Source organism: Streptomyces sp. NPDC014891, from assembly GCF_043081085.1.
Taxonomy (GTDB): domain Bacteria; phylum Actinomycetota; class Actinomycetes; order Streptomycetales; family Streptomycetaceae; genus Streptomyces.
Genome location: NZ_JBIBWF010000004.1, coordinates 392,873 through 447,090 on the forward strand (window position 1 = coordinate 392,873; position 54,218 = coordinate 447,090).

Below are 54,218 nucleotides of genomic sequence, written 5' to 3' on the forward strand. Positions count from 1 at the left end.
GCGGGCTCCGGCGGCGGCCAGCCCCCGGGCGGTCTCCAGGCCGAGTCCGGAGTACCCCCCGGTCACGAGGGCCGTCCGGCCGGAGAGGTCCATGCCCGCGAGGACGTCCTCGGCCGTACTGGCGGCGGAGAAGGGGGAGTCGAGCGGGTGCTGCTGGTCGGTGGTGATCATGCGGCCGACGCTACGATCTAGAGCGGGGTCTAGATCAAGTCCTAGACTGCGGACCATGACGACCGCCGTGCCCGACGGGGCGCTTCTGAGCATCGGCCGGGTGGCCGAGCGGACCGGACTCAGCGTCCACGCCCTGCGTTTCTACGAGCGCGAGGGCCTGCTGACCGGTCCGGTGCACCGGACGGCGGGCGGCCGGCGCCAGTACACGGCCTTCGACGTGGACTGGCTGCTGATCTGCGTCAAGCTCCGCGAGTCCGGCATGCCCCTCTCCGACCTCAAGCGGTTCGCCGAGCTGGTGCGCTCCGGCCCCGGCAACGAGGCGGAGCGGCTGGACCTGCTCGACACCCATCGGCAGCGGGTCGACGCCCGGATCAGGGCGCTGGAGGAGTGCCGTTCCGTCATCACCTGGAAGGTCGGCGTGTACGCGGACCACCTCGCCCGCGGCGCGGCCGGCGGGCTCTGGGACCCGACGGCCCGAGGGGCGCGGTGGACTTCCTGAACACCGTCGTCGACGGGATCCGGACCGGTCGCCCCGTCCCCGGAGACGTACGCCCGGCCGCGGTCGCGCTGCGCGAGCGGCTCGACGAGACGGAGGAGGTGCCGCGTGACCGACGCGCGTGACACCCGACCGGCCGCGCCGCCGGTGGCGTTCCTCGACGTGCGGCGGATCGCCTTCGCCGAAGGGCCCCTGCCCGCCCTGACGCCGTGGGAGCTGAGCGAGGTGGACCGGCTCTGGGCCGGCACACGGGCCGGCAACCCGGCGGTCTTCGACGGCCCCCTGGCGGCGGTCACGGGGATCGACCTCTCCGCACCCGGGGTCCTGGTGGCGCACTGGGCGCGGCTCTCCTACCGATACCGGGCGCTGCGCGCCCTGCGGCCCGCCGGGGACGTGCCCGGCTCGATGTTCGCGACGGTGCTGCTGCCCACGGAGCGCGGGCTGGTGGTCGGCCGCGGGGCGGCGACCACCGCGGCACCGGGTCGCTGGACGCTGCCGGGCGGTGCGGTGGAGCCGCCCGCGGCGCCCCACCCGCTCGACGAGGCCGCGATCCGGCGGGAAGCCGCGCGTGAGCTCGCGGAGGAGATCGGGGTGCGGGTCGACGACGAGGGACTGCGGCTGTGCGCGGTCACCCGGGGGCGCCGGTTCGGGAGTCTCGGGTTCCACTTCCTCGCCCCGCCCACGGCCGCCGCTCCCTTGCTGCGCGGGCACGCCGAGCTGGTGGCCGCGGAGTCCGGGCACGGGGCCGGGCCCGAGCTGGACGCGCTCGCCTTCGTGTCCTCGGCGGCCGAGGCGGACCGTCTCGGCCCGTGTTCCGACTATCTGGCCCAGGTCCTCGACCGGTACGGCGGCGGCGCTGCCTGACCGCAGGTCAGGTGGCGGGCGTCGGCCACCGGTTGAGGGGGACGAAGGCCGTACGGAGTGCTCGAGCCGGTGCTCCGGGGCCGGAGCGCGGCCGGTTCGGGGCCTCTCCCCCGGATTCGAGCCGTCTTCGAAAGAAGAATTGCGCCATGTGAGCTGATTCTTGAGTGAAGTCATCGATGCCTTACGTCACCAGAAGTCGACGACCTCCCTGCCGAAACGTCTCCACCGGCCCACGAAGACGGCTCCGGTGCCGGGAAGGCGGTGGGCCTTCCCGGCACCGGAGCCGTGGCACGCGCTGGAGGGATCAGACGGTCGGCGGCGGCGCCGTCGAACCGCGCACGACCAGTTCGGGTTCGAAGAGCAGCTCGCCGGGGTCGGTCTGGGTGCCCTGGATCTGGGCGCAGAGCAGCTCGACGGCGGCGCGCCCCATGGCCTCGATGGGCTGGCGCACGGTCGAGAGCGGCGGCTCGGTGCAGTTCATGAAGGCGGAGTCGTCGAAGCCGATGACGGAGACCTCCGAGGGGACCGCGAGGCCCCGGCGCCGGGCGGCCCTGATGGCGCCGAGGGCGAGGGGGTCGCTGGCGCACACGATGCCGGTGACGCCCCGCTCCAGGAGGCGGGCCGCGGCGGCCTGCCCGCCTTCGAGCGAGAAGATCGACCGGACGACGTGCTCGTCCGGCAGGTCGCCGCCGGCGGCCTCGGCGACGGCGCGGGCCGCTTCGAGCTTGCGGCGCGAGGGAACGTGGTCGCTGGGGCCGAGGACCAGGCCGATCCGCTCGTGGCCGAGGGAGGCCAGGTGGCGCCAGGCCTGCTCGACGGCGACGGCGTCGTCGCAGGAGACGCAGGGGAAGTTGAGCCCTTTGATGGACGCGTTGATCAGGACCACCGGGATGTTGCGCTCGGCGAGTTGGTGGTAGTGGTCGTGCGGGGCGTCGGCCTGGGCGAACAGGCCGCCGGCGAAGACGACCCCCGACACCTGCTGCTGGAGCAGGAGGTCGACGTAATCGGCCTCGGAGACGCCGCCCTTGGTCTGGGTGCAGAGGACCGGGGTCAGCCCCTGCTGCGCGAGCGCGCCGCCGATCACCTCGGCGAACGCGGGGAAGATGGGGTTCTGCAGTTCCGGCAGGACGAGACCGACCAGGCGCGCGCGCTCGCCGCGCAGCTGCGTGGGCCGCTCGTAGCCGAGCACGTCGAGCGCGGTGAGGACGGACTGGCGTGTCGCCTCGGAGACACCGGGCTTTCCGTTGAGGACACGGCTGACCGTCGCCTCGCTGACTCCCACCTTCTTGGCCACCTGGGCAAGTCGTCGCGTCATGAACGCAAGAGTATCGCAGGCTTCGCAAGCGAATTGCGGCCCTGTCGAGCATCCGTGACGAGCGTGCGCGACCCCGGTGATCCGACAACGTGTGAAGGGTTGACGGGCACTGGAGCGCCTCATAGCTTCAGGACTTGATAAAAGGCTTTGCTGTTGTTGTCCGTTGGGCGCGAGACGGCGAAAGGTTTGTCAGGTGCATAACACATTCGGGCAGGTGCGCACGTGGTTCCGGCGGGCGGGGACGGGCTCACGGGCGAGAGCCGCCGGGCTCCGCACCCGCCGTCTCCGGCCCCTCACCGCGCTGACCGCCGGCGTGCTCGTCGCCGGCAGCCTGGTTCTCACCGGGCCCGGCACCGCGCAGGCCGCGGGCGAGCGGGTCGACGTCTGGCTCACCACGACGTCCGACTCCGGCGGCCGTACCGTCACGCGCGGCCTCGCCCCGCAGGCGCCCCTCGCCTTCGGTCCGGCCGGCGGCTCCGCTAACCACACGATCACCGTGAACGAGAACACCACGTACCAGCAGTTCGAGGGCGGTGGCGCCTCGATCACCGACACCACCGGCCATCTGCTGCGCGGCGGTGCCGTCAGCGCCGCCACCCGCGACGAGGTGATGCGCAGGCTGTTCTCGCCGACCGAGGGCATCGGGCTGTCCTTCGTCCGCAACCCCATCGGCGCCTCGGACCTCTCCCGGCCCGGGCACGTCTCCCTCGACGACACCTGCTGCGACCTGAACGACTTCGGCGCGAACGGCTACGACACCGACGTCCGGCTGCTGACCGTCCAGGCCAAGCAGCTCAACCCGGCCCTCCGCGTCAAGGGCGTGCCGTGGAGCGCGCCGGGCTGGATGAAGGACAACGGCCGGATGGACCAGATGGGCTGGCTGAAGGCGGAGTACTACCCGCTGTACGCCCAGTACCTGGTGAAGTACGTGCAGAGCTACCAGGCCGCCGGAGTCAAGGTCGACTACGTCTCCGTGCAGAACGAGCCGAACTGCTGCCAGGCCGGCAACCCGACCGCCATGAACTACCCGGGCATGAGCTGGAACCCCGCCGGGCTCGTCGAGTTCACCAAGAACCACGTCTACCCGGCCTTCCGGGCCGCGGGCCTCACCACCAAGGTCCTCGTCCACGACTGGAACTACGGCGACTACGCCTCCTTCGGCGCCGGGATCCTGAACGACGCCGGCGTGCGCAACGACCCGCTCTTCGGCGGCATCGCCTGGCACGGCTACTTCGGCGACCCGGCCGTGGGCACCCAGGTGCACAACCAGTACCCCTCGGTGAAGCAGTTCAGCACCGAGCACTCGGGCGGCACATGGATCGGGAACCAGCACAACGAGGACATGGCCGACATCGTCGACTACGCCCGCAACTGGAGTGGCAGCCTGGTCAAGTGGAGCCTCGGGCTCAACCAGAACATGGGCCCGCACAACGGCGGCTGCGGCACCTGCACCGGTCTCATCACCGTGCAGGAGGGCGGCGCCCGGGCCGGACAGGTCGACTACACCGTCGAGTACTACACGACGGGACACCTCACCAAGTTCGTGAAGCCCGGCGCGTACCGGATCGACTCCACCGCGAACAGCACGGTCCGGAACGTGGCCTGGCGCAACTCCGACGGCTCGAAGGCGCTGATCGCCCACAACGGCGGCACGTCCGCCCAGTCCGTACGGGTCGACTGGGGCAACCAGTCCTTCACCTACACGCTGCCCGCCCGCACCACCGCGACCTTCACCTGGTCCGGCACCAGCGGCGGCGGGACCTCCGCCGGGGCACTGACGGGTCTGGCCGGCAAGTGCCTCGACGTGGCCGGCGGTGCCACCGCCGACGGCACCCCCGTCCAGCTGTACGGCTGCAACGGCACGACCGCCCAGCGCTGGACCCTCTCCGCCGACGGCGGCATCCGGGCGCTCGGCAAGTGCCTGGACGTCTCCGGCGGTTCGACGGCCGACGGAGCGCAGGTCCAGCTGTACACCTGCAACGGCACCGCGGCCCAGCGCTGGTCGTACAACGCCACCACGCACGACGTCGTCAACACCGGCGCGAACAAGTGCCTGGACATCACCGGAAACTCCTCCGCCGACGGGACCCGGGCGCAGATCTGGACCTGCACCGGCGGGGCCAACCAGAAGTGGACCCATCACGCGGCCTGACCCCCGCGCGTCCCCCGAGAGCCCTGTCCCCCTCACGAGGCCCGCAGGGGCCTTCCAAGGAGCCCGCATGCCACCCGCACGTCCCCGCAGAACGGTCGGCGCCGCCGTCGTCGCCGCGACAGCCGTCCTCACCGGTCTGCTCACCGGCGGTCTGTCCAGCGCCGCCGCGCAGGAACCCGCTCCCCGGGCCGTCGACCGGTTCGAGGGGGAGATCCCCTTCGCCTCACCGCCCGCCGAGGGCCTGTTCACCTGGGGGAACGCCGCCGAGTCCCATCCCAGCCTGGAACTGAGGGAGCGCGCCGACGCGCCCGAGGGCGGCAAGGTCCTCGAAGGCCGCTACGACATCAGCGGCTGGGGCGGCTTCACCCATGACTTCGCCTTCGACCGGCCGGCGCACGACTGGACGGCGTACAAGGGGATCCGGTTCTGGTGGTACGGCCAGAACACGGCTCCGCTCCCGCCCGGCTCGGGCAGACGGATCGCCCTGGAGCTCAAGGACGGCGGCGCGAACGGCGAGGCGTCCGAGCTGTGGACGGTCTCCTTCACCGACGACTGGGAGGGCTGGCACCTCGTCGAGGTTCCGTTCTCGGAGTTCCAGTACCGCACCGACTACCAGCCCGTCGGCGGCATCGACCAGGTCCTCGGGCTCGACCGGATGTGGGGCTACGCGATCACCCTCCCGACCGGCGGACCGGGGTCGTTCGCCCTCGACGGCGTCGAGCTGTACGGCACGGCGGAGCCCGCGCTCACGACCAAGGTGGTCACGAAGTCCGTCGTGCACCCCGTCGACGAGGGCGGCGGCGCCCGGGTCGACGTCTCGGTGGCCACCACCGGCTCGGGCCCGATCGGCGAACCCGTCACCGTGGCGTACACGACGGAGGGCGGCGCCGAAGCCGGGCGCGCGGAGCCCGGGAAGGACTACCGTCCGGTCACCGGCAGCCTCGTGTTCCCGGCCGGGACCCCCTCCGGCACGACCCGCTCGATCACCGTGCAGACCCTCAGGGACGGCTCCGCCGAGTCCGCGGAGACGATCCCGCTGCGGCTCACCGTCGACGGCGCCAAGGCTCCCGCCGAGAACCCGCTGGTCGTGGTGAACGCCCACGGCCTGCCCTACCTCGACAGCGGACTGCCGGTGCGCAAGCGGGTCTCCGACCTGCTGTCCCGGATGTCCCTGGCCGAGAAGGTCGGCCAGATGACGCAGGCGGAGCGGAACGCGCTGCGGGCCCAGGGGGACATCGCCGGGTACGCCCTCGGGTCCCTGCTCTCCGGCGGCGGCTCCGTCCCCACCCCGAACACCCCCGCCGCCTGGGCTGCCATGGTCGACGCGTACCAGCTCCGCGCGCAGGCGACGCGCTTCCAGATCCCGCTGATCTACGGCGTGGACGCGGTGCACGGGCACAACAACGTCATCGGCGCGACGATCATGCCGCACAACATCGGCATCGGCGCCGGCCGCGACCCGGAACTCGCCGCGCGGACCGGCGCCGTCACCGCGAAGGAGGTCCGGGCGACGGGCGTGCCCTGGGACTTCGCCCCGTGCCTCTGCGTGACCCGCGACGAGCGGTGGGGCCGCTCCTACGAGGCCTTCGGCGAGGACCCGGCGCTCGTCACCGCGATGGAGACCGTCATCAACGGGATGCAGGGCGCCCGGAACGGCAAGGACCTCGACCGCAACGACAAGGTCCTGACCAGCGCCAAGCACTTCGTCGGCGACGGCGGCACCGCCTTCGGCTCCTCGACCACCGGTTCCTACACGATCGACCAGGGCGTCACCGAGGTCACGCGGGCGGAGCTGGAGGCGGTGCACCTCGCGCCGTTCGCCGAGGCGGTGAAGCGCGGCACGGGCACGGTCATGCCCTCGTACTCCTCTCTCGACGTCCTCGGGGACGAGCAGGGCCCGGTGAAGATGCACGCCAACGCCGAGATGATCAACGGCGTCCTGAAGGACCGGATGGGCTTCGAGGGCTTCGTCGTCAGCGACTGGCAGGCCATCGACCAGATCCCGGGCGACTACCCCAGCGACGTGCGCACCTCGGTCAACGCCGGCCTCGACATGATCATGGTGCCGACGAACTACCAGGAGTTCACCCGGACGCTGACCTCCGAGGTGGAGTCCGGCCGGATCACCACCGCGCGGATCGACGACGCGGTGGCCCGCATCCTGACCCAGAAGTTCCGCCTCGGACTCTTCGAGAAGCCGTACGCGGACACCTCGAACCTGCCGTCCATCGGATCGGCCGAGCACCGCGCGGTGGCGCGGGAGGCGGTGGCGAAGTCGCAGGTGCTGCTCAAGAACGAAGGGCCGGTCCTGCCGCTGAAGCCGTCCCAGAAGGTGTACGTGGCCGGGTCGAACGCCGACGACCTCGGCAACCAGGCGGGCGGCTGGACCATCAGCTGGCAGGGTGCCTCCGGCCGCACCACGAACGGCACGACGATCCTCGAAGCGATGCGGAAGGCGGCGCCGGAGGCCGGGATCGGCTGGTCGAAGGACGCGTCCGCGCCGACCGACGGGTACGACGTCGGCGTGGTGGTGGTCGGCGAGACGCCGTACGCCGAGGGGATCGGCGACGTGGGCAACGGCCACGACCTCGAACTCACGGCCGCCGACAAGGCCGCGGTCGACAAGGTCTGCGCGGCCATGCCGTGCGCGGTCCTGGTGGTGTCGGGCCGGCCGCAGCTCGTCGGCGACCGGCTGCCCGCCGTCGACGCCCTGGTCGCCTCCTGGCTCCCGGGCACGGAGGGCGACGGTGTCGCCGACGTCCTCTACGGCAAGCGGCCGTTCACCGGCCGGCTTCCGGTCAGCTGGCCCAAGTCGGAGGCCCAGCTGCCGCTCAACGTGGGCGACAGCAGCTACGACCCCCAGTACCCGTACGGCTGGGGATTGACCACCCTCACCCCGGCACCCTCCGGTGGCGAGCCCGCGCTGCGGGCGCTGCGGGTCGCGGCCACGGCCCTTCAGGCGGTCGGCCGCGGCGACTCCGCCGAGGGGCGGAGACTCGTGGGAGTGGCACGGCAGATCGTCCAGAAGAAGATCGGACAGCGGATCACCGAGGCCACGGCCAAGCCGTTCGCCGACGCGGACCACCTGCTGCTCACGGGTGATCTCGCGGGCGCCGTCGGCAAACTGACGGAGGCGTACCGCGCGGCGGGCTGACGGAGGACGCGGACACACGGCCCGGCCCCCGGGGAGGACGCCTCCCCGGGGGCCGGGCTTGTCGTGGTCACACTCCCGGGCTATCTTGCATTGCATGGTTCCTGGTAACGCAATGAACGAGACGGGCGACAGGGTCCCCAGCCAGCTCCGCAAGGGAGTGCTGGAGTACTGCGTCCTCGCGCTGCTCAGGGACGAGCCGAAGTACGGCGTCGAGCTCGTCGCCGAGCTCTCCGCGGTCAGCGTCATGACCACCAGCCAGGGCACGATCTACCCCCTGCTGTCACGCCTGCGCCGCGAGGGCCTCGTCGCCACCGAGCTGCGCGACTCCCCCAGCGGACCGCCGCGCCGCTACTACACGCTCACGGGTGTCGGCCGGGCCTCCCTGGCCGAGTTCGCCCAGGCGTGGCCGCTGTTCAGAGACGCCGTCGACCACTTCCTCACCGACCCACAGGGGGATTCCGCATGAACGCCACTGACCGGCACCCGCTCGTCGCCGCCTACCTCGACGCCGTCGCGCGCGAGACGGCCGAACTGCCCGCCGAGCGCCGGGCCGAGCTCCTCGCGGACCTCCGTGAGCACATCGAGGTCAGCGGCGCGGAGGGCGAGGAGCAGCTCCGCGCCGTCCTGGCCGGGCTCGGCGAGCCGCGGACCGTGGCCGCCTCCGCGCTCGCCGAGGAGGCCCCGGCCGGAGGGGCGCCCGTCGCCGGAGCCGGGCGGGGCAGGCTGACCGCGATTCTGCTCGGAGCCTCCGGAGTGCTCCTGCTGCTCAACCCGTGGGTCGGCGCGCTCGCCCTGATCGCCGCGTTGGCGCTGCTCTGGAGCGCGCCGCTGTGGACCGGCAGGCAGAAGGCCCTGGGGACCGCCGCGGGCCTGGCGGTGCCCGTCGTCGCCCTGCTGGGCGCGCTGCTCGGGGCCGCGTCCCGGATCGGGATCGTGGAACTCCTGCTGATGCTCGTGTTCTCGCTGGGCGTGCCGATGCTCGGTGCCGTCCTGCTGCTGCGGGCGGCGCGCCGCTGACGGCGGGGCACGGCGCGGTGCGGTGCGGCACGGGCGGCACGGGCGGCACGGCGCGGGTTCCCGGACGGCGCCCCTCCGGGGACGCCGCGGAGCCGCGCCGTGCACCCCCGCTCAGGCCGCCGGTCCCGGGATCCGGAGTGCCTCGGCGTTGCGGTCCCAGCCGGACCAGGTGTCGTCGTCGGCGCAGTGGCCGCAGTCGGGGCCGAAGAACATCCCGCGGGCGTTCTCGTCGCCGAGCAGCCAGTAGCGGAGCCAGGCGGTGGTGGGGGCGCGGAAGTCCCCGCCGTCGCCGACGGAGGAGAGGTGTCCGGCGCCGCGGACCTCGCCGTACACGGCGGGGGCGTGGGCGGTGTCCCGGTACAAGGCCTTCACCAGGGCCGGCCACACCGTCAGGTCGCGCTGACCGGCCAGGTAGAAGACGGGTTCGTCCATGAGGTCCGGGTCGGTCAGCGGGCCCGGCTGGATCGGTACCGCCGTGTCGACCCGGGGGTCGACGGCCGCGTTGACGGCGGCCGCGCCGCCCTGCGAGTGACCGGCGGAGGCGATGTGGTCGAGGTCCACCCTGCCGTGGTACTTGTCGGCGGGATCCGCGTTGCGGCGCTCCAGGACGTCGATGCCCGCGCGCATGCTGATCGCGAAGTTCGAGGTGGGGGTGTTGGCGGCGGCGACGATGAAGCCCTGGCTCGCCCAGTGGCGCAGCAGTCCGCTGTAGACGCCGGGCACGGCGCCGGTCCCGTTGCCCCAGACGACCACGGGGTGCCGCTCGCCGGACCGCCCCATGGTCCGGGGGTGGTAGAAGGTGTGCACCGCCTCGACGTCCACGTCCACCTCGTACGGCCCCGGGCTGCCCCAGTCGGTGCCGACGGACGGGATCGTGCCCGTGGTCCCCTCGTCGGCGGTCGCGGCCTCGGTGCCCGGCGCGGTGCACACGGCCATGACGGCGGCGAGCAGCAGACCGCCGAACAGCCGGCTCGTTCTCCCTGGCATGCGAACTCCTTCACGGGTCGGGCACGTTGCGCGTCCTCGCAAGCGTGACCAGGCCATGATCGAGCGCGCCGGGGCGGGTGTCTGTCCGCAGGAGCCCAGTCCTCGCGCCGCCGTCCTGGGCATCTGCCCAGAACGCACGGCGCCCCCGCCGAATCCGTGGTTCGGCGGGGGCGGCGGCGTGCGGGGTGGCGCGTGCCGGTGGTGTCCGGGGTCAGCCGGCCAGCAGCTGGAGCGTGTCGATGACGCGGTTCGAGAAGCCCCACTCGTTGTCGTACCAGGCGACGACCTTGATGTGGCGGCCCTCGACGCGGGTGAGCTCCGAGTCGAAGATCGACGAGGCGGGGTTGCCGGTGATGTCGGAGGAGACCAGCGCGTCCTCCGAGTACTCCAGGACGCCGGCGAGCGGACCGGCCGCGGCGGCGCGGTAGGCCTCCAGGACGTCCTCACGGGTCACGTCGCGGGCGACGGTCGTGTTGAGCTCGACGATGGAGCCGACCGGGACCGGCACGCGGATGGAGTCGCCGGACAGCTTGCCGTCGAGGTTCGGCAGCACGTGGCCGATCGCCTTGGCGGCACCCGTGGAGGTCGGGACGATGTTGACGCCGGCGGCGCGGGCACGACGCGGGTCGCGGTGCGGGCCGTCCTGCAGGTTCTGCTCCTGCGTGTAGGCGTGGACCGTCGTCATGAAGCCGTGCTCGATGCCGGCCAGGTCGTCGAGGACCTTGGCGAGGGGCGCGAGGGCGTTCGTGGTGCAGGAGGCGTTCGAGACGATCGTGTGCAGCTCCGCGTCGTACGCGTCGGTGTTGACGCCGTACGCGAGGGTGACGTCGGCGCCGTCGGCGGGGGCGCTGACGAGGACGCGCTTGGCACCGGCGTCGATGTGGGCGCGGGCGGCCTTGGCGCTGGTGAAGCGGCCGGTGGCCTCCAGGACGATCTCGACGCCGAGCTCGGCCCACGGAAGCTGGGCCGGCTCGCGCTCGGCGAGGACCTTGATGCGGCGGCCGTCGACGACGAGGGTGTCGCCGTCGACGCTCACGGGACGGCCGAGGCGACCGGAGGTCGAGTCGAAGGCGAGCAGTCGCGCGAGGGCCTTCGGCTCCGTCAGGTCGTTGACGGCCACGACCTCGAGGTCGGTGTCGCGCTCGAGGAGTGCGCGGAGCACGTTGCGTCCGATGCGGCCGAACCCGTTGATGGCGATGCGAGTCATGAATGGTGTCCCTTCAACTTCTGCGTCGCCACCAGGTTCGCTCGCCGGGAACGGTCCTGACAGAGGCGAGATCGCCACGGTCCGAAAGGATCGCGCCAAGGCCTCCACTTCCTGCGGCGGGAGCTACTCGCCCTTGGTGAAGGTGCGGCGGTAGTCGCTCGGCGTGGTGCCGAGGATGCGCTGGAAGTGCAGCCGGAGGTTGGCGCCGGTGCCGAGGCCGACGTCGGCGGCGATCTGCTCGACGCTCCGCTCGGAACGCTCCAGGAGTTCTCGCGCGAGGTCGACGCGGGCCCGCATGACCCACTGCATGGGGGTGTATCCGGTGTCCTCGACGAAGCGGCGGGAGAAGGTGCGCGCCGAGACGGCCGCGTGGTGGGCGAGGACGTCCAGGGTGAGGGGTTCGCCGAGCCGGTGCAGGGCCCACTCCCGGGTGGCGGCGAACCGTTCGCCGAGCGGCTCGGGCAGGCTGCGCGGCACGTACTGCGCCTGGCCGCCGCTGCGGTAGGGGGCGGCGACCAGACGCCGGGCGGCGTGGTTCGCGGCGGCGACGCCGAGGTCGCCGCGCAGGATGTGGAGGCACAGGTCGATGCCGGAGGCGGCGCCGGCGGAGGTGAGGACGCTGCCCTCGTCGACGAAGAGGACGTTCTCGTCGACGTGGACGAGGGGGCGCTTCGCGGCGAGCGCCTGGGTGTAGTGCCAGTGCGTGGTGGCGCGCTTGCCGTCGAGCAGTCCGGTCGCGGCGAGCGCGAAGGCGCCCGTGGAGATGGCGGCGAGGCGCGCGCCGCGGTCGTGGGCGGCGATCAGCGCGTCGACCACGCCCCGCGGCGGGTCCTCGCGGTCGGGGAGGCGGTAGCCGGGGACGAAGACGATGTCGGCCCAGGCGAGGGCGTCGAGGCCGTGGGCGACGGCGTAGGAGAGGCCGTCGCCCCCGGCGACGAGACCGGGTTCCGCACCGCACACCCTCACCTCGTACGGCATGCTGGCGCGGGTCGTGAAGACCTGTGCGGGGATGCCGACGTCGAGCGGCTTCGCCCCTTCGAGTACGAGGACGGCGACGCGGTGGAGGCGGGGAGTGGGCGGCACGGGTACCAGCCTAGGCGGGCCGCCCGCGTCACCCGCGGACGGCTCCGCAGGTCAGCGTGGGCCCGACGGAGTCCGGGCGGGACTCAGCGCGTCACCGTCCACTTCTGGTTCGCGCCTCCGCCGCACGACCAGATCTGCAGCCGGGTGCCGTTGGCGGAGCTGTTGCCGGTGGCGTCCAGGCACTTTCCGGAGCCGAGGTTGACGATGTCCCGGGCGGCGTTGGCGGTCCACTGCTGGGCTCCGGTGCCGTTGCAGTCCCAGAGCTGGACGGGGGTGCCGTCCGCCGTGCCCGCGGAGGTGACGTCGAGGCACTTGCCCAGGGCCCGGACCGTGCCGTCGGTGCCGACGGTCCATTTCTGCGCGGCGGTGCCGTTGCAGTCGTAGAGCTGGACGGGCGTGCCGTTCGTGCTGTCGGCCGCGGCCACGTCGACGCACTTGCCGCCGATGCCGGTGATCGGTCCGCCGGTCGCGGGGGTGTCGGCGGTGGTGACGCGGACGTGGTCGACGACGAGTTGCTGTGGGAAGGCGGTCGAGCCGTCCGGGTCGCCGGGCCAGTACCCGCCGACGGCGAGGTTGAGGATGAGGAAGAAGGGCTTGTCGAAGACCCAGGCGCGACCGCCGAGGTCGGCGGGCGTACGGGTCTGGTAGACGGTTCCGTCCACCGACCAGGTGATCCTGCCGGGCGACCAGTCCACGGCGAAGGTGTGGAAGGCGTCGGCGAAGGCCTGCCCGCCGGGCAGGGTGTAGCCGGCGCCGATGCCGCCGGAGCCGGAGTAGCCGGGGCCGTGGAGGGTGCCGTGCACGGTGGAGGGCTCGAATCCGACGTTCTCCATGATGTCGATCTCGCCGGACGCGGGCCAGCCGACCTGGCCGAGGTCGTTGCCGAGCATCCAGAAGGCGGGCCACATGCCCTGGCCGCGCGGCACCTTCATCCGGGCCTCGACGTGGCCGTACTGCGCGGTGAACTTCCCGGCGGTGTTGAGCCGTGCCGAGGTGTACTCGCACCGCCCGTACCAGCACTGGTAGTTGCCGGGGTTCTCCTTGCGGGCGGTGATGACGAGGTGGCCCTGGCCGTCGAGGGCGGCGTTGCGGTTGCCGGCCGTGTAGTACTGCCGCTCGTGGTTGCTGACGTTGTCGCCGGTCTCGATCTGCCACCGCGAGCCGTCCACGGGCAGGCCCGCGGCGCCGTCGAAGGTGTCGGAGAAGGTGACGGCGGCCGCCTCGGCCGCCGGCCGGAGGGCGGTGGCCGTTTCGGCGGGGCCGGTGTTCCGGGTGGGGCCGGTGGGGCCGAGCGCCGCGGTGGCCAGGGCCAGGGCGAGTGCCGTCACGGCGGTGAACAGCGGCCGCCGTGCTGTGCGGGCGGAGGACATGGCTCTCACTTCCGTCGGGTGTGGGGGGGACGCGAATCTTTGCCATGTTCATGACATAGCAGGGGTTCTGTCGCCTCCATGATTTAAGAAGTGAAGTAAGGGGGCGTCAAGAGGTGCGGACTCCCCCGCACGTCCGGGTCAGTTGGGGTTCCCCGCGTGGGTGAGGGTCTCCCAGGCGACGAAGAGGTTGTCGGTCCCCGCCGGGCGCCGGGACTCGGTGAGGTTCCGGGTGTTGGTCATCGCGTACCCCATCCGGTGGTTCAGCGCGTTGAAGCCGACCTCGGTGACCGGCCCGAGGTGGTCCTTGAGGGTCCCGCCGCAGAGCACGCCGGGAACCGCCGCCCCGAGTTCGTACTTCGCGTGCAGGCCGAGCGCGTGCCGCAGTCGGTCGGCCACCTCCGGGTAGAGGCCCTGGCCCTGGATCCGGCTGGTCTCGGCGATGTGGGAGAGGGCGGACAGCCCGTACCCGGTGTGGGTCAGGTCGCGGCAGGTCTCCTGGGTGAGGCCGTCCACGAAGGTGGTCTGGCCCTGCCAGTACCGGACGATCTCGTCGCGCGTGTCGAGGCCACTGCCCGGCGCCGTCTTCGGCAGGGCCCCGTCGCTCGCGAGGTAGATGTACGCGGGGACGCGACCGCGGAATGTGGCCACGGCCCTGTCGTACGCGGCACGGTCCTCCAGGAAGACCGCGATCCCGATGGCCGCCTCGGTCATGCTGAGCTCCCAGTTGCCGTTGGAGTGGGAACCGCCCGCCACCTCGGGCAGGTAGACCTCGCGGAGCATCGTCTTGAACCGGTCCACGCGCGCCTGCGGCCATCCGGTGTAGGTGTGGCGGATGATCTCGGCGGCCCGCGGCCACGAGGACCCGGCCCAGCCCGTCTGCAGCGGCGCGTTGGAGTTGGCGTGATCGGCGATCACACCGGACCAGGCGTCCATGATCTCGATGGCCTTCCGGGCGTACCGGGCGTCGCGTGTGACGTACCAGGCGAGGGACAGCGTGTAGGCCGCGATGGCGTCCTCGCGCTCGTCTGTGCAGCCGTTGTTCGGGTTGGAGTACGAGCCGCACTCCACGACCGCGCGGGGCTTGGGAACCCGGGAGAGCGAGGCGTACTTGCTCGTCATCATCCGGTCGTAGGCGTTCTTCCAGGGCTGCGCGCCGGCGTCGACCCGCTCCCGGGCGAAGTCGAGCTGGCCGCGGGAGACCAGGACGCCCGGGTGGACGAACGTGGCGGGAGCGGCTTCCGCACGCCCGCCGCCGGGGACCGCGACGAGGGCGGCGAGGAGGGCGGCGGCCAGCAGGGGGACCCCGAGCACCACCCTCCTCCCGGTCCGCTTGACCGGGGAGGTGTCACGTCGTATGACCATGGAGTTGCTCCTTCTTCACATACATGAACGATCAGAAGCTTTCGAGGGTGGAACCTAAAGGTCTGAACCAAAGGCGTCAAGGCCCAGGAATCCGGGGATCCCTGCGCGGTAGGCGGAGCCGTCGAGTCGACCGAGGCGGGAGGACGCCTGCCGACCTTCCCGGCCGTTCACATCGATGAACGTCTCCGGGTCGGCGACGGCGGACCCGATCCGGCCTCCGTGTCCGGCGGGCCGGTCACCACGCCGTACGATTCCCCTCGTTGTCACTTACATCGTCCTAAGGAGATCTCCCATGGCCCAGGTCACGCTGAAGGGCAGCCCGGTACAGGTCAACGGCACCCTGCCGACCCCGGGAAGCCAGGCTCCTGACTTCACGCTCGTCGCCGAGGGCCTGGCGGACAAGTCGCTGAAGGACTACGCCGGTCAGCGCAAGGTCCTCAACATCTTCCCGAGCGTCGACACGCCCACCTGCGCCTCCTCCGTCCGCGCCTTCAACGAGAAGGTCGGCTCGCTGGAGAACACGGTGGTGCTCTGCATCTCCGCCGACCTCCCCTTCGCGCAGGCCCGCTTCTGCGGCGCCGAGGGCCTCGAGAACGTCAAGAACCTCTCGACGCTCCGCGGCCGCGAGTTCCACACCAACTACGGCGTGGAGATCGCGGACGGCCCGCTGGCCGGCCTGACCGCCCGCGCGGTCGTCGTGCTCGACGAGAACGACACCGTCCTGCACGCCCAGCTCGTCGGCGAGATCGCCGAGGAGCCCAGCTACGACGACGCGCTCGCCGCGCTCAAGTAGAGGCACCGGCGCCGCCCGACGGCGCCACACAGAGGAGCCCCTCCACCACAAGGTGGAGGGGCTCCTCTCGTTTCCGGGCCGCCCGGAACCGGCGGCCGGGGCGGGCCGGTCAGGCGCAGGCGGGGCAGAGCCCGCGGTAGGTCACGTCCGCCTTCGAGACCGTGAACCCGAAGCGCTCCGCGGGCGGGAGCACCGCGAGCGGATCCCCCGTCGGGTGGACGTCGCGGATGATGCCGCAGTTCGAGCAGACCAGGTGCTGGTGCGGCCGGCGGGCGTTCGGGTCGTACCGCTTCGCCCTGCCGTCGGTCGAGAGCTCGACGACCTCCCCGAGGGCCACCAGCTCGCCCAGGGTGTTGTAGACGGTCGCCCGCGCGATCTCCGGGAGGCTCTCCGCGGCGCGGGCGTGCACCTCGTCGGCCGTGAGGTGGACGTGCTCGCCCGCGAGAACCTCCGCGACCACGCGCCGCTGGGAGGTCATGCGCCAGCCACGCGCCCGCAGGCGCTCCAGCAGGTCACTCATTTTCGGCCCACCCCTTTCGAACGGTTGGCGTGGTTCTTGACTTGGACACTGTCCATTGTAGGATCGCTTCCGGCAATAGCCAAGGCACACCGCGGCTCCGGTCGGGCACGAGACACCCCACTGGTGCCCGCCCCGGCTGAGCACCGAGATCCGCCCCGTCCGGAAGGATTCCCATGTCCGAGAACCACGACGCCATCGTCACCGACCCCGCAACGCCGGAGTCGGGCGGATGCCCGGTGGCGCACGGCCGTGCCGCGCACCCGACCCAGGGCGGCGGAAACCGCCAGTGGTGGCCGGAGCGGCTCAACCTGAAGATCCTCGCCACCAACCCCGTCGTGGGGAACCCGCTCGGTGAGGAGTTCGACTACGCGGAGGCGTTCAACGCCCTCGACCTCGCGGCCGTCAAGCGCGACATCGCCGAGGTGCTCACCACCTCGCAGGACTGGTGGCCCGCCGACTTCGGCCACTACGGCCCGCTCATGATCCGCATGGCCTGGCACAGCGCCGGCACGTACCGCATCAGCGACGGCCGCGGTGGCGCCGGTGCCGGTCAGCAGCGCTTCGCGCCGCTGAACAGCTGGCCGGACAACGGCAACCTGGACAAGGCCCGCCGCCTGCTGTGGCCGGTGAAGAAGAAGTACGGCCAGAACATCTCCTGGGCCGACCTCATGATCCTCACGGGCAACGTCGCGCTGGAGACGATGGGCTTCAAGACCTTCGGCTTCGCCGGTGGCCGCGCCGACGTCTGGGAGGCCGACGAGGACGTCTACTGGGGCCCCGAGACCACCTGGCTCGGCGACGAGCGCTACACCGGCGACCGCGAGCTGGAGAGCCCCCTCGGCGCCGTCCAGATGGGCCTCATCTACGTCAACCCCGAGGGCCCCAACGGCAACCCGGACCCGATCGCCGCGGCCCGCGACATCCGCGAGACGTTCCGCCGCATGGCCATGAACGACGAGGAGACCGTCGCCCTCATCGCCGGCGGCCACACCTTCGGCAAGACCCACGGCGCCGGCCCCGCGGAGAACGTCGGCGACGACCCCGAGGCCGCTCCCCTGGAGGCGCAGGGCTTCGGCTGGGCGAACTCGTACGGCACCGGCAAGGGCGCCGACGCGATCACCAGTGGTCTGGAGGTCACCTGGACCACCACGCCCGCGCAGTGGGGCCACGACTTCTTCAAGCACCTCTTCGAGTACGAGTACGAGCTCACCCAGAGCCCGGCCGGCGCCAACCAGTGGGTGGCGAAGAACGCCGAGGCGATCATCCCCGACGCCCACGACGCGTCGAAGAAGCACCTCCCGACGATGCTCACCACCGACCTGTCGCTCCGCTTCGACCCGGCCTACGAGCAGATCTCGCGGCGCTTCTACGAGAACCCTGAGCAGTTCGCGGACGCCTTCGCCCGCGCCTGGTACAAGCTGACGCACCGTGACATGGGTCCCGTCGTCCGCTACCTCGGCCCGGAGGTGCCCTCCGAGGTCCTCCTGTGGCAGGACCCGCTGCCCGCCCGCGAGGGCGAGACCCTCGACGCGTCGGACATCGCCTCCCTCAAGGAGCAGGTCCTCGCCTCGGACCTGACCGTCGCGCAGCTGGTCTCCGCAGCCTGGGCCTCGGCCTCCTCCTTCCGCGGCAGCGACAAGCGCGGCGGCGCCAACGGCGGCCGCATCCGCCTGGAGCCGCAGCGCAACTGGGAGGTCAACAACCCGGACGAGCTCGCTCAGGTGCTCCGCACCCTCGAGGGCGTCAAGGCCTCCTTCGACGCCGCGGGCGCCAAGAAGGTCTCGATCGCCGACCTGATCGTGCTCGCGGGGGCCGCGGCCGTCGAGAAGGCCGCCAAGGACGGCGGCGTCGACATCGAGGTGCCGTTCACCCCGGGCCGCGTGGACGCCTCGCAGGACCAGACGGACGTGGAGTCCTTCGCCGCCCTGGAGCCGCAGGCCGACGGCTTCCGCAACTACCTCGGCAAGGGCAACCGCCTCCCCGCCGAGTACCTGCTGGTCGACCGCGCGAACCTGCTCACCCTGAGCGCGCCGGAGCTGACGGTCCTCGTCGGCGGCCTCCGCGTCCTGGGCGCGAACCACCAGAACTCCACGCACGGTGTCCTCACCACGGCCCCGGGCACCCTGACGAACGACTTCTTCGTCAACCTGCTCGACATGGGGACGACCTGGTCGGCGACGTCCGAGGACGCCACCGCCTACGAGGGCCGCGACTCCGCCACCGGCGAGGTCAAGTGGACGGGCACCCGCGCCGACCTGGTCTTCGGCTCGAACTCCGAGCTGCGCGCGCTGGCCGAGGTCTACGCGAGCGACGACGCGAAGAAGAAGTTCGTGACCGACTTCGTCTCCGCGTGGGACAAGGTCATGAACCTGGACCGGTTCGACACCGTCTGATCCTTCCGGTCCGGTCCGCACCCGTGCGGACCGGACCGGAAGCGGCGGACCCGTGATCTCCCAGGGCCCCGCCGGTCGGCTCCGTCGACCGGCGGGGTCTTCGCGCGCTCACGCGCGCGATCGCGGAGGCCGTCAAGGGTCGAGATCCGCTCCGAGATAGGTCATGTACCGGCCTAGATGCCTCCTAGCGTTCGTTCTCGGCAGGAACGCCTGCGGAACTCGACAAGGGAGAGCCTCGAATGACCATTCTGGTGACCGGCGGAACGGGACGCCTGGGCCGTCACATCGTCGAGCGGTTGCTGCTCACGGGCCAGAGGGTCCGCGTGCTGACCCGCGATGCGGGCGTCGCCCGGCTGCCGACGGGCGTCGAGGTGGTGGAGGGCGACCTGGAGCAGCCGTCGTCCCTGGCTGCGGCGCTGGACGGCGTCGGCGCCGTGCACCTGCTCGGCACCACGGGAGCGGACCACGCGCCACTGCGGACCGGGGGCGAGATCCTGACGATGGCAGCCGAGGCGGGCGTGCGCCGGATCACGGTCCTGTCGCCCGGCGACGGGCAGGATTTGGACGGGGCGGTGCGTGGCAGCGGTCTGGAATGGACCTTCCTCTGGCCGGTCGACCTGATGGCCAACGCCTTGGGGTGGGCCGAGGCCATCCGCACCGAGGGTCGGGTCCGTGAACCGTACGGCGACCGGCGAACCGCCTCAGTGCACGAGAGGGATGTCGCCGACGTCGTCGGCGCCATCCTGACCGAAGGCGGACACGCCGGTCAGAGCTACGTCCTGACCGGCCCTCAGGCTCTCAGCCCGGCCGACAAGACCGCCGTTCTCGCGGCGGCGACCGGCCGCGAGATCCGCTTCACGCACCTGACGGACGGGCAGGCGCGCGAGCAGTGGCGGGCTCAGGGATGGCCGGAGGAGGGCATCGACTTCATGCTGCGCATGTGGGCAGCGGTGCCCACCACGGTGGCCGATGTGACGTCTTCGGTGGAGCGTGTCACCGGCCGCCCTCCCCGGAGTTTCGCGCAGTGGGCCACGGCTCACGCCGGGACGTTCCTAAGTCACGGCTCCGCGTAGGACACCGGACCGGGTGTCGAGCATGCGCCGGCATGAACGCGACCAGGTGAGCGACCCGGCCGGCCCCGGACGCCGCCGGGCCGGTGACGGACGCCTCGGTTCCACAACCCGCGGCCCGTGTCAGGAACCGTTCCCGGGCGTTGGCACTCATGATCCATGGGTCCCGGGGCCCGGCCTCGCGGCCGGGTGCCCCCGAGCCCCGCGACGCGCGTCGGGCGCGCGCCGCGTCGAACGATTCGGAAGAAGTCGAGGATTCCCCGTGCCCCTGTCGTCGCACCGTCGCCTGGCCGTGAGCGCCACCCTGGTCGCCGCGCTCGCCGCCGGCCTCACCCCCGCCACCAGCGCGTTCGCCGCTCCCGCGGCACCCGTCCCGGCCGCCGCCGCCACGACGCCCGCGGTCCCCGCACCCGACATGGACGGCGTCGTCGCGGCGCTGAACTCGGCCATGGCCAACGGCGCCCCGGGCGCGATGGCCCGCTTCACCGGTCCCGACGGCGTCCGGACGCGTGCGGTCGGCGTCCGGGACCGGGTCTCGGGCGCGCCCATGACGGTCCATTCCCGCTTCCGGATCGGCAGCGTCAGCAAGACGTTCTCCACCGTCGTCCTGCTGCAGCTGGTGGAGGAGGGCCGGCTGGAGCTGGACGCGCCGGTGAACCGCTTCCTCCCCGGTCTGCTCCCGGACGACCGCATCACGGTCCGTCACCTGCTCACCCACCGCAGCGGTCTGGCCGACTACACGAACGCGATGTTCGAGCACACGGTGCCGGGCTTCGAGTCGGTGCGGAACCGCGTGTTCAGCTACCAGGAGCTCGTCGACCTCTCCCTCAGCGAGCCCCGGACCACCGAGCCTGGCGTGTCCTACGCGTACTCGAACACCAACTTCGTGGTGGTCGGCATGCTCATCGAGAAGGCCACCGGGCGTCCCGTGGCCGACGCGTACGAGCGCCGCATCTTCAAGCCGCTGAAGCTCCGCAACACCTCGTACGTGCACCCCGACACCCGGATCCGGGGCACGCACGTGCGCGGCTACCTCCACCCGGACGAGGAGGGCGGCGCGCTGGTGGACTCCACGGAGCAGACCGTCTCCTGGGCCCAGTCCGCCGGGGCCGTCATCTCCGACCCCGCCGACCTGAACACCTTCACGAGCGCGCTGCTGCGCGGCCGGCTGCTGTCCCCGGCGATGAGGGAGGCCATGACGACGGTCACGCCGACCGACGCCACCAACACCCGGTTCTACGGCCTCGGCCTGCGCCGCTACGACCTGTCGTGCGGTACCCGGGTCTACGGGCACACCGGCACGGTGCAGGGCTTCTACACGTACGCCTTCTCGACCGGCGACGGGCGGCGGAGTCTCGCCGCGACGGCGAACACCTCGAACCGCGGTGCCGTCAACACGGCGCTCGGCGGGACGCTGGAGGCGGCGTTCTGCGGCAAGAAGCCGGCTCCCGCGGCGTCCTCGCGGGCCGCCGCCCCGTCCACGGCCCGCGACCTCACGTCGCTGCCGGCGGAGCGGGACCTGCCCGAGCGCCGCTGAGCCGGCCCGGGGCGTCAGGCCTCGTACTCGGTGAGGTCGATCGCGTAGATCCGCAGGGGGACGTCGAAGACCGGGTGGGTCGTCTCGCGTTCCGAGGTCATGCCGAGCTTGCCGATGACGTTCTCGGAGGCCCGGTTGCTGATGTGGGTGATCGCGACGACGCGGTCGAGGCCGCGGTCCTGGAGTGCGAACTCCAGGACCGCGTGCGCGGCCTCGGAGGCGTACCCCTGTCCCCAGTACTGGCGGCCCAGCCGCCAGCCGATCTCCACGTCCGGCATGGCCTCGGGGAGGAACTCGGGCACGGACAGGCCGGCGAAGCCGATGAGTTCGCCCGAGGCGAGGAGCTCGACGGCGAAGATGCCGAAGCCCTCCTCGTCCCACTCCTCCTCGTACCGCTCGATGTCCTCGGCGGTCTCCTCCAGGTCCCGGACCGAGCCGTCCCCGATCCAGCGCATCACCTCGGGATCGGCGTTGATCTCGGCCAGCGGGACAAGGTCGTCGTCGCTCCAGGGCCGGAGCAGGAGACGGGGGGTGCGGATCTCGGTCATGCCCCCATCCTGACGCACGGGAGGAGCACCCCGCGCCACCGGCCTCCCGGTGCTCAGCCGGGCAGGGGCGCCACCACATGACCGGTGACCGAGCACACCCAGGCCGCCCCCTCGGGTGTACGGGCGGCGTGGGGGCCGGTGCGGTGGTCGGGGCAGAGCGGCCAGACCAGCCGCTCGCGGTCGGCGAGGTGGCACTGGAACCCCTCCGCGGCCGAGACGACGATGTCGACCGTGTCGAGGCCTTCCACGGTCTCGTGGCCGACCGAGACCCGGCCGATGCCGCCGGGAACGTCGGACCACTCGTGGCGCACGGGCACGTCGAGGGGGCGGCCGGTGTCCCGGCGCGCCCGGGCCAGCAGCGTGGCCACGACGCGCTCGGCGTGGACCCGCCGGTGCTCGTCCACGAGGGGCGCGAAGAGCGCGGCGGGGACGGCGCCGTTCTCGGCGAAGCCGGTCCGGAGGAACGCCCGTCCGCCCGGCGTGCCGAGCTCGGCCTCGGCGTCGAGGTCGAGGACGTGCGAGAGGCTCCGGAGCCAGGCCAGGAACGCCGGGTCGTCGGAGGCGGGGAGGGCGGCCTCGGCGCGGGCGGCCTCGGCGCGGGCGGCCTCGGGCCGCTCGGCTTCGGGGTGGTCGTGGTCCACCGCGGCGCTACTCCCCGGCCGCGAGGTCGCCGGGGTCCGTGTTGGCTCCGCAGAGGACGACGCAGACCGTCTCCCCGGGGGCCGGCCGGTAGCCGTGGTCCGCCGTGCCGTGCCCGGCCGGTGCGGTGAGGGCGGCCAGGGCGGTGGCGGCGGCGTGTTCGACGGCGAGGCGGCGGTCGTCCCACAGGGCGAGGCGGGCGCGGACGATCTCGCCGTCCGGCACCAGGACGGTGCGAACGCCGTCCCGTCGGGCGGTCGCCAGGGCGGTGGCGGAGGCCCGGCGGGCGCCGAGCGAGTCGGCGGCGACGGAGTCGACGGCCGTGTCGACGGGTTGTCCGGCCCGGAGGGCGGCGTCGAGCGCCCGGCAGTTCTCGGGTTCGACGGCGACGGTGCGGATGCCGTGGTGCAGGGCGGCGGTGGCGACGCCGGCGAGGAGACCGCCCCCGCCCACGGCGACGACGACGGTGTCGAGGTCCGGGATCCGGTCGCGGATCTCGTCGAGCAGGGTGCCGGCTCCCGCGGCGATCAGCGGATGGTCGTACGCGTGGGAGGCGAGGGCCCCGGTGTCGGCCGCGAACGCCTCGCAGGCGGCGAGCGCTTCGGCGTACTCGGTGCCGACGAGCCGGACGTCGGCGCCGTAGCCGGCGAGTCGGTCGGCCTTGACCTTCGGCGCGGTGGTCGGCAGGAAGACGGTGGCGGGGACGCGCTGGCGCAGCGCGGCCCAGGCGCAGGCGAGCCCGGCGTTGCCGCCGGAGGCGATGGTGACGCCGGCGTCGGGCAGGGTGCCCGCCTCCCGGTGGCTGAGGAGGAAGTTCTGCGCTCCGCGGGCCTTGAAGGAGCCGGTGTGCTGCAGGTGCTCCAGGGCGAAGTGGAGGGTGTAGGGCTCCGCGCCGGGCCCGGCGTCGGCCACCGTGACCGGGCGGACCTGTCCGGCGATCCGGTCGGCGGCGCGCCGGACGTCGGCGTAGTCGAGGGGCGTGGGCACGGCGGACTCCCGGTCGGGGTGCCGGGGGTCGGAGGGGAACGGAGCGCTCATGGCCACGATCCTCTCAGGGCCGGGCCGTCCCCGAGAGCGTGGCCGAGGGCCAGCGCGAAGCCCTCGGGGTTGTCCAGCGACATGTTGTGCCCCGCCCCGGGGATCTCCACGACCGGGATCCCCCACCCGGCCGCCTTCTCCGCGCCCGGGTCCGGGAGGCTCGACCGCCCGACCAGGTACGTCCGCGGGATCCCGAGTCCCGCGAGGAGGTCACCGGGCGCCGGCGTGCTCCCCTCGACCAGGGCGACGGCGCTGCGGTGCACGGCCAGCGGGTCGGCCAGCCTCATCCGGGCCGCGTAGTCGGGACGGAAGGCGAGAGCCACCATCCTGGCGAACCCGGTCGCCACGAACGTCTCCTCGTCCTGTGCCGCCACGGGGGCGCTGAACGCTCCCCCGCCCCCGTACAGGTTCGGCTCCGCCACCACGAGTCGCGCCACGAGCTCCGGACGCGAGGCCGCCAGATGGATCGTCACCGCACCCCCCATGGAGTGGCCGACGAGGTCCACCCCCGTCAGCCCGAGATGGTCGAGGACCGCCGCGACCGCCGCTGCCTGGGACTCCATGCGGTAGTCGAAGTCCGCCGGCCGGTCGCTCAGCCCGTACCCGAGCAGGTCCACGAGCAGCGCCCGGGCGCCGCCGAGCGCCGGGTGCGCCGCGATGTGCGCGAAGTCGGAGGCGGCGGTGCACCCGAGGCCGTGCACGAACACCCGCACGGGCCCGTCCCCCGCCCCGGGGAGGTCGATCCATCGGATGTGGGCCCGCTGTTCGGCGAGGAACAATTCCCGCATGCTGTGCGCTCTCCCTGTGTCGTACACGTTCTTTCGTCACGTCGGGGGCCAGCCTAGGAGTCCGGCACCGACGGTGCCGGGACGGGCCGACGGCCGTACCGGATCAAGGAGAGGGATGCACATGCCGCTCGAAGGTGAATACGAGCCCAGTCCGGAGAAGTGGGTTCGCGACCAGGTCGAGTTGTACGAGTCCTCCGGCGGGACCAAGGGGACGACCATGCGCGGCATGCCCGTCGTCCTGGTCACCAACCGAGGGGCGAAGAGCGGCAAGCTCCGCAAGACCCCGCTCATGCGCGTCGAGCACGAGGGGGCGTACGCCCTCGTCGCTTCGAACGGAGGGGCCGTCAAGCACCCCGTCTGGTACCACAACCTCGTCGCCTCGCCCCTCGTCGAGGTCCGCGACGGCACCCGGTCGTGGGACATGAAGGCCCGTCGGGTCACCGGCGAGGAGCGCGCGGCGTGGTGGGAGCGGGCGGTCGCGGCCTTCCCCGACTACGCCGACTACCAGCTCAAGACGGAGCGCGAGATCCCGGTGTTCGTGGTCGAGCCGATCGTCTAGAGCCCGCGGAACCGGACCCGGAGGGCCCGGGAAGGCCGGGACCGGACCGGGCGGGACCGTTCGTCCGGACCCGCCCGGCCGGCCCGGGCCGCCTCCGCGGCCGCGTCAGCCCCACCCCGACCAGGACGACCGCCATCCCCGCGACCACCCGCGCGGTCAGCGGTTCGCCGAGCACCAGCGCGCCCAGGCCCACCGACACGACCGGCAGCAGATAGCCGACCGTGGCGGCCGCGGTCGGGCCCTCCTCCGCGATCATCCGGTAGTTCAGATGGAACGTGAGGCCGGTGGCGAGGACCCCGAGGGCGGCGACCGCCAGCAGCCCCTCCCAGGTCACCTCCCCCGCTCCCCCGGTGGCGAGCGCGGGCGTGCTCAGGCCGGTCGCCGCCAGGAGTTGGGCGGCCGAGAGCGCCAGCGGCGCGGTGCCGCGGCCGGCGAGGCGCCGGGCCATGTAGGCGAAGGCCACGGCGTAGCTCGCGGAGGCGCCGAGGAGCGCGAGGGCGCCCCAGCTCATCAGGCCCGGGCCGTGACTCCAGGGCGCGAAGATCACCAGCACTCCGGCGAAGCCGAGGCCGAGTCCGGCCGCGCGGCCGGCGCGCAAGGGGCGTTCGGTGCCCAGAGCCAGGCCGATGAGCAGGGACCAGAGCGGGGTCGTCGCGTTGAGCACGCCCGCCACTCCGCTGTCCACGGTCTGCTCCCCGACCGAGAAGAGCAGGAACGGCAGCGCGTTGCAGAAGAGGGCGGCCACGCCGAGCCGACCCCAGGTCGCCCGGTCCCGCGGCAGCCGCTGCCCCGCCGCGCACGCGAGCACGAGGAGCACCGCGGCGCCGAGCGCGCAGCGGACGAGGGTGATCCACCCGGGGGTGAGGCCCTCGTTGAGGGAGATCTTGATCCAGAGGAAGCCCGAGCCCCAGAGCAGGGCCAGCACGCCCATGCGTGTCGCCGATGTCATGACGCCACCGTCCCGCGCCCCCATCCGGCAGGACAAGCGATGAATCATGGAGCGAGCGTTAAGCTGTGCTACATGCTGGATGTGAGACGCATGCAGGTGCTCCGGGCCGTGGTGACCAGCGGCTCGGTGACCGCCGCAGCCGCGAACCTCGGCTACACGCCCTCCGCCGTGAGCCAGCAGATCGGCGTCCTGGAGAAGGAGGCGGGCATCGCCCTGCTCGAACGGTTCGGCCGGGGGGTGCGGCCCACCGCCGCCGGACGGCTGCTCACGGAGCACGCGGCCGTCATCGGCCGCCAGGTCGCGGAGGCCGAGACGGCGCTCGCGGATCTGCGGGCGGGCCGTACCGGGCAGATCTCGGTGCGCTACTTCGCCACGGCGGGGGCGGACCTCGTGGCCCCCGCCCTGGCACGGTTCCGTACCGAACACCCGGGCGTCCGCGTCGACCTGAGGATCGCCGACGGCGCGCCGCCCGACGAGGAGGCGGACCTGACGCTCGTCGTACGCCCCCGCGGCGCCCGGCCGGACTCGGCGGGCGACGGCCTCCGGCTGGTCCATCTGCTCGACGACCCCTATCGCGCCGTGCTGCCCAAGGGGCACGCGCTGGCCGAGCGCCGGGCCGCCGTCGACCTGGCCGAGCTCGCCGGCGAACCCTGGGTGGGGAGCGAGCGCCCCGGCCCCTGCCTGGACGTCGTCCTGGACGCCTGCGCGGCGGCCGGGTTCACCCCCGACATCGCGGTGGAGTGCGAGGAGTACGCCACCGCGCAGGGGTTCGTCGCGGCCGGTCTCGGGGTCGGCCTGGTCCCCCTGACGGGGCTGGGCAGCCGCCATCCACACGTGGTCGTCCGCAAGGTCCGCGGGCCCGAGCCGGTGCGGTCGATCCACGCGGCGGTGCGGAAGTCCTCGCTGTCCCTTCCCGCCGTACGCGGCCTGCTCGCGGCGCTCCAGGGCGTCTGACCCGCCGCGAGGGGACGTCCGCCGGCTCAGGCGGGTGACAGGACGGTGAGGAGGTGGGCCACCTCCCTGGCCACGGCGGCGCGCGCCGGGGTCAGGTAGTGGCGGGGGTCCACGGCCTCGGGGTGCTCGGCCAGATGGGTGCGCACGGCACCGGTGAACGCCTTGTTGAGGTGGGTGGAGACGTTCACCTTGGTCATGCCCGCGGCGATGGCTGCGGTGAGGTCCGCGTCCGAGACGCCCGAGGAGCCGTGCAGGACGAGCGGCGTGTCGACGGCGGCACGCAGACGTGCGATGAGGTCGAAGTCCAGGACCGCGTCCCGGGTCAGCATCTGGTGGGAACTGCCGACCGCGACGGCGAGGGCGTCGACCCCGGTGGCCGCGACGAAGGCCCGGGCCTCGTCCGGGTCGGTCCGGACGCCGGGGGTGTGGGCGCCGCCCTTGCCGCCGACCTCCCCGAGTTCCGCCTCGACCCAGACGCCGTGCTGGTGGCAGTGCTCGACGACCTCGCGGGTCGCGGCCACGTTCTCGGCGTAGGGGAGCTTCGAGGCGTCGAACATGACGGAGCCCAGGCCGAGTCCGACGGCCTCGCGGACGAGGTCGGGGTTCTCGGCGTGGTCGAGGTGGACGGCGACGGGGGTCTTCGCCGCGCGGGCGACGGCGAGCGAGGCCAGGGCGACCGGCTCCAGGGCTCCGTGGTAGCGGACGGTGTTCTCGCTGATCTGGAGCACGACGGGGCGGTCGGTGCTCTCGGCGCCGGCCACGATGGCCTGGGCGTGTTCGATCTGGAGGACGTTGAACGCCCCCACACCGGTGCCCGCCGCGCGGGCGCGGCGGACGATCTCATCGGTCGGCGTCAACGGCATGGTGGTCCTTCTCCGGTGGGGTGAACGGTCGCGGGGACGGCGGGCGGCGCCGGCGGGACGGCCGGGGCCGCGTCGCGGGTGCGGCGGGGTCAGGCCTGGGCGTCGGCGAGGACGACCGACCGGGTGAGGTTGCGCGGGGTGTCGGGGTTGAGGCCCTGGGCCTCGGCGACCGCCACCGCGAGCCGCTGGGCGCGGATCAGGTCGGCGAGCGGGTCGAGGTCGCTCTCGGCGAGCGTGCCGCCGACCTTGCGCACCTCGTCCGCGAGTCCGGCGGGCAGGGTGCCGAAGCCCCAGGTGACGCGCCCGGGCCCGGTGATGCTGATGGGGCCGTGGCGGTACTCCATCGCCGGGTACGCCTCTGTCCACGCGCCCGCGGCCTCGCGCATCTTCAGTCCGGCCTCCAGGGCGAGGCCGTAGGTCCAGCCCATGCCGAGGAAGGTGAACTGCTCGGCCGCGCGGACGTCCTCGCCGAGCGGGGAGACGAGGGCCAGTTCGGCGTCCCGCGCCGCCTCCTCGACGGTGGCCACCCCGTCCGGCAGGGCGCCCTCGGCTTCGAGGTGCGCGCGGAAGAGTGCCAGCGCCGTGGTCGCGAAACGGGTCTGGACCACCGACTCCTCGTCGGCGAAGTCCAGCACGGCGACCTCGTCCGCGAGGTCCATGACCGGGGTCGTGGGGTCGGCCGTGACCGCCCCCGTGGGGATCGTGCCGCGCAGCCGGGAGAGGACGGCGAGGACCTCGCTGGTGGTGCCGGAGCGGGTGATGGCCACGACCCGGTCGTAACCGCGCCCGTAGGGGAACTCCGAGGCGGCGAAGGCGTCGGTCTCCCCGTGGCCGCCGGACTCGCGCAGTTCGGCGTAGGCCAGGGCCATGAACCAGGAGGTGCCGCACCCGATCACCGCCACGCGCTCGCCCCGCCGGGGCAGCGCGGGGGTGTGCTGGGGCAGCGTGCGGGCAGCCTGACGCCAGGTCGCCGGCTGGGAGGCGATCTCCACGGCGGTCCGAGTGGTGCTCATGCCGGTCTCCTTGCAAGAAGAGTGCACTCATATGATGGAAGATGCTTGAAGTCGATGTCATTCAAGCAGAAACATGCATGCACTTTCCAGGTCCCGCGCCTGCCTGCGGATAGAATCGGACGCGCGCACGAGCCCGAGGGAGGGACCCATGTCCAAGCACGAGCGGTGGAACACGCTCCTTGAACTGCTCGCCGCCTCGGGGAAGCTGGAGGTCGAGGAGGCCGCGACCGCGCTCGACGTCTCCGCCGCCACCATCCGGCGGGACCTAGACGAGCTCGCCGAGCAGCAGCTGTTGATACGGACGCGGGGCGGGGCGGTCGCGCACGGCGTCTCGTACGAGCTGCCGTTGCGCTACAAGTCGACGCGGCACGCGGCGGAGAAGCGGCGGATCGCGGAGGCGGCGGCCGATCTGATCGCCCCCGGCGAGGTCGTGGGGCTCAACGGCGGCACCACGACGACCGAGGTGGCGCGCGCCCTCGCCCTGCGGTTCGCGAGCGGCCGGGCGGACACCGCGGGGACGACGGGCCCCGCGCCCTCCGGGCCCGCGCTGACGGTGGTCACCAACGCGCTCAACATCGCCGGCGAGCTCGCTGTGCGCCCGCAGATCAAGATCGTCACCACCGGCGGGGTCGCCCGCCCCCAGACCTACGAACTCGTGGGCCCCCTGACGGTCGGCGTGCTCACCGAGGTCGTGCTCGACGTGGTGGTGCTGGGGGTCGACGGGGTCGACCCCGGACTGGGGGTGATGGCGCACCAGGAGGACGAGGCGAGCATCAGCCGGCTCTTCGCCGAGCGAGCGAGCCGGGTCGTCGTGGTGACCGACTCCTCGAAGATGGGGCGCCGGGCCTTCGCACGGATCTGCGGTCTGGACCGGATCGACCTCCTCGTGACGGACACGGGCATCGATGCGGAGACGGTCGCCGAGCTCACCGAGGCCGGGGTGAAGGTCCTCACCGTCTGAGCCGCCGGACTCCATTGGTACGCGGTCGAACCAATCCGAGGAGCGCCAGAGCAGCGATCTCCGGCGCCCCCGCTTGTTAACCCAGCAATTACCGCACGGATGTATACCTTTGGATCCGCCTCCCCCATCATGTCTTCGACGTGCCGCCGGGGCACGTCGAATACAGGAGAGGTGGAGCATGATTCCCATCAGCCGCAGGGGGTTCGTCGGTATCGGCGCGGGGCTCGTGGCGGGGGCGGCACTGCCGACGGCCCGCGCCTCCGCCGCCGCGCGCTCGGCGACCGGCACGCTCACCGACGTCCGGCACGTGGTGATCCTGATGCAGGAGAACCGCAGCTTCGACCACTACTTCGGGACCCTCCGCGGCGTACGGGGCTTCGGCGACCGCGCCGCGGGCAACATCCCCGGCGGCTGGGGCATGTTCAACCAGCCCGACTGGGGCGGTCGCCAGTATCCCTGGAAGCTCAGCGACACCCCGCCCGCCGGAGGGGTGGACGGCGAGACCCTGGCCCAGTGCAACGGAGACCTGCCGCACAGCTGGACCTCGCAGCACGCCGCCTGGAACAAGGGCCGTCTCGACAACTGGGTCACCGGCGTGGGCAACACCCGGTCGCTCGGGCACCTGGACCGCGAGGACATCCCGTTCCACCACGCGCTCGCCGACCAGTACACCGTCTGCGACGCGTACTTCTGTTCGGCGCTGAGCGCCACCGGACCCAACCGCACGTTCCTGTGGAGCGGGAGGATCGACGCCTCCAGCAAGGACGGCGGCGACGAGTCGGGCCTGACCTGGGAGACGTACGCGGAGGCGCTCCAGCGGGCCGGGGTGAGCTGGAAGGTCTACCAGAACGCCCAGGACAACTACGGGGACAACGGTCTCGCGTACTTCAAGAGGTTCACCGACGCGCGCCCCGGGGACCCGCTGTACGACCGCGGCATGGGCTCGGTCCCCCGGGTGACCGGCTCGACCCCGGACGACATCGCCGCCGCGATCCGCGCGGACGTCGTCGCGGGCACCCTGCCCCAGGTGTCCTGGGTGGTCGCGAGCGAGGCGTTCTCCGAGCATCCCTACGCGCCCCCCGGGGACGGCGCCCACTTCGTCGACCTCGTCTACCGGGCGCTCGCCGCCGACGCCGAGGTCTTCGACTCGACCGTGCTGTTCCTCAACTACGACGAGAACGACGGCTTCTTCGACCACGTGCCCCCGCCCGTCGCCCCTCCGGGCACCCCGGGCGAGTACCTGGACGGCGTGCCGATCGGCCTGGGCTTCCGCGTTCCCATGATTGTCATGTCCCCGTGGACCCGGGGCGGCTGGGTGAGCTCCGAGGTCTTCGACCACACGTCGGTCCTGCGCTTCATGGAGAGCTGGACGGCGGCCCTCGGCACTCCGGCCACCTGCCCGAACATCAGCGCCTGGCGGCGGAAGGTGACGGGTGACCTGACCGGCGTCTTCGACTTCGCCCGTCCCGTGTACGGCGTACCGGCCGGGCTCCCCTCCACGGCGAAGGTGATCGGCCAGGCGACCTGCGCCCCGCTGCCGAACCCCGCCCCGCAGAACAACGCCCAGCCGGCCCAGGAGCCGGGCGTCCGGCCGGCCCGCGCACTGCCGTACCAGGTGAACGGCAACCTCGACCGGTTCGAGTTCGGGGCCGCCGGCAAGATCCTGGCCTGGTTCTCGATGACGAACCAGGGCGCCGAGGCCAAGCGGGCGGCACACTTCTCCATCCATCCCCACCAGCACCGCGACACGGCCGCCTGGCAGTACACCGTCGACGCGGGCGGAACGGCGACCGACTACTTCCACATCGGCCTGGGGTCGGGTTCCGGCAAGTACGACATCTCGATGATGGGCCCCAACCGCTTCCTGCGCCGGTTCGTCGGGGACGCCTCCAAGGCCGGCAAGGCGGTCGAGGTGGCCGCCCGGTTCGCGACCGAGGCGGGCACCGGGCGGACGGCCCTGTGGTTCCGGATGACCAACGCCTCGGCCGGGCCGGTGACGTTCACGATCCGCTCGAACGCCTACCGCACCGACGGCCCCTGGACCTACACCGTCCCCGCGGGATCCTCGCGCGAGGACCACTTCAACGCCGTCGCCTACAACGACGGCTGGTACGACTTCACGATCCTGGCCGACATCGACGGAACCTGGTCGCGCCGGTACACCGGCCACATCGAGACCGGGGCCCCGAGCGTCACCGGCTGAGCACGCCGCGCGGCGGAGGGGCGGCGCCCCTCCGCCGTGCGCGGCCCTCCACGCGGACGTCCTCTCAGCGGCCGGCCTCCGCGGCACGGCGGATCGTGGCGTCGAGCAGGTCCACGGCGTCGGCCGCCGTACGGCCCGGGGCCCGGTTCCACGGCCCGATCAGGTCGTGCCAGCCCCGGGCGCGGAGCTCCGTCATGATCCAGGCGGCGGCCTCGTTCATCGTCGTCGCGCTGCCGTGGCCGAGACGGTGCGCGGCGAGGAGCGCACCGCAGACGCAGCGGGCCCCGCGGGCGTCGCGCAGCTTGTACGGGGCGTTCTGCCAGCCCCACTCGGTCAGTACCAGGCGCGCGTAGCCGAGGTGAACCGAGGGGCGCAGCTCGGGCCGGCCGACGCGACGCCAGACGTGCAGCCGGTCGGGCAGGACGGCAGCGAGCCGGCCGGGCAGCCGGCGCTCGGCGGGAGGGGGCGGCGGCAGGGCGTCGAGCGCGTCGGCGACGAGCCGGTCCACCGGAACGGAGAGGAGGGCGCGCCACTCCTCCGCGGCGGGCGCGGACGGCGTCCGGTCGGTCCAGTCGGCGACGACGCGCTGCCAGGTGGCGCTGTCGAAGAGGGCGGCGGCCTCGCGGTCGAGGGCGTCCGGGTCGAGGCCTTCGGGGGCGAGGCCTTCGGGGATCAGCAGGGGGGCGGCGGGTGACATCCGGGCGGCTCCTCGGTCGGGGTCTCTTCACCTTTCACGAAGAATGTCGGTTTCGCGATGTATGCCCTTGAGTGCCCCTGAGACCGACCCCGCCTTTCCAGCCCGTTGCGCCATCAATGGAATTAACCAGAACATTCGGACATAGAGCACCTGGTGACGCGACTCACTCCGCCGGGAACGCGCCGGTGATCGACATTCCCGCAGGCCTTACCGGGCAAGAAAGTTCGCTCCGCCGACGTCAGGGGCGATCATGAGTTCCGGTAATTCAGTGATCCTTTCGCCGACTTCCGGACTCAGATCCTCTTGTTCTCCGTCGCACAGGTGGCCTACGGTCACCTCCATTCGAGCGGATCGCCGAATCCTGCCACTGCTCGAAATACCTCCCTTTCACCCGACGGCAGGAGCGGGGGACCCACGAATACGCCGGCCGGGATTCCGGAACGGCTCGGGGTGAAGCCGCGTGCGCGCGGCCGGACATCTCCAGTCCGAACCCGACAGCTCACCCCGAAGGCGCCGGAGAGGAATCCCGTCATGCCTGCTCACGGTAAGCACCGCCGTCCCCGCCGCCCCGTCTCCCGTGGACTCGCGCTGGTCGGCACAGGTGGCGCCGCCCTCGCGCTCCCGCTGATCGCCCCGGCCGTGGCCGGCGCCGCGCCCGCCTCCGGAGCCCCGGACATCGCGCCGAAGGCCATCACCGCCCCCGCCGCCCCGGCCGCCGCCAAGGCCGCGCCGAAGGCGCCCACCGCCAGGGCCGCAGCGCGCACCTACACGGTCGTCAGCGGCGACTCGCTTTCCCTCATCGCGCAGAAGAAGGGAATTCAGGGCGGCTGGAAGGACCTTTACCAGGCCAACAAGAGCGCCGTGGGTGACAATCCGTCACTCATTCACCCCGGCCTTGAACTGACGCTTCATCGGAATTCCGCCAAGGCCGCCCCGGAGGAGGCGAAGAAGACCGCTTCGGCCGAACGGGCGAGCCGCTCCGAGCGCCGCAGCGCCGCTCCGGCCGCCGCCGGCACCGGCGCCTCGGCCGCCGCCCCCGCCGCCGCGTCCGCCCCGGTCCAGGCGGCGCCCGTCGCCGCCACCCAGTACGCGGACAACCTCGACGGCTGGATCCGCGAGTCGCTGGACATCATGGCCCAGCGCGGGATCCCCGGCTCCTACGAGGGGATCCACCGCAACATCATGCGGGAGTCCTCCGGCAACCCCCAGGCCATCAACCTCTGGGACTCCAACGCCGTGGCCGGCACCCCCTCCAAGGGCCTGCTCCAGGTGATCGAGCCGACCTTCCTCGCCTACCACGTGCCCGGCACCTCGACGGACCTGTTCGACCCGGTCGCCAACATCACCGCCGCCTGCAACTACGCGGCCGACCGCTACGGCTCCATCGACAACGTCAACGGCGCCTACTGATCACGGAAGTGCCCGGTGAACCAGGAGGTGGCGAGCTCCGCCACCTCCTCCAGGGCCCCGGGCTCCTCGAAGAGGTGTGTGGCGCCCTCCACGACCTCCAGCCGGCTCTCGCAGCGGAGCAGCGACTCCGCCCGCCGGTTGAGGTCGAGGACCAGCGCGTCCCGCCCTCCGACCACGAGGAGCGTCGGGGCCTTCACCCGCGCCAGGTGGTCGGCCGCGAGGTCCGGCCGGCCACCGCGTGACACGACGGCGGCCACCGGTGAGCCGGGGTCGCCCGCCGCCCAGAGCGCGGCCGCCGCTCCCGTACTGGCCCCGAAGGAGCCCAGCGGAAGGCCCGCGCTCTCCGGTCGCCCCGCGAGCCACTCCGTGGCCCGGGCCAGCCTCCCGGCGAGCAGCGGGGTGTCGAAGACGTGCGCCCGGTCCCCCGCCTCCGCCTCGGTGAGGAGATCGAACAGCAGGGTGCCGAGGCCCGCCCGGTTGAGAGCTGCCGCCACCGCCCGATTCCGGGGGCTGCGCCGGCTGCTCCCGCTCCCGTGGGCGAACAGGACGACACCCAAGGCGTCCTCGGGCACCGCGAGCCGCCCCGCCAGCGTGACGCGGTCGTCCACGGGGATCCGTACGTCCCCGTCCCGGACGACCGGCCCGTGCGCGGCCCGGATCCGGTCCAGACAGGCCACGACCTCCGCGTCCGGGGTCTGACTGAAGTCCCCGTAGAACTGTCCGATCGCCGAGAACGCCTCGGGTGCGTGCACGCTCACCGTCTCGTCGGCCTCGCCACCAAGTCTCGCCTTCCACCCGCGGGGCGCCACCGGCACCGCCAGGACGATCCGTCCCGCGCCCCGGGCCCGCACCACCCGGCAGGCCGCGAGGGCCGTGGCGCCCGTGGCGAGACCGTCGTCCACGATCAGGACGGTCCGGCCCTCCAGCGGAACGGAGGGTCTGCTGCCCCGGTAGCGGTCGGCCCGCTGGTCGAGCTCCTCGTGCTCGCGCCGCTCGACCGCCGCGAGATCCCGCGCCCCCACCCCGGCCTCGGCCAGCACCCGCTCGTTCACCACACGCACGCCGCCTTCGCCGAGCGCGCCCATCGCCAGCTCGGGCTGTCGGGGCACACCCAGCTTCCGGACGAGGCAGACGTCCAGCGGGGCGTCCAGGGCGTCGGCCACCTCCGCCGCCACCGGAACCCCGCCGCGCGGCAGACCGAGCACCACGAGGTCATGTCCTCTGAGGTGGTCGAGGCGGGCGGCCAGCTGCCGACCGGCATCGGTTCGATCACTGAAGAGCATGGGCCCGCGTCCTTCCGCCCGCACGGCTCCGGGCGGGGAGAGGAGCGCCCCGCTCGGCCCCCGCCCGTCCCTCCAGGGTAAGGCGCGCCTTCCCCCGCGGTCGGGTGAGCGGCCGGTCAGCGGGACTGGAGGGCGTCGAGCGCGACGGCCTGGGCTATCGCCAGGCGCCGATCGAGCTCGGGGTCCGCTATGTCCAGAACGTACCGGTCACGGAGCCCGAAGACCTTGTCGACCGACATCACCGCACGGCCCGACTCGGTGAAGTCGAAGTGGTACGGCACGACGAAGGGCAGCAGGTCGGTGAAGGGGAGCAGCTCCCAGGCGCGCCGCAGCAGTGCGATGCCCCCGCTGCGCTCCTGCCCCGTGGTCTCCCCCTCGGCTCCCTCGCGGCTGAGGTGCCAGGTGCTGCGCAGCAGGGAGGCACCGAAGTTCTTGCGGAAGCCGCCCAGCCGGGTGCCGGACGCGCCGTGCACGTCGTAGGTCGCACCCAGGTCGATCACCTGGCGGGCCTTGAAGGTGAAGAGGACCTGGCGCTGGGACTCGTCGGTGTAGAAGGTGACCTGCTCCTTGAACGCCATCCTCTTCTGGTGGGCGAAGGCGACGAGCTCCCCCTCGGCCCCGTCCGCTCCTGCGGTGTGCACGAGGTAGCGGTTGGCCATGGGCGTCACCTTCTGCCGGACGAGGAAACGGTGCTGCGTCTGCGCGAGGCCCATCGGACGTGCTCCTGCCGATCGTGGGCGGGCCGTCGGAGGGCCGCCCCATGAGGTCGTGAGCACGATGATCCGCCCCGTGGGCGTCCCGCCGCTGTCCTCGAAAGTCGTCGTCCCGCGAGACGTTCGGATGAGAGGCGGAGGAGAGGCGGAGCGGACGCCCCGGGCGTGCCCTGCCTCCCCCTGAAGCTCCTCCCGAACGTGACCCTCACCCTGAACCTGACCCTGAGGCTTCAGCCCGCCCAAGCCCCGACCCGCCCCGCCCCGTCAGGCCGCGAGAAAGGCCTCGATGGCCTCCGCCAGGGCCTGCGGGGTCTCCTCGGGCGCGTAGTGACCGGCGTCCTTGATGACCTCCAGGCGCGCGTTGGGGTACCAGCGCAGCCAGGTCGCCTCCATCGCCGCGGCCCCGAGCGCCGGGTCGTGGGCGCCGACGACGAGCAGGACCGGAGCCGGGTTGTCGCGCACGCGCTCATGGAAGTCGGTGCGCGACCAGGAGTCCAGGTAGGCACGGAAGGCGGTCGCGGAGGAGCGTCGGAGGGAGCGCTCGACCAGGGCGCTCAGCCAGGCGTCGTCGTACCGGCCGCCGGTGGTGGTGTCGATGATCGCGCGCCGGTTGCCGGCCTCCTCGGCGGCGCCGGCGAAGAGGTCCCAGGTGTCGTCGTCCATGGGGAAGCCGGCCGCCGAGACGGGCGAGATCCCGATGATCGAACGGACGCGTTCGGGCGCCTCCAGGAGCATCAGCTGCGCCGCCTTGCCGCCCATCGAGTGGCCCACGACGGAGAAGGAGTCCCAGCCGAGGTCGTCCGCGACCGCGAGCGCGTCCGCCGCGACCTCCTCCATCGTGTAGGCCCCCGCGTGGTCGACGGCTTCGCCGTAGCCGCGGCAGTCGACGAAGGCGTAGGTGCCGGCGGCGTCGTCCAGATGGGCCCGCAGCGGGGCGAAGCTGGTGCGGTCGCCGAACCAGTTGTGCAGCACGAGGGCCCTCCGCGGTCCCGCGCCCTGCACCTCGTACGGAAGAACCCGGTCGGTCATTCTGTCCCCTGGTCGTGAAGTGGGTGCCGTGCGCCCGCGGCGCCGGTCGACGACCGAGTGTGACGGTCCGGACGCAGGGGGTCAACACCCCGTGCCGCCCCGGCGGCCGTGCGGGGCGGGCCCGGGATGCGGCGCCTTTCCGGTGGGGCGCATCCTGGCTGTGTGACCTTGCACGGCACGTCCGGCCGCCCCGGCCCGGCCGGCAGCACCGGGCGTCCGTCCGGGAGGGGAACTGCCGACGGGCCGCCCTCCGGCGCGCTGACCTGGACGCTCGCGGAGGCCGCGCTGCGGGCCGTCGACGAGGTCGGAGGGTATGCGGGCGGGGTGTATCTGCGGTCCGGGACCCCGGGGCTGCTGCGGATGGCGACCCTGGTGGGACTGCCGGGTCCGCTGTTCCGCCCGTGGTTCCGGATGCACACGAACCGACCGTTCCCGGTCGCCGAGGTCCACCGCTCGGGGCAGTCCGTGCACCTGCACGACGTCGAGGAGGCGATGCGGCGGTTTCCCCAGCTGGTCGCCAGCCTGCCGTTCCCGTTCGCCTCGCTGTACGCGCCTGTCGTCGCCGGCCGTGAGCGGTTCGGCGTCCTGGTGGTGCTGCGGGCGCCGACGCCCGGGGCTCCGGTGGAGGCGCGCGACCGGAACCGGATGACCAGGGGCGGGCTGCACCTGGGCGAGGCCCTGGCCGACCTGGCCCGGCAGGGGACGGCTCTGGAGTGGCCGGGCGATCCGGTGTGCGTGCAGCTCTCGACCTCGGGCGCGCCGCCGGTCCGCTTCGGAGCCTTCGAGTGGGACCTCGACAGCGGGATGGTGACCCTGGACGACGGCCTCCTGGCGATCCTCGGCGCGGAGGTGCCCTCGCCCTGCCCGATCGACGTCCTCACGGCGCTCCTGGAGCCCGAGGACGGCTACGCCCTGTGGGCGGCGGCCCGGCAGGCCACGGGGCCCGACGGTCGCCCGGTGGTCCGCCGGATCCGGCTGAAGGGCCCGGACGGGGGCCTCCACCTCCTGGAGGTATCCACGCGGGCGCGGCACACGGCACCGCATCCCACGACGCCCGCGACCCCTCGCATGGACGGGTCGGGGGCGCCGCGGCTGGGAGTCGGCGGTGTCCCCACCGGTCTGCGGCTCACCTGCACCCTCGTCGACCTCGGGACCGGTCTGATCGGTTCCGACGCCACCGACCGGCTGCCGCGGGCGATCCTGGCGATCGACCGCCTCGGGCGCGTCACGTACGTCAACGAGCTGACGGAGCGGCTGCTCGGCCGCCCGCGCGCGGCTCTGGCGGGCCGGCCGCTGTGGGAGGCCCTGCCCTGGTTCGCTCAGCCGTTCCACGAGGAGCAGCTGCGGGCCGCGATGGTCTCCGGTGAGCCGGTGCGCTTCCTGGCCCGTCCGGAGCGGAGCCAGTGGCTCTCGGTCTCGCTCCATCCCGGGCGGGACGGCGTGACCATGGTGCTGCTGCCCGAGAACGACCCGGTCCGGCCGAAGCAGGTGGCGAAGGGCGGCACCGGGCCGACGACCGACACCCTGTCCCTGCCCGACGACCAGGTCTCGGCGCTCTACCGTCCGGTGGCCCTGGCGATCGCCCTCTCCGAGGCGGTGACGGCCCGTCAGGTGTCGGCGGTGGTGACGGAGGAGCTCCTGCCGGCGTTCGGCGGACGCCAGCTGGCCATCTACCTGCTGAGCGACCGCCGGCTGTACCTGGCCTGGGAGACGGGCTTCCCGCCCGGCTTCCTCGAACCCTTCGACGGCGTGGCGCTGGACGCGCACGTGCCCGGCGTGGAGACGCTCACCACGGGCCGGCCGCTGTTCTTCGAGTCGATGGAGCAGCTGGGCCTCAGGTATCCGGGGCTGCCGCTGGACGCGCACTCGGGGGCGCGCGCGTTCCTCCCCCTGATCGCCTCCGGTCGGCCGGTCGGCTCGTGCATCCTCGGGTTCGACCGGCCGCGCGGCTTCAGCTCGGAGGAGCGGACCGTGCTCACGGCCCTCGCGGGCCTGATCGCGCAGGCGCTGGAGCGGGCCCAGCGCTACGACACGGAGTCGGCGGTGGCCCGGGGACTCCAGGACGCGCTGCTCCCCCACCGGCTGCCGGTCTGGGAGGGGGTGGAGACGGTCGGACGCTATCTGCCGGGCACGCAGGGCATGGACGTCGGCGGCGACTGGTACGACGTCATCGAGACGGGGCGGGACCGGCTGGCGCTCGTGATCGGCGACGTCCAGGGGCACGGGGTGGCGGCCGCCGCCACGATGGGTCAGCTGCGGAGCGCCGTACGGGCCTTCGCGCTGGCGGGCCACCGGCCGCAGGACGTCATGAGGGGCACCAACCGGCTGCTCATCGACCTGGATCCCGGGCAGTTCGCCAGCTGTTGCTACGTGCTCCTCGATCCGGGGTCGGGGGAGCTGCGGGCGGTGCGGGCGGGGCATCCGCCGCCCTTGCTGCTGCACCCCGACGGGACGGCGCAGCGGGTGGAGCTGGCGGGCGGGATGGTGCTGGGGATCGACGGCCGTGCCTCGTACCCGGTGACCCGGTTGCGGCTGGAGCCCGGTGCGGTGCTCGCGCTGTTCACGGACGGGCTCGTGGAGAAGCCGGGCCAGGACATCGACGACGGGATCGCGCGGCTGGGCGGTGCGCTCGCCGCGGCCCATGCGCTGCCGCTCTCGGAGGCCGCCGACCGGGTCATCCGGGACGCGCGCCAGGCGACCTCGCGCCCGGACGACATCGCGCTGCTGCTGGCGGCGCGGCGGCCGGAGCACGGCTGAGGGTCACCCGGTCGGGCCTGCGGCGCTGGTCGTGCGCCGGGTGCGCGGGGAGGCTGGAAGTGCCGTGCCGATCAGGCCGGACGAGCCAGGGCGTGAGCCCGAGGAGGACACGTGCAGCAGGAGAAGCAGCCCGAGTACGGCCCGGTGGTCTTCCGCGACCGCGCGGCCGGGTACGCCTTTCTGACCCGGTCGACCGCGACCAGCGAGCGGACCATCGAGTGGGACGACGGCCGGACGTACCCGGTGATCGACGTGGAGATCTCCTCCGAGAGCCACCCGTTCTTCACGGGCAAGGCGCGGACCGTGGACACCGAGGGCAGGATCGCGAAGTTCGAGCGGCGTTTCGGCGAGGGGGGCTGAGCGCGGTCGGGCCGTCTCGTCCGTCCGCTGCCGCGGAGCGGCGGGCGTCCGGCCGCCGGTACGGGACTCCCTGACCGTGTCCGCGGAAGGGGCGTGCGGCCGCGGTCGTCGCGGCGGTTCGTGCGCCGGCCGTAGCGGTCGGCGGACCCGCGGGCCGGTCGCTGGGGACCGGGCCGGAAAGGCGCACCCGGTTGCGCGGGCGGCGGCCGGGAGCCCTCGGCGGGGGCGGGGGCGCACGTCGCGGACGGCGTCCCCCCGCCCCGGCCGGGTGGGTCGAGCGAGGGCGCTCGGCGCCCTCCGCTCAGCTCGGGAAGGCGATCAGGCCTTCACGATGCCGGACTCGGAGACCTTGACGGACGCCGAGGTGCGGCCGGAGGCGGAGCCGAGGCCCTCGATCTTCTTGACCAGGTCCTGGCCCTCGACGACCTCGCCGAAGACGACGTGCTTGCCGTCGAGCCAGTCGGTGACGATCGTGGTGATGAAGAACTGCGAGCCGTTGGTGTTCTTGCCCGCGTTCGCCATCGAGAGCAGGTACGGGCGGTCGTGCTTGAGGTCGAAGTTCTCGTCGGCGAACTTCTCGCCGTAGATGCTCTTGCCGCCGGTGCCGTTGCCGTTGGTGAAGTCGCCGCCCTGCAGCATGAACTGCGGGATGACGCGGTGGAACGGGGAGCCGGCGTAGCCGAAGCCGTGCTGGCCGGTGGCCAGCTCGCGGAAGTTCTGCGCGGTCTTCGGGACGACCTCGTCGAACAGCTGGAAGACGATCCGGCCGGCGGGCTGGTCGTTGATGGTGATGTCGAAGTAAACGTTGTCGCTCATGAGGACATCCTGTCATTAGTCACGCACGGCGCGCGCACGGGCCGCCTCTCCCGGGTCCCGGCGCGCCGGTGCCCCGCGGCCCGTCGGGGGCGCGGGGCACCGGTGGCCGCGTACGGCGAGGGTCAGAGGAGCCCGCCGGAGCCGGGGGCGGGAAGGGTGCTCTGGGCACCCTCGACGGTGTCGAGCACCGTGTCGACGCCCTTGTCCTCCTGGAGGAGGCCGGTCGCGCCGCCCAGGGGGCTCTCGGCGGCGTTGGCCTGCGGCGGAGGCGTGACGAGGGCGGTGACGACGCCTGCGGCGAGGGAGGCGATGGCGAGCATGCTGCGCTTCTTCATGCCCTGGTCAACTGCTGAACGGCCGAGGAGTTACGGTCTCGGCCGGATCCGGGCGAACACTCCGTCCGCCGCCGGCCTCCGCCCCTCTCCTCCCGATGCACGTTTCCTCCCGATTTCGGCGGAACCATACGATGTGAGCGGATGTCTCTCCCAGTGACACCGCAAGTCCCCGAGCACGAGAGAGTGGGGGACGTCATGCATCACCGCCACACCCTCGCGGCCGTCACCGCGGGAATCCTTCTGACCGCCGGAATCGGCGCGACGATCCCGGCGGGCGCCGCGAACACCTCCGCCCCGAACAGGTCGGCCCCGACCACGCCCCTGGTCGTGAACGCCCGCTGGGCCGGCCACGCGTCCTACGACCGGCTCGTGATCGACGTGCGGGGCGCGACGCCCCCGGTCACCGTGCACCGGGTCGCGGCACTCCACCAGGACGGCTCGGGCCGGCCGGTCCCCCTGGCGGGCCGCCGGTTCCTGGAGATCCGCCTCTCCCCCGCGGCCGCCCACGACGAGGCCGGAAGGTCCGTCTACCAGGGGCCCCGACTGGTGAAGCTCGCCCTCCCCGCCCTCAAGGGGGTCGCCCTGACCGGCGACTTCGAGGGGGTGGTCACCCTCGGAGCCGCCTTCGACACCGAACCCGTGTACAGGACCTTCCGGCTGCACTCTCCGGAGCGCTTCGTGATCGACGTCGCCCACCCGGCAAGCTGCCGGCGCTGACGTTCCGGCCGGAGCGGGGGCCGTTCGGAGCGGCGGCCCCCGCGTCCTGCCCCCCTACGCCCGGCCGTGCCTCCTAGAAGGGGGTCTCTAGGTAGAACGGGGTGCCCGTCCGGCGCGCCCGGTCGACGCCGGCGAGGCGGGCGAACTCGCGCGGCTCCATCTCCCGTTCCCACTCGTCGAGCGTGTGGAGGCGGTACTCGCTGTGCTCCTCGGGGTCGAGGACGACCCCGGCGATCTGCTCGTCCGTCAGCTCGCCGCCGTCGAAGACGAAGCCGATGTGGTTGGCGGGCCAGTCCTCGCCCCGGTCGGTCACGAAGTGGGTGCCGAGCAGCAGGGGCGCGCCGGTGAAGACGATCCCGGTCTCCTCCCGGCACTCGCGCACCGCCGTACCCCAGGGGGTCTCCCCCGGGTCCATGTTCCCGCCGGGCCACTGCCACAGCTCGGTGTCGTAGGCGGCCCGGAGCTGGAAGGGGCGGCCTCGCGTGTCGGTGAAGTACAGGCAGGCGTACGCCGTCGCTCTGGGCAGGGTCGCGACGTACTCGACGGGTGGCAGCCAGGTGCTCGCCATGGGCGGCTCTCTTTCGACGGACCGATGGGATCACCCTCATCCAAGCGGTCCCGCGGACCGCTCCCCGCCCCTCCGGAGTGGATCACCGGATCGTGTGATCCGTTTTCCGCCGGTCCCACGCCCGCTCCGTCAGGTCGCCGACCGGGCCGGCACCCCGGTCGCCGACCGGGCACCCGCCGGGTCGGCCCGGTTCACCTGCCGGTCGGCGGGTCGCGGCGCAGGCGCCGGTCGAGCAGCCCCTCATGGACCAGGCGGCCGACGAGGGCGCTGCCGTAGACGACGAAGCCGACGCCGACGAGCCATGACTGGAGGACGAGGACGGTGCCGAACTGGCCGTAGGTGACCGCGTTCGAGGCGATCAGCGGGGAGAAGACGAGCTGGGAGAAGATGCGCAGCCCGAGGAGGCCGAGGGCGGTCAGGACGGCCCCGGGGGCGAGTGCCCGCCAGCGGATCCGCCCGCAGAGCAGGAAGCGCTGCGACCACCAGAAGAACAGGAAGGTGCCGATCAGGTCGCCCAGGGCCACGACGGCGGTGATCGCCGCCGGGGACTCCGCGGGCGCGGGGAAGGCGACGAAGAGCAGGAGGCAGGCGACGAGGACCGCCAGCCAGACGACGTGCCGCCACATGGTGTGCCAGCGGGCCGTCGGGAGGTCCCAGGCCCGCTCGTAGCCCGTCTGTACGGCGGATCCGAAGGTGACGCCGAAGGCGGCGAGGGCCGCGAGGCCGAAGGCGGTGGTGCGCTGGAGGGCCGCGCCCGGCTGCCCGAAGAGGCGTTCGACCTCCTCCTCGGAGACCTCGGAGACCCCGAGTCCCTGGACGAGCCAGCGGGCGAAGCCCTGGCCGCTCGCGAGGTCGGCGGCGGCGACGACGATGAGGAGGGGGACGAGTGTGAGCAGGCTGAGCGCCGCGAAGCCCATGGCGCGGTGCATGAGTTCCATGGCGCGGCCGCGGTTCCAGGCCAGCCCGACGGGCGAGGTGAGCACGCGCGCGTGGAGCCGCTGGAACCAGTGGCCGTGTTCGGGGCCGTGCTCGGTGGGGGCACCGTCGTACGGCGGACCGGGTGTGGAGGGCATGCCTCGTGAGGTACCCGGCTGGGCGGCGGGGCATCGCAGGGGTGCGGCCGAACGGGTGCCGGAGCCGGGAAGCGGGGCCGTCCGCGTGCTCGGGCGCGCCGGAGTCCGGCGCGGGTCGTCAGGCCGCGGGTCCGGGGTGGAGCGGGCGGGCCCCCGGCCCCGGGCGGACCGTGACGTCACGGGCGGACAGGGTGTCCCGTTCCTCGCCCTCGCACTGGACGACGACGCGGACGGGGGCTCCGCAGTCGGTGTGCCGGATGTCGAGGACCGGCCCCTCCGGTTCCCCCGCGTGGGTGTCGCCCCACTGCTTGAGGGCGAGGAGCACGGGCCAGAGGTCCACGCCCTTGCGGGTGAGCCGGTACTCGTACCGCGTCCGGGTACCGGGTTCGCGGTACGGCTCCGCGCGCAGCAGGCCCGCCGCGACGAGCTTGCGGAGCCGGTCGGCGAGGACGGCCTCCGAGAGCCCCAGGTGCCGGCGGAACTCGTCGTAGCGGCGCACGCCGTTGAAGGCGTCGCGCACGATCAGCAGCGTCCACTTCTCGCCCACGAGCTCCAGGGCGCGGCCGACCGGGCAGTTCCGCGCGTCCGTCTCCAGCCACTTCATCGTCACACTGTAGCCACCTGGCTGCGCCGTTGACAGTCAGCTTTCGGGACGGCTAGCTTCGCGGTACAGAGCCAGCTGACGGCAGCAGGCCGGGACGGGCGGAGAGTGGTCATGGGGCGGTCGCGCACGGTCGAGTGGGAGGACGCCGGAGCCACCGCACGGGCCGCCGGGACGATGGCCGGTATCGACTTCCTCCGGGAGATGGTCGCGGGACGCCTGCCGGGGCCGCCGATCGCGGCCCTGCTCGGCTTCGGCCTCGAAGAGGTCGAGGAAGGGCGCGCGGTGTTCACCCTGGAACCGGGCGAGGAGCACTACAACCCGATCGGCAGCGTGCACGGCGGGGTCTACGCGACCCTGCTGGACTCCGCGGCCGGGTGCGCGGTCCACTCGACGCTCCCCTTGGGCACGGCCTACACCTCGCTCGACCTGGCGACCCGCTTCCTCCGGCCGATCACGCTCGACACGGGCAAGGTCCGGGCGATCGGCACGGTGATCTCCCGCGGGCGCCGGACCGCGCTCGCCGAGGCGGGCCTGTACGACGCGCAGGACCGGCTGCTCGCCCACGCGACCAGCACGTGCATGCTGTTCCCCGTCCCGGGCGGTCCGGGGAGCACGCCCGCGTAGTGCCGCCGTCCCGGCGAGCGCGCGGAAGCCCCGTACCGGTCTCCGAGCGGCGCCGTTTCCGGGGCGTCAGCGCAGCGGTGCGACCGGGCGGGTGCGGGTGCAGCCGTCGGGGGCCACGTCGGGAACGCCGTTGCCCTGGAGGGCGGCGCTCACCAGGGTGGCGAGCAGATCGATGTCCGATCCCATGTCCAGACGGACCGTCACCCACCCCGATCCGGCGCGCAGACGGACCGCGCTCGACCCCAGGAGGGCATGGCGCAGCTTCGCGACCATGGCGCGGGTGAGATGGACGTCGGCCTCGTGCTCGCCGTGGAAGTGCACGATCTCCTGCGTCGCCGTACCGAACCCGAGCGGCGCGCCGCAATGGGCGCTGCCGGGGGTCAGCGAGGGCCAGCTCATCAATCGTTCACTGGCATGCCTGGCCGTGTTCATACGAGGAGCGTGCCGGGCCCCGGGGCCGCGCACAAGCGTCCGGCGGGAAGAATCCCGCCCGGGACCGAAACATGACTCCGGCATGGCTGGTGTGACCGTGCGTCACGACGTTCCGCGGGGCGGAAGTGACCGTGTGTCACTGGTGTGGTCGCACCCGGATGCGCGCCGCGAGGACGGCGACGTCGTCCTCCGCGCTGTGGGCGCCGAGGCGGCCGAGCACCTCTTCGACGACCTGGTCGGGACCGGGGTCCGTGGGGAGTCGGAGCGAGGCGAGGCGGGCGAGGGAGTGGTCGATGTCCTCGCCGCGGCGTTCGACGAGCCCGTCGGTGAAGAGGAGCAGGGTGTCGCCGGGATCGAGCGGACGGGTGGTCGGCTCGTAGCCCCCGACGCCGGTGCCGAGGGGCGGGCCCACGGGGAGGTGGACGAGCTCCGCCGAGCCGTCGGCGTGGAACACCGCGGGCGGGAGGTGTCCCGCGCTCGCGAAGGTCGCGGTGCCGCGGGCCGGGTCGACCCGGACCAGCAGGACGGTGGCGGGCCGGCGGGCGTCGTCCTCGGCGACCACGGAGTCGAGGTGGCGCAGTACCCGGTGCGGGGGCAGGTCGGTGGCCGCGGCCTCGCGCAGCGCGTTGCGGTAGGCGTTCATGTCCACGGCCGCGTCCAGGCCGTGGCCCATGACGTCCCCGACGACCAGCAGGCTGCGGCCGAAGTGGAGCCGTACGGTCTCGAACCAGTCCCCGCCGACGAGGGCGCGCGGTCCGGCGGGGAGGTAGCCGCCGGCGATCTCCAGGTTGGGGTGCGGGCGGCCGGGCTCGGCGACGAGCGCGCGCTGGAGGTGGAGGGCGGCGTCCTCGGCGGCGGCCAGCCGCCGGGCGTGGCCGAGATGGCGGGCCGCGAGGCGTGCGGCGTACCGGAGCAGGGCCGCCTCGTCCGCGGTGAAGGGCGGTCCGTCACGGGTCAGGGCGACCGTCCCGGCCGGCTCCTCGCCGTCGACCGCGAGGGGGAGGGAGAGCCGGTGGGAGGCGCCCCCGGTGGCGGTGCCGGCCTGGGCGGTGTCGCCGGAAGCGGTCCGGGCCACGGCCGCACCGGAAGCCGTGGAGGCGGTCGGCGGCAGCCCACCGGAAGCCGCCTCGCCCGGAGCCGTAGGAGCGGTCGGCGGCAGCCCGACGGGAGTGGCGGCGGGGTGCGTCGTGGCCCCGGCGGTCGGGGTGGCAGAGGCTCCCCGTTCCGGTGGTTCCGGTTCCGCGTGGGCCGCGCGCCACGGCGGGGCGCCCGGCTCCGCGAGCAGGTCCACGGTGGCAGTGGCGCGCAGACGCCGGGCGGCGAAGGCCGCGAGTTCGCGGCAGGTGCCCGTCTCGTCGAGCGTCGTGCCGATCGCACCGACCGCCTCCTCCATGGCCCGGACCCTGGCCAGGAGGGCGTGCTCCCGCTCCGTTTCCCGCTCCGCCACGACACCTCCACCGCCGAGAGGTCCCCGGGTGGCGTACCCGGTCACCCCCATTCCACCAGCGGGCGGTGTCCCGCGCGCGGCACGGACCTCGTGCGCGACGGTTGTGCGGCGGGGCCCGATCTGATCGAGTACAGCAGAGGCTACTGGCCAGTAGACGATTCCGCTCCTCGGGGGGACAGCGCATGACGACCGGTTTCTTCAGCTCCGTCGACGACGTCGCCGATCGCCTCGCCGCGACCGGCTACCTCGCCTCGCCCGCGGTCGCCACGACCGTCTTCCTCGCCGACCGCCTCGGCAAGCCGCTGCTCGTCGAGGGCCCGGCGGGGGTCGGCAAGACGGAGCTCGCCAAGGCGGTCACCGCGGTCACCGGCGCACGGCTGGTGAGGCTCCAGTGCTACGAGGGCGTCGACGAGTCCCGCGCGCTGTACGAGTGGAACCACGCCAAGCAGCTCCTGCGGATCACGGCCGGCCGGGGCGAGTCCTGGGACGACACGCGCACGGACATCTTCGGCGAGGAGTTCCTGCTCCCCCGGCCGCTGCTCACCGCGATCCGCTCCGAGGAGCCGACCGTGCTGCTCGTCGACGAGACGGACAAGGCCGACGTCGAGGTGGAGGGCCTGCTCCTGGAGGTCCTCGGCGACTTCCAGATCACCGTGCCCGAGCTGGGGACGATCAGGGCGACCCGGCGCCCCTTCACCGTGCTCACGTCGAACGCGAGTCGCGAGCTCTCCGAGGCCCTTCGCCGCCGCTGCCTCTTCCTGCACATCGGCTTCCCGGAGGAGGAGCTGGAGCGCCGGATCGTGACGCTCAAGGTGCCCGGCCTGGACGACGCGCTCGCCGGGTCCGTGGTGCGGGTCGTCGGGGCGCTGCGGGCGATGGACCTGCGCAAGGTCCCGTCCGTCTCGGAGACGATCGACTGGGCCCGCACCCTGCTCGCCCTCGGCGCCGACCGGCTGGACGAACGGGTGGTGCGCGAGACGCTGGGCGTGCTCCTCAAGCACCAGGAGGACATCGTGCGGGCCGCCGCCAAGCTGGACCTGGACGCGGTGTGACCGGCCTCCTCGACGGCGCCTCCGCCGTGGGCGCGTCGCCCGCGACGGCCGCCGCCCGTCTCACCGGTCTCGTCGGCGCGCTGCGCGCCCACGGGTTCGGGATCGGCACCGGCGAGACCGTGGACGCCGGACTCGCCCTCCAGGCGGTCGGCTTCACCCACCGCGAGCGGGTCCGGGAGGCGCTCGCCGCGACCCTGCTCCACGGCGGGGCGCAGCGTCCGGTCTTCGACCGCGTCTTCGACCTGTACTTCCCCCTCGGCCACGGCCGGGCCGCGGAGGCGTACGAGGACTCCCCCGCGGGCCCCGCCGAGCTCGCGGCCCTGCGCGACCGGCTCGCCGAGGCCCTCGTCGCCGGCGACGGCGCCACTCTCGACCGGCTCGCCGCGGAGGCCGTGGGGGGCTTCGGCGGGTTCGGCTCCGGGCCCGGGTCGGACGGCTGGTCCTCGTACCGCACGCTGGGCCGGCTGCGCCCGGAGACGCTGCTGGCACGCGTACGGGAGCGGCTCCGGGTCGCGCCCGGGACGGCCGGCCCCGAGTTCGCCGAGCGTCTGCTCGACGACGAGATCCGGCGCCGGATCGAGGACTTCCGCGAACGGGTCCGGACCGAGGCCCGTCGGCGAGTCGCCGAACGTCAGGGCCGCGACCGGGTCGCGCGGCGCGCGGTCGCGGGGACCGCGGACACCGTCGACTTCCTGCTGGCCGGCCGGACGCAGCTGGACGAGCTGCGGCGCACGGTCCGTCCCCTGGCGCGCAAGCTCGCCACCCGGCTGGCGGCCCGCAGGCGCCGGGCGTCGCGCGGCGAGATCGACCTGCGGCGGACGCTGCGGCGCTCGCTGTCGACCGGCGGTGTGCCGGTGCGGCCCGTGCTGCGCCGGCGCCCTCCCCGTCGGCCTGAACTGGTGCTGCTGTGCGACGTGTCCGGCTCGGTGGCCGGGTTCGCGCAGTTCACGATGCTGCTGGTGCAGGCCCTGCACGCCCAGTTCAGCCGGGTCCGCGTCTTCGCCTTCGTCAACCGGGTGGACGAGGTGACCGGCCTGATCGCCCGGGGGTCCGCCGACCCGGCCCGCCTCGGCGACCGCATCCTCGCCGAGGCCGAGCTGACCAGGTGGCACGGGCAGAGCGACTACGGGACGGCCCTGGGCGAGTTCGCCGACCGGTACGCCGAGGCCCTCGGCCCGCGCACCGTGGTCTTCGTCCTCGGCGACGCCCGCACCAACGGCTCCGACCCGAACCTCCCGGCCCTGAAGCTGATCGCCGACCGGGCGCGGCGGGTCCACTGGCTGAACCCCGAGCAGCCCTCGCTGTGGGGTACGGGCGACTCGGTGGCCCCCGCCTACGCCGGCCTCGTCGAGATGCGCCCCTGCCGCAACGCCCGCCAGCTCGGCGCGCTGATCGGCCGGCTGCTCCCCGTGTGAGGCTCGCCCTCGCGGAGACGGGAGCACTCTGGCGGCGTCCGAGGGGCATCCCAGGCGCGGGCTGGCGCACACCGGCGGCGTCCGAGGGGCCTCCCACGCGCGGGCGTGGCGCGGCCGGAGTCCGGCCCGCCGTGCTCTCCCGCGTGGCACGATCGGTCCATGGCACCCACCGGATCCGACCGTCCCGAGACGGAGTTCCCCCGCTCGATCGGCGCCCCCGCCACGCGTGCGCTGGCCGCGGCCGGCTATACACGGCTCGACCAGCTCTCCGGGGTCCCCGCAGCGGAGCTGGCCGCCCTGCACGGCGTGGGCCCGAAGGCGCTGCGCTTGCTCGCCGAGGTGCTCGCGGAGCGCGGCCAGTCCCTGGGATGACGGCCGGTCGTCCCCCGGTCGGGCCTCGGTTGTACGCCGGGCGGGCCCGCGAACTAGCGTGACCCCCATGGAACTCCTGGGAGAGATCACCGCCGACCGCCCGCTGCTCGTCCTCGCCGTCAAGGAGGAGGCGCAGTTCCTGGACACCTCGCTGCCGGTCCTGCTGACCGGCATGGGCAAGGTGAACGCGGCGACCGCGCTCGCGACCGTCCTCGGCCGGGGCCCCCGGCCGTCGGGGATCGTGAACCTGGGGACGGCGGGAGCGCTCCGCCCGGGCTGGACCGGGACGCACGTCGTCGGCACGGTCGTGCAGCACGACCTCGACGGACAGCTCCTGGCGACACTGACCGGCGAGACGTACGGGGCCCCGCTCGCGCTGCCGGACGGCGGGGACGTGGTCCTGGCCACCGGGGACGCGTTCATCTCGGACGAGGCCGCCCGGGCCCGGCTCGCGGAGCGGGCGCCGCTGGTCGACATGGAGGGCTACGCGCTGGCGGCGGCCGCGGAGCTGGCCGGGGTGCCGCTGCGCATCGTGAAGCACGTCAGCGACGAGGCGGGCGACGGCGCCGCGCGCACCTGGCGTGAATCGGTCGCCGAGTGCGCGCGGGCCCTTGCCGACTGGGCGGCGGCGAACACCCCGTACCGCGTCTGACGGACGCGGGCCCGGGAGGGGTCAGCGGTGCTGGAAGTGGACCTCCGGGTTCGCCGGCGACGGACCGTCGAGCAGCGGGCGCGGGAGTCCCCGCAGGTGCTGGTCGAAGAAGGCCGCGACGTACGCCCGGGTGACGGCGACGGCGCGGTCGGTGGGCAGCTCGGGCAGCGGCAGGCCGAAGTGCCGCGAGATGACCGGGCCGTCGGAGAAGGTGAAGTGCTCGGAGCCCGCCACGGTGATCCAGCGCTTCCACCCGTCGAGGGCGGCCCACGTCCGGTCCCAGCTGGTGTCCGTGCCCCCCGGCAGGTGCACGGCGTCATGGGTGCCGAGCATCATGAACGGCCGGCCCCGCAGCCCTTCGGCCGGGAGATCCTCCCAGAACGCGCCGTCCATGTCGATCCCGGCGTCGACGCGCGGGTCGGCCACCATCGTGGTGGCCGCGCTCGCCCCGCCGATCGAGTGGCCGGCCATGCCGATGCGACGGCTGTCGATCAGCCCGGCGTGCTTCCAGACGGGACGGGGACCGGTGAGCCGGTCCAGGACGTACCGCATGTCTGCGGCGCGCGTCGAGGTGACCACGGACGCGGGCACACCGCCCTCGTCGAGGGCGGTGCAGGCGACGCAGGTGAGCGTGCGGCCTCCGGGCAGGCTGATCCCGTACGACTCGTAGGCGTGGTCGACCGAGGCGACGACGTAGCCGCGGGAGGCGAGGTCCTCCGCGAGGTGGGTGAGGGTCCAGCGGGAGACGCTGAAGCCCGGGGAGAGCAGGACCAGGGGCCGGCGGCCCGGGGCGGGCCGCGCGTCGGTCCTGCTGTGGGTGCGGGTGCGGGCGAGCAGGTCGCCGGAGACACCGGGCCCGAGCTGCTCGGCGAGCAGCCGCGCCTCCTCGCGGGTGGCGTACGGCGCGGGGCGGCCGTCTGTGTCGCGTGCGGCCGGGTAGTGGAGGGTCACCATGAGCGCCCGCCCGTCGGCGGACGGGACCCACGGGTCGGTCCGGGAGCGGTCGACGAGCGGCAGGACGGTGCTCCCGACGGCGTGCGGTCCGGTGGGTGCGGGCAGGACGGCGGGTTTCGCCGGCCGTGCGGTCGCCGCCGGCGGCGGGACGTCGGTGGTGGCGGCGGTGGCGACACCTGCGGGTAAGGCGACGGAGCAGACGAGGAGGGCGGCGACGGCCGCCCTGGTGAATCGGATCATGAGGGCACGGTAGGAGATCCGACCGCGTCGGCGCGTCCTGCCGGAGGCCCATGTCCCGTCAGACCGGGGGCTGATGCGTCGGGCTCGGCGCCGCCCGACTCCCGGACCGCCCTTGACAGTCCGGAAGCCGTCCTGCCTAAGCTGAGCCGTCGCCGTCCCGAATCCGGACGGGATCTCGGCCCGGACCTGCGGGGAGGCGGATGTGCGCGGAGCGAGCGCGGCACCCTTCCACCCCCGTCCCGGCCGCCGGATGAGCGCACGGCTCGTGTGCCGGCGGCACGTCGACCTCTGCCGCACCTCCTCGGCCATCTGTCCTTCCTCCCGCGCCTGACCCGCTCCCACGGGTCCGCGCCTCCGCCGCCCTCACGCCGCCCGGCCCCGCGCGGTCGCGCCCGCGCGCGCCCACGGGTCCCGCGGCGTGCCCCGCGTTCCCGGAAGGACTCCCCATGCCCCGCCCCGCCCTGCGCCTGGCCGTCGAGATCGACGGCGACGGCGCCCATCCGGCCGCGTGGCGCCGTGCCGCGCACTCCCCCGGCGAGCTGCTGACCCCGCGTCGGCTCGCCCGGGTCGCGGCCGTCGCCGAGAACGCCGGGTTCACCCTGGTCACCCTGGACGACTCGATCCTGCCGCCGGCCTCCGGGGCCGGCCCCTCGGGACGGATCGGCGCGGTGGAGCGAGCCGCGTACGTGGCCGCTTCGACGAGCGTCCTCGGCGTGGCGCCGGTTCTGGCGACCACCTACGCCGAGCCGTTCCACGTCTCCTCGCAGCTCGCCTCGCTGGACCACGTCTCGACCGGCCGGGCCGGCTGGGTGCTGGGGGTCGAGGAGGATCCCGCCGCGGCCCGCGCCTGGGGGCGGCCCCCGGTCGAGGGGGCGGAGGCCAGGGCCCGCGAGGCACGGGACGGGCTCCGCGTCGTACGGGACCTGTGGGACTCCTGGGAGGACGACGCGGTCATCCGGTCGGTGGCGACCAGCCGCTATCTCGACCGGTCGCGGCTCCACGCCGTCGACTTCACCGGAGAGACCTATTCGGTGCGGGGGCCGTCGATCGTGCCGCGCCCGCCGCAGGGACGACCGGTGGTCCTCGCCCGCCCGGGACTCGTACCGGACGAGCTGGTCGACGTGGCCCTCGTCGGGGGAGGCAGCGCCGCCGAGGTGGCCGCCGCGGCCGCGGGGAGGGGCGTGTCGCCGCTCGCCTTCGCCGAGATCGAGGTGGCCCTGGACACCCCGCGCGAGACGGCCGGGGAACGGATCGCGGACCTGGAGCGGCACGCCCCGTGGACCGCACGGCCGGACAGGCTGCGGTACACCGGGCCCGCCGACGGGCTGGTCTCCCTGCTCGTCGAGCTGGGCGGACGCCTCGACGGGGTGCGGCTGCACCCGCTCGTGATCGACGAGGACCTCGCCGTGCTGTCCCGGCTCGTGCTGCCCGAGCTGTTCGTCCGGCGGGCGGCGGCCCGGCCGCTGCCCGGCACCACCCTGCGCTCCTCCCTGGGCCTCCCCCGGCCCCTCAGCCGCTTCGCGACCAGCGATGGCGCCGCCGCCACACCCGTACGGGAGGAGACCCGATGACCCGCACCGATCCCGCCGACGTCCCCCGCCCTGACGCGCAGCTGCACTTCGGGGTGTTCTTCCAGGGGGTCAACCACTGGACGATCTGGTCCGATCCGTCGAGCGGCTCGCAGATCGACCCGGCCTCCTTCCTCCGGGTCGCGCGGACCGCCGAACGCGGGCTCTTCGACGCCTTCTTCCTCGGGGACGGCCTGCGGCTGCGCGAGTCGGGGGGCGGTGTCCACGAGCTCGACGTGGCCGGCCGCCCGGACTCGATCACCCAGCTGTCGGCCCTCGCCGCCGCCACCGAGCGGATCGGGCTCGTCTCCACCTCCAACACCACGTACAACGAGCCGGGCGACCTGGCCCGGCGGCTCTCCGGTCTCGACCTGCTGTCCGGCGGCCGGGCCGGCTGGAACGTGGTGACCACGCACAACGCCTGGACCGGGGAGAACTTCCGGCGCGGCGGTTTCCTCGAGCACGCCGACCGCTACCGGCGCGCCGAGGAGTTCCTCTCGGCGGCACGCGCCGTGTGGAACGGCTGGTCCGACGGCGCGGTCGCCGGGTCCGTCGACGCGCGGTCCTGGTCGGTGCCCGGCACGGTGGGGCGCGTCCGGTCGCAGGGCGCGCACGTCGACGTCGACCTGGTGCCGACGCTTCCGCGCAGTGCGCAGGGCCATCCGGTGATCTTCCAGGCGGGCGACTCGGGCGAGGGCCGGGACTTCGCCGCCCGGCAGGCGGACGTCGTGTTCTCGGCGCACGGCACGGACTTCGACGAGGCACTGGCCTTCGCGGAGGACGTCCGCCGGCGGCTGCGGGCGGCGGGCCGGGCCGAGGACGCGCTGAGGATCCTGCCGGGGACGGAGATCGTCATCGGCGCCACCGAGAAGGAGGCCGAGGAGAAGCAGCGCTGGGTCCGCGGCGAGCAGGTCACCCCGGCGGTGGCGCTCGGCATCGCGAGCCGGCTCTGGGGCGTCGACCTGTCGGAGCGGGACGCCGACGGGCCGCTGCCCGCCGAGGAGCCGGTGGTCGTCCGCGACACCGGTACGTTCGGGACGCGCTGGGTGGAGGACCCCCGGGCGGTGGTGGCGGTGTGGCGCGCGAAGGCCGAG

At 73.3% G+C, this 54,218-nt stretch carries 54 protein-coding genes and 1 riboswitch (2 of these 55 running past the window's edge); of the genes, 27 read left to right on the plus strand and 27 right to left on the minus strand.

Annotated elements, in window-relative coordinates; translation table 11 throughout:
- Positions 1 to 171 carry the 5' end (the start) of an oxidoreductase gene (locus ACF09E_RS13715; RefSeq protein ID WP_392205356.1) on the minus strand. Its footprint begins 804 nt before the window's first position, so 171 of the gene's 975 nt are visible here — the first part of the coding sequence; it begins with the start codon at positions 169 to 171; the stop codon falls past the left edge of the window.
- A gap of 55 nt (positions 172 to 226) precedes the next feature.
- Here ACF09E_RS13715 and ACF09E_RS13720 point away from each other — a divergent pair, with 55 nt between their 5' ends.
- From ACF09E_RS13720 to ACF09E_RS13730, 3 genes are read left to right on the plus strand one after another with little or no spacing between them, the layout of a single operon-like run.
- The gene (locus ACF09E_RS13720; RefSeq protein ID WP_392205357.1) at positions 227 to 670 is read left to right on the plus strand and encodes a MerR family transcriptional regulator; all 444 of its coding nucleotides are present in this window, start codon (positions 227 to 229) and stop codon (positions 668 to 670) included.
- Complete coding sequence (locus ACF09E_RS13725; RefSeq protein WP_392205358.1) at positions 658 to 792, plus strand: hypothetical protein; 135 nt, start codon at positions 658 to 660, stop codon at positions 790 to 792. The genes ACF09E_RS13720 and ACF09E_RS13725 overlap by 13 nt, the downstream gene beginning before the upstream one ends.
- Positions 776 to 1,531 (plus strand): NUDIX domain-containing protein, encoded by a 756-nt coding sequence (locus tag ACF09E_RS13730; protein ID WP_392205359.1) that lies wholly within the window; start codon positions 776 to 778, stop codon positions 1,529 to 1,531. The genes ACF09E_RS13725 and ACF09E_RS13730 overlap by 17 nt, the downstream gene beginning before the upstream one ends.
- A gap of 304 nt (positions 1,532 to 1,835) precedes the next feature.
- On the opposite strand, the gene ACF09E_RS13735 is transcribed toward ACF09E_RS13730, so the two are convergent.
- On the minus strand, positions 1,836 to 2,846 hold the full coding sequence (locus ACF09E_RS13735) for a LacI family DNA-binding transcriptional regulator (RefSeq protein WP_361854025.1): 1,011 nt from the start codon (positions 2,844 to 2,846) through the stop codon (positions 1,836 to 1,838).
- A gap of 301 nt (positions 2,847 to 3,147) precedes the next feature.
- Here ACF09E_RS13735 and ACF09E_RS13740 point away from each other — a divergent pair, with 301 nt between their 5' ends.
- The 4 genes from ACF09E_RS13740 (at position 3,148) to ACF09E_RS13755 (ending at position 9,169) form a co-directional block, all read left to right on the plus strand.
- Positions 3,148 to 4,998 carry a lectin gene (locus ACF09E_RS13740; RefSeq protein ID WP_392205653.1) on the plus strand — a complete coding sequence of 617 codons (1,851 nt, stop codon included), beginning with the start codon at positions 3,148 to 3,150 and terminating at the stop codon, positions 4,996 to 4,998.
- A 67-nt stretch (positions 4,999 to 5,065) separates the two neighbouring features.
- Complete coding sequence (locus ACF09E_RS13745) at positions 5,066 to 8,152, plus strand: glycoside hydrolase family 3 N-terminal domain-containing protein (protein ID WP_392205360.1); 3,087 nt, start codon at positions 5,066 to 5,068, stop codon at positions 8,150 to 8,152.
- Positions 8,153 to 8,246: 94 nt separating this feature from the next.
- Positions 8,247 to 8,618, plus strand: a complete 372-nt coding sequence (locus tag ACF09E_RS13750) for a PadR family transcriptional regulator (RefSeq protein ID WP_392039434.1) — start codon at positions 8,247 to 8,249, stop codon at positions 8,616 to 8,618.
- Positions 8,615 to 9,169 carry an HAAS signaling domain-containing protein gene (locus ACF09E_RS13755; protein WP_392205361.1) on the plus strand — a complete coding sequence of 185 codons (555 nt, stop codon included), beginning with the start codon at positions 8,615 to 8,617 and terminating at the stop codon, positions 9,167 to 9,169. The genes ACF09E_RS13750 and ACF09E_RS13755 overlap by 4 nt, the downstream gene beginning before the upstream one ends.
- A gap of 111 nt (positions 9,170 to 9,280) precedes the next feature.
- Here the strand turns inward: ACF09E_RS13755 and ACF09E_RS13760 are convergent, their stop codons facing one another.
- From ACF09E_RS13760 to ACF09E_RS13780, 5 genes are all read right to left on the minus strand, one after another.
- Positions 9,281 to 10,156 carry an acetylxylan esterase gene (locus tag ACF09E_RS13760; protein WP_392205362.1) on the minus strand — a complete coding sequence of 292 codons (876 nt, stop codon included), beginning with the start codon at positions 10,154 to 10,156 and terminating at the stop codon, positions 9,281 to 9,283.
- A gap of 211 nt (positions 10,157 to 10,367) precedes the next feature.
- Positions 10,368 to 11,363: a type I glyceraldehyde-3-phosphate dehydrogenase gene (gene gap, locus ACF09E_RS13765; protein ID WP_392205363.1), complete on the minus strand. Its 996-nt coding sequence runs from the start codon at positions 11,361 to 11,363 to the stop codon at positions 10,368 to 10,370.
- Between the two features lie 123 nt (positions 11,364 to 11,486).
- Positions 11,487 to 12,446 (minus strand): GlxA family transcriptional regulator, encoded by a 960-nt coding sequence (locus ACF09E_RS13770; RefSeq protein WP_392205364.1) that lies wholly within the window; start codon positions 12,444 to 12,446, stop codon positions 11,487 to 11,489.
- A gap of 83 nt (positions 12,447 to 12,529) precedes the next feature.
- A complete protein-coding gene (locus ACF09E_RS13775) occupies positions 12,530 to 13,816 on the minus strand; it encodes a ricin-type beta-trefoil lectin domain protein (protein ID WP_392205365.1) in 1,287 nt (428 codons plus the stop codon).
- Between the two features lie 138 nt (positions 13,817 to 13,954).
- Complete coding sequence (locus ACF09E_RS13780) at positions 13,955 to 15,178, minus strand: alginate lyase family protein (RefSeq protein WP_392205366.1); 1,224 nt, start codon at positions 15,176 to 15,178, stop codon at positions 13,955 to 13,957.
- A gap of 292 nt (positions 15,179 to 15,470) precedes the next feature.
- On the opposite strand from ACF09E_RS13780, the gene tpx reads away from it, so the two are divergent.
- Positions 15,471 to 15,971 (plus strand): thiol peroxidase, encoded by a 501-nt coding sequence (gene tpx, locus ACF09E_RS13785; protein ID WP_392205367.1) that lies wholly within the window; start codon positions 15,471 to 15,473, stop codon positions 15,969 to 15,971.
- Positions 15,972 to 16,080: 109 nt separating this feature from the next.
- Here the strand turns inward: tpx and ACF09E_RS13790 are convergent, their stop codons facing one another.
- Complete coding sequence (locus tag ACF09E_RS13790) at positions 16,081 to 16,491, minus strand: transcriptional repressor (protein WP_361853998.1); 411 nt, start codon at positions 16,489 to 16,491, stop codon at positions 16,081 to 16,083.
- Positions 16,492 to 16,664: 173 nt separating this feature from the next.
- Between ACF09E_RS13790 and katG the strand changes: the two genes are divergently transcribed.
- The 3 genes from katG to ACF09E_RS13805 all read left to right on the plus strand — a co-directional run bounded on the left by katG (position 16,665) and on the right by ACF09E_RS13805 (position 21,491).
- Complete coding sequence (katG, locus tag ACF09E_RS13795) at positions 16,665 to 18,884, plus strand: catalase/peroxidase HPI (protein WP_392205368.1); 2,220 nt, start codon at positions 16,665 to 16,667, stop codon at positions 18,882 to 18,884.
- Between the two features lie 239 nt (positions 18,885 to 19,123).
- The gene (locus tag ACF09E_RS13800) at positions 19,124 to 19,957 is read left to right on the plus strand and encodes an NAD(P)H-binding protein (protein WP_392205369.1); all 834 of its coding nucleotides are present in this window, start codon (positions 19,124 to 19,126) and stop codon (positions 19,955 to 19,957) included.
- A 259-nt stretch (positions 19,958 to 20,216) separates the two neighbouring features.
- On the plus strand, positions 20,217 to 21,491 hold the full coding sequence (locus tag ACF09E_RS13805) for a serine hydrolase domain-containing protein (RefSeq protein ID WP_392205370.1): 1,275 nt from the start codon (positions 20,217 to 20,219) through the stop codon (positions 21,489 to 21,491).
- A gap of 14 nt (positions 21,492 to 21,505) precedes the next feature.
- Here the strand turns inward: ACF09E_RS13805 and ACF09E_RS13810 are convergent, their stop codons facing one another.
- Genes ACF09E_RS13810 through ACF09E_RS13825 form a run of 4 tightly spaced genes read right to left on the minus strand, consistent with a single transcriptional unit; the run spans position 21,506 to position 24,504 of the window.
- On the minus strand, positions 21,506 to 22,039 hold the full coding sequence (locus ACF09E_RS13810) for a GNAT family N-acetyltransferase (protein ID WP_392205371.1): 534 nt from the start codon (positions 22,037 to 22,039) through the stop codon (positions 21,506 to 21,508).
- 53 nt (positions 22,040 to 22,092) lie between these two features.
- Positions 22,093 to 22,680: a hypothetical protein gene (locus ACF09E_RS13815; RefSeq protein WP_392205372.1), complete on the minus strand. Its 588-nt coding sequence runs from the start codon at positions 22,678 to 22,680 to the stop codon at positions 22,093 to 22,095.
- A gap of 7 nt (positions 22,681 to 22,687) precedes the next feature.
- Positions 22,688 to 23,716, minus strand: a complete 1,029-nt coding sequence (locus ACF09E_RS13820; RefSeq protein WP_392205373.1) for a serine/threonine dehydratase — start codon at positions 23,714 to 23,716, stop codon at positions 22,688 to 22,690.
- The gene (locus tag ACF09E_RS13825) at positions 23,713 to 24,504 is read right to left on the minus strand and encodes an alpha/beta fold hydrolase (RefSeq protein WP_392205374.1); all 792 of its coding nucleotides are present in this window, start codon (positions 24,502 to 24,504) and stop codon (positions 23,713 to 23,715) included. Before ACF09E_RS13825 ends, ACF09E_RS13820 begins: the two co-directional genes overlap by 4 nt.
- A 121-nt stretch (positions 24,505 to 24,625) precedes the next feature.
- On the opposite strand from ACF09E_RS13825, the gene ACF09E_RS13830 reads away from it, so the two are divergent.
- The gene (locus ACF09E_RS13830; protein ID WP_361851472.1) at positions 24,626 to 25,063 is read left to right on the plus strand and encodes a nitroreductase family deazaflavin-dependent oxidoreductase; all 438 of its coding nucleotides are present in this window, start codon (positions 24,626 to 24,628) and stop codon (positions 25,061 to 25,063) included.
- On the opposite strand, the gene ACF09E_RS13835 is transcribed toward ACF09E_RS13830, so the two are convergent.
- On the minus strand, positions 25,014 to 26,012 hold the full coding sequence (locus ACF09E_RS13835) for a DMT family transporter (RefSeq protein WP_392205375.1): 999 nt from the start codon (positions 26,010 to 26,012) through the stop codon (positions 25,014 to 25,016). The two genes, ACF09E_RS13830 and ACF09E_RS13835, sit on opposite strands and share 50 nt — an antisense overlap.
- Positions 26,013 to 26,084: 72 nt before the next feature.
- Here ACF09E_RS13835 and ACF09E_RS13840 point away from each other — a divergent pair, with 72 nt between their 5' ends.
- A complete protein-coding gene (locus ACF09E_RS13840) occupies positions 26,085 to 26,966 on the plus strand; it encodes a LysR family transcriptional regulator (RefSeq protein WP_392205376.1) in 882 nt (293 codons plus the stop codon).
- A gap of 26 nt (positions 26,967 to 26,992) precedes the next feature.
- Here ACF09E_RS13840 and ACF09E_RS13845 read toward each other — a convergent pair whose 3' ends face one another.
- Entirely contained in the window at positions 26,993 to 27,829 is an 837-nt protein-coding gene (locus ACF09E_RS13845; RefSeq protein ID WP_392205377.1) for a ketose-bisphosphate aldolase, read from the minus strand.
- Positions 27,830 to 27,918: 89 nt separating this feature from the next.
- On the minus strand, positions 27,919 to 28,842 hold the full coding sequence (locus ACF09E_RS13850) for an SIS domain-containing protein (protein ID WP_392205378.1): 924 nt from the start codon (positions 28,840 to 28,842) through the stop codon (positions 27,919 to 27,921).
- A gap of 148 nt (positions 28,843 to 28,990) precedes the next feature.
- Here ACF09E_RS13850 and ACF09E_RS13855 point away from each other — a divergent pair, with 148 nt between their 5' ends.
- Together ACF09E_RS13855 and ACF09E_RS13860 are read left to right on the plus strand one after the other, a co-directional pair.
- The gene (locus ACF09E_RS13855; RefSeq protein ID WP_392205379.1) at positions 28,991 to 29,803 is read left to right on the plus strand and encodes a DeoR/GlpR family DNA-binding transcription regulator; all 813 of its coding nucleotides are present in this window, start codon (positions 28,991 to 28,993) and stop codon (positions 29,801 to 29,803) included.
- A gap of 178 nt (positions 29,804 to 29,981) precedes the next feature.
- Positions 29,982 to 32,006: a phosphocholine-specific phospholipase C gene (locus ACF09E_RS13860; protein ID WP_392205380.1), complete on the plus strand. Its 2,025-nt coding sequence runs from the start codon at positions 29,982 to 29,984 to the stop codon at positions 32,004 to 32,006.
- 64 nt (positions 32,007 to 32,070) lie between these two features.
- Here the strand turns inward: ACF09E_RS13860 and ACF09E_RS13865 are convergent, their stop codons facing one another.
- Positions 32,071 to 32,703 carry a hypothetical protein gene (locus ACF09E_RS13865; protein ID WP_392205381.1) on the minus strand — a complete coding sequence of 211 codons (633 nt, stop codon included), beginning with the start codon at positions 32,701 to 32,703 and terminating at the stop codon, positions 32,071 to 32,073.
- Positions 32,704 to 33,045: 342 nt separating this feature from the next.
- A riboswitch (cyclic di-AMP (ydaO/yuaA leader) is annotated at positions 33,046 to 33,229 on the plus strand.
- A 5-nt stretch (positions 33,230 to 33,234) separates the two neighbouring features.
- Here ACF09E_RS13865 and ACF09E_RS13870 point away from each other — a divergent pair.
- Positions 33,235 to 34,113: a transglycosylase SLT domain-containing protein gene (locus ACF09E_RS13870; protein WP_392205382.1), complete on the plus strand. Its 879-nt coding sequence runs from the start codon at positions 33,235 to 33,237 to the stop codon at positions 34,111 to 34,113.
- Here ACF09E_RS13870 and ACF09E_RS13875 read toward each other — a convergent pair.
- The 3 genes from ACF09E_RS13875 to ACF09E_RS13885 all read right to left on the minus strand — a co-directional run bounded on the left by ACF09E_RS13875 (position 34,107) and on the right by ACF09E_RS13885 (position 37,138).
- Positions 34,107 to 35,396, minus strand: coding sequence for an alpha/beta family hydrolase (locus ACF09E_RS13875; protein WP_392205383.1), 1,290 nt, complete (start codon positions 35,394 to 35,396; stop codon positions 34,107 to 34,109). The genes ACF09E_RS13870 and ACF09E_RS13875 overlap by 7 nt on opposite strands.
- 116 nt (positions 35,397 to 35,512) lie before the next feature.
- Positions 35,513 to 36,109 carry a hypothetical protein gene (locus ACF09E_RS13880; RefSeq protein WP_392205384.1) on the minus strand — a complete coding sequence of 199 codons (597 nt, stop codon included), beginning with the start codon at positions 36,107 to 36,109 and terminating at the stop codon, positions 35,513 to 35,515.
- A 264-nt stretch (positions 36,110 to 36,373) separates the two neighbouring features.
- Complete coding sequence (locus tag ACF09E_RS13885) at positions 36,374 to 37,138, minus strand: alpha/beta fold hydrolase (protein ID WP_392205385.1); 765 nt, start codon at positions 37,136 to 37,138, stop codon at positions 36,374 to 36,376.
- Positions 37,139 to 37,300: 162 nt separating this feature from the next.
- Here ACF09E_RS13885 and ACF09E_RS13890 point away from each other — a divergent pair, with 162 nt between their 5' ends.
- Together ACF09E_RS13890 and ACF09E_RS13895 are read left to right on the plus strand one after the other, a co-directional pair.
- A complete protein-coding gene (locus tag ACF09E_RS13890; RefSeq protein WP_392205386.1) occupies positions 37,301 to 39,895 on the plus strand; it encodes a SpoIIE family protein phosphatase in 2,595 nt (864 codons plus the stop codon).
- 111 nt (positions 39,896 to 40,006) lie between these two features.
- Complete coding sequence (locus tag ACF09E_RS13895; RefSeq protein WP_361851505.1) at positions 40,007 to 40,255, plus strand: type B 50S ribosomal protein L31; 249 nt, start codon at positions 40,007 to 40,009, stop codon at positions 40,253 to 40,255.
- 318 nt (positions 40,256 to 40,573) lie between these two features.
- Here ACF09E_RS13895 and ACF09E_RS13900 read toward each other — a convergent pair whose 3' ends face one another.
- Together ACF09E_RS13900 and ACF09E_RS13905 are read right to left on the minus strand one after the other, a co-directional pair.
- The gene (locus ACF09E_RS13900) at positions 40,574 to 41,071 is read right to left on the minus strand and encodes a peptidylprolyl isomerase (RefSeq protein WP_392205387.1); all 498 of its coding nucleotides are present in this window, start codon (positions 41,069 to 41,071) and stop codon (positions 40,574 to 40,576) included.
- 122 nt (positions 41,072 to 41,193) lie between these two features.
- Positions 41,194 to 41,406, minus strand: a complete 213-nt coding sequence (locus tag ACF09E_RS13905) for a hypothetical protein (RefSeq protein ID WP_361851511.1) — start codon at positions 41,404 to 41,406, stop codon at positions 41,194 to 41,196.
- A gap of 195 nt (positions 41,407 to 41,601) precedes the next feature.
- Here ACF09E_RS13905 and ACF09E_RS13910 point away from each other — a divergent pair, with 195 nt between their 5' ends.
- Positions 41,602 to 42,123 carry a hypothetical protein gene (locus tag ACF09E_RS13910; protein WP_392205388.1) on the plus strand — a complete coding sequence of 174 codons (522 nt, stop codon included), beginning with the start codon at positions 41,602 to 41,604 and terminating at the stop codon, positions 42,121 to 42,123.
- Positions 42,124 to 42,196: 73 nt separating this feature from the next.
- Here ACF09E_RS13910 and ACF09E_RS13915 read toward each other — a convergent pair whose 3' ends face one another.
- From ACF09E_RS13915 to ACF09E_RS13925, 3 genes are all read right to left on the minus strand, one after another.
- Positions 42,197 to 42,691, minus strand: a complete 495-nt coding sequence (locus ACF09E_RS13915; protein ID WP_392205389.1) for an NUDIX domain-containing protein — start codon at positions 42,689 to 42,691, stop codon at positions 42,197 to 42,199.
- A gap of 191 nt (positions 42,692 to 42,882) precedes the next feature.
- Positions 42,883 to 43,764, minus strand: a complete 882-nt coding sequence (locus ACF09E_RS13920; RefSeq protein WP_392205390.1) for a YhjD/YihY/BrkB family envelope integrity protein — start codon at positions 43,762 to 43,764, stop codon at positions 42,883 to 42,885.
- Between the two features lie 118 nt (positions 43,765 to 43,882).
- The gene (locus tag ACF09E_RS13925) at positions 43,883 to 44,368 is read right to left on the minus strand and encodes a winged helix-turn-helix transcriptional regulator (RefSeq protein WP_392205391.1); all 486 of its coding nucleotides are present in this window, start codon (positions 44,366 to 44,368) and stop codon (positions 43,883 to 43,885) included.
- A 111-nt stretch (positions 44,369 to 44,479) separates the two neighbouring features.
- Here ACF09E_RS13925 and ACF09E_RS13930 point away from each other — a divergent pair, with 111 nt between their 5' ends.
- The gene (locus ACF09E_RS13930; protein ID WP_392205392.1) at positions 44,480 to 44,992 is read left to right on the plus strand and encodes a PaaI family thioesterase; all 513 of its coding nucleotides are present in this window, start codon (positions 44,480 to 44,482) and stop codon (positions 44,990 to 44,992) included.
- 66 nt (positions 44,993 to 45,058) lie between these two features.
- On the opposite strand, the gene ACF09E_RS13935 is transcribed toward ACF09E_RS13930, so the two are convergent.
- Together ACF09E_RS13935 and ACF09E_RS13940 are read right to left on the minus strand one after the other, a co-directional pair.
- Positions 45,059 to 45,391, minus strand: coding sequence for a luciferase family protein (locus ACF09E_RS13935; protein WP_392205393.1), 333 nt, complete (start codon positions 45,389 to 45,391; stop codon positions 45,059 to 45,061).
- A 169-nt stretch (positions 45,392 to 45,560) separates the two neighbouring features.
- The gene (locus ACF09E_RS13940) at positions 45,561 to 46,871 is read right to left on the minus strand and encodes a PP2C family protein-serine/threonine phosphatase (protein WP_392205394.1); all 1,311 of its coding nucleotides are present in this window, start codon (positions 46,869 to 46,871) and stop codon (positions 45,561 to 45,563) included.
- A gap of 182 nt (positions 46,872 to 47,053) precedes the next feature.
- On the opposite strand from ACF09E_RS13940, the gene ACF09E_RS13945 reads away from it, so the two are divergent.
- From ACF09E_RS13945 to ACF09E_RS13960, 4 genes are all read left to right on the plus strand, one after another.
- A complete protein-coding gene (locus ACF09E_RS13945) occupies positions 47,054 to 47,923 on the plus strand; it encodes an AAA family ATPase (protein ID WP_392205395.1) in 870 nt (289 codons plus the stop codon).
- Positions 47,920 to 49,338, plus strand: a complete 1,419-nt coding sequence (locus ACF09E_RS13950; RefSeq protein WP_392205396.1) for a VWA domain-containing protein — start codon at positions 47,920 to 47,922, stop codon at positions 49,336 to 49,338. The genes ACF09E_RS13945 and ACF09E_RS13950 overlap by 4 nt, the downstream gene beginning before the upstream one ends.
- Positions 49,339 to 49,497: 159 nt before the next feature.
- Positions 49,498 to 49,710: a DNA-binding protein gene (locus ACF09E_RS13955; protein WP_392205397.1), complete on the plus strand. Its 213-nt coding sequence runs from the start codon at positions 49,498 to 49,500 to the stop codon at positions 49,708 to 49,710.
- Positions 49,711 to 49,777: 67 nt separating this feature from the next.
- On the plus strand, positions 49,778 to 50,362 hold the full coding sequence (locus ACF09E_RS13960; RefSeq protein WP_392205398.1) for a nucleosidase: 585 nt from the start codon (positions 49,778 to 49,780) through the stop codon (positions 50,360 to 50,362).
- Positions 50,363 to 50,383: 21 nt separating this feature from the next.
- On the opposite strand, the gene ACF09E_RS13965 is transcribed toward ACF09E_RS13960, so the two are convergent.
- On the minus strand, positions 50,384 to 51,556 hold the full coding sequence (locus ACF09E_RS13965) for an alpha/beta hydrolase family protein (protein WP_392205399.1): 1,173 nt from the start codon (positions 51,554 to 51,556) through the stop codon (positions 50,384 to 50,386).
- Positions 51,557 to 51,806: 250 nt separating this feature from the next.
- On the opposite strand from ACF09E_RS13965, the gene ACF09E_RS13970 reads away from it, so the two are divergent.
- The 3 genes from ACF09E_RS13970 to ACF09E_RS13980 form a co-directional block, all read left to right on the plus strand.
- Positions 51,807 to 51,887, plus strand: a complete 81-nt coding sequence (locus ACF09E_RS13970) for a putative leader peptide (RefSeq protein WP_361854754.1) — start codon at positions 51,807 to 51,809, stop codon at positions 51,885 to 51,887.
- 115 nt (positions 51,888 to 52,002) lie between these two features.
- A complete protein-coding gene (locus ACF09E_RS13975) occupies positions 52,003 to 53,127 on the plus strand; it encodes an LLM class flavin-dependent oxidoreductase (RefSeq protein WP_392205400.1) in 1,125 nt (374 codons plus the stop codon).
- A protein-coding gene (locus ACF09E_RS13980; RefSeq protein WP_392205401.1) for an NtaA/DmoA family FMN-dependent monooxygenase crosses the window boundary here: on the plus strand, positions 53,124 to 54,218 show its 5' portion. It continues 270 nt past the right edge of the window; 1,095 of the gene's 1,365 nt are visible here — the first part of the coding sequence; the start codon lies at positions 53,124 to 53,126; its stop codon lies off the right edge, out of view. Before ACF09E_RS13975 ends, ACF09E_RS13980 begins: the two co-directional genes overlap by 4 nt.

Bases quoted from the DNA above. Each gene is read 5' to 3' on its own strand.
- ACF09E_RS13965 (WP_392205399.1), bottom strand. From the start codon at position 51,556: ATGATCCGATTCACCAGGGCGGCCGTCGCCGCCCTCCTCGTCTGCTCC.
- ACF09E_RS13750 (WP_392039434.1), top strand. From the start codon at position 8,247: ATGGTTCCTGGTAACGCAATGAACGAGACGGGCGACAGGGTCCCCAGC.
- ACF09E_RS13935 (WP_392205393.1), bottom strand. From the start codon at position 45,391: ATGAGCTGGCCCTCGCTGACCCCCGGCAGCGCCCATTGCGGCGCGCCG.
- ACF09E_RS13845 (WP_392205377.1), bottom strand. From the start codon at position 27,829: ATGCCGTTGACGCCGACCGATGAGATCGTCCGCCGCGCCCGCGCGGCG.
- ACF09E_RS13760 (WP_392205362.1), bottom strand. From the start codon at position 10,156: ATGCCAGGGAGAACGAGCCGGCTGTTCGGCGGTCTGCTGCTCGCCGCC.
- ACF09E_RS13775 (WP_392205365.1), bottom strand. From the start codon at position 13,816: ATGTCCTCCGCCCGCACAGCACGGCGGCCGCTGTTCACCGCCGTGACG.
- ACF09E_RS13860 (WP_392205380.1), top strand. From the start codon at position 29,982: ATGATTCCCATCAGCCGCAGGGGGTTCGTCGGTATCGGCGCGGGGCTC.
- ACF09E_RS13885 (WP_392205385.1), bottom strand. From the start codon at position 37,138: ATGACCGACCGGGTTCTTCCGTACGAGGTGCAGGGCGCGGGACCGCGG.
- ACF09E_RS13945 (WP_392205395.1), top strand. From the start codon at position 47,054: ATGACGACCGGTTTCTTCAGCTCCGTCGACGACGTCGCCGATCGCCTC.
- ACF09E_RS13745 (WP_392205360.1), top strand. From the start codon at position 5,066: ATGCCACCCGCACGTCCCCGCAGAACGGTCGGCGCCGCCGTCGTCGCC.
- ACF09E_RS13880 (WP_392205384.1), bottom strand. From the start codon at position 36,109: ATGGGCCTCGCGCAGACGCAGCACCGTTTCCTCGTCCGGCAGAAGGTG.
- ACF09E_RS13955 (WP_392205397.1), top strand. From the start codon at position 49,498: ATGGCACCCACCGGATCCGACCGTCCCGAGACGGAGTTCCCCCGCTCG.
- katG (WP_392205368.1), top strand. From the start codon at position 16,665: ATGTCCGAGAACCACGACGCCATCGTCACCGACCCCGCAACGCCGGAG.
- ACF09E_RS13925 (WP_392205391.1), bottom strand. From the start codon at position 44,368: ATGAAGTGGCTGGAGACGGACGCGCGGAACTGCCCGGTCGGCCGCGCC.
- ACF09E_RS13825 (WP_392205374.1), bottom strand. From the start codon at position 24,504: ATGCGGGAATTGTTCCTCGCCGAACAGCGGGCCCACATCCGATGGATC.
- ACF09E_RS13720 (WP_392205357.1), top strand. From the start codon at position 227: ATGACGACCGCCGTGCCCGACGGGGCGCTTCTGAGCATCGGCCGGGTG.
- ACF09E_RS13920 (WP_392205390.1), bottom strand. From the start codon at position 43,764: ATGCCCTCCACACCCGGTCCGCCGTACGACGGTGCCCCCACCGAGCAC.
- ACF09E_RS13840 (WP_392205376.1), top strand. From the start codon at position 26,085: ATGCTGGATGTGAGACGCATGCAGGTGCTCCGGGCCGTGGTGACCAGC.
- ACF09E_RS13970 (WP_361854754.1), top strand. From the start codon at position 51,807: ATGAGCGCACGGCTCGTGTGCCGGCGGCACGTCGACCTCTGCCGCACC.
- ACF09E_RS13855 (WP_392205379.1), top strand. From the start codon at position 28,991: ATGTCCAAGCACGAGCGGTGGAACACGCTCCTTGAACTGCTCGCCGCC.
- ACF09E_RS13835 (WP_392205375.1), bottom strand. From the start codon at position 26,012: ATGACATCGGCGACACGCATGGGCGTGCTGGCCCTGCTCTGGGGCTCG.
- ACF09E_RS13755 (WP_392205361.1), top strand. From the start codon at position 8,615: ATGAACGCCACTGACCGGCACCCGCTCGTCGCCGCCTACCTCGACGCC.
- ACF09E_RS13960 (WP_392205398.1), top strand. From the start codon at position 49,778: ATGGAACTCCTGGGAGAGATCACCGCCGACCGCCCGCTGCTCGTCCTC.
- ACF09E_RS13850 (WP_392205378.1), bottom strand. From the start codon at position 28,842: ATGAGCACCACTCGGACCGCCGTGGAGATCGCCTCCCAGCCGGCGACC.
- ACF09E_RS13820 (WP_392205373.1), bottom strand. From the start codon at position 23,716: ATGAGCGCTCCGTTCCCCTCCGACCCCCGGCACCCCGACCGGGAGTCC.
- ACF09E_RS13870 (WP_392205382.1), top strand. From the start codon at position 33,235: ATGCCTGCTCACGGTAAGCACCGCCGTCCCCGCCGCCCCGTCTCCCGT.
- tpx (WP_392205367.1), top strand. From the start codon at position 15,471: ATGGCCCAGGTCACGCTGAAGGGCAGCCCGGTACAGGTCAACGGCACC.
- gap (WP_392205363.1), bottom strand. From the start codon at position 11,363: ATGACTCGCATCGCCATCAACGGGTTCGGCCGCATCGGACGCAACGTG.
- ACF09E_RS13875 (WP_392205383.1), bottom strand. From the start codon at position 35,396: ATGCTCTTCAGTGATCGAACCGATGCCGGTCGGCAGCTGGCCGCCCGC.
- ACF09E_RS13830 (WP_361851472.1), top strand. From the start codon at position 24,626: ATGCCGCTCGAAGGTGAATACGAGCCCAGTCCGGAGAAGTGGGTTCGC.
- ACF09E_RS13915 (WP_392205389.1), bottom strand. From the start codon at position 42,691: ATGGCGAGCACCTGGCTGCCACCCGTCGAGTACGTCGCGACCCTGCCC.
- ACF09E_RS13790 (WP_361853998.1), bottom strand. From the start codon at position 16,491: ATGAGTGACCTGCTGGAGCGCCTGCGGGCGCGTGGCTGGCGCATGACC.
- ACF09E_RS13800 (WP_392205369.1), top strand. From the start codon at position 19,124: ATGACCATTCTGGTGACCGGCGGAACGGGACGCCTGGGCCGTCACATC.
- ACF09E_RS13865 (WP_392205381.1), bottom strand. From the start codon at position 32,703: ATGTCACCCGCCGCCCCCCTGCTGATCCCCGAAGGCCTCGCCCCCGAA.
- ACF09E_RS13975 (WP_392205400.1), top strand. From the start codon at position 52,003: ATGCCCCGCCCCGCCCTGCGCCTGGCCGTCGAGATCGACGGCGACGGC.
- ACF09E_RS13930 (WP_392205392.1), top strand. From the start codon at position 44,480: ATGGGGCGGTCGCGCACGGTCGAGTGGGAGGACGCCGGAGCCACCGCA.
- ACF09E_RS13910 (WP_392205388.1), top strand. From the start codon at position 41,602: ATGCATCACCGCCACACCCTCGCGGCCGTCACCGCGGGAATCCTTCTG.
- ACF09E_RS13810 (WP_392205371.1), bottom strand. From the start codon at position 22,039: ATGACCGAGATCCGCACCCCCCGTCTCCTGCTCCGGCCCTGGAGCGAC.
- ACF09E_RS13780 (WP_392205366.1), bottom strand. From the start codon at position 15,178: ATGGTCATACGACGTGACACCTCCCCGGTCAAGCGGACCGGGAGGAGG.
- ACF09E_RS13735 (WP_361854025.1), bottom strand. From the start codon at position 2,846: ATGACGCGACGACTTGCCCAGGTGGCCAAGAAGGTGGGAGTCAGCGAG.
- ACF09E_RS13900 (WP_392205387.1), bottom strand. From the start codon at position 41,071: ATGAGCGACAACGTTTACTTCGACATCACCATCAACGACCAGCCCGCC.
- ACF09E_RS13905 (WP_361851511.1), bottom strand. From the start codon at position 41,406: ATGAAGAAGCGCAGCATGCTCGCCATCGCCTCCCTCGCCGCAGGCGTC.